Origin of the sequence: Streptomyces sp. SID5464, assembly GCF_009862985.1 — a bacterium.
Classification (GTDB): Bacteria; Actinomycetota; Actinomycetes; order Streptomycetales; family Streptomycetaceae; genus Streptomyces; species Streptomyces chartreusis_D.
Genome location: NZ_WWIQ01000052.1, coordinates 1 through 50,159 on the forward strand (window position 1 = coordinate 1; position 50,159 = coordinate 50,159).

Annotated in this window: 40 protein-coding genes and 7 pseudogenes; 32 read left to right on the forward strand and 15 right to left on the reverse strand. The window is 71.8% G+C overall.

What is annotated here, in order from left to right; all coding sequences use genetic code 11:
* Positions 1-482: 482 nt before the first annotated feature.
* A pseudogene (locus GTY47_RS41205) lies at positions 483-740 on the forward strand (calcium-binding protein); the annotation flags it as partial.
* 43 nt (positions 741-783) lie between these two features.
* Here the strand turns inward: GTY47_RS41205 and GTY47_RS25415 are convergent.
* The 4 genes from GTY47_RS25415 to GTY47_RS25430 all read right to left on the reverse strand — a co-directional run bounded on the left by GTY47_RS25415 (position 784) and on the right by GTY47_RS25430 (position 3,301).
* Positions 784-1,617 (reverse strand): PIG-L family deacetylase, encoded by an 834-nt coding sequence (locus GTY47_RS25415; protein ID WP_029181754.1) that lies wholly within the window; start codon positions 1,615-1,617, stop codon positions 784-786.
* 313 nt (positions 1,618-1,930) lie between these two features.
* Positions 1,931-2,419, reverse strand: coding sequence for a hypothetical protein (locus GTY47_RS25420; protein WP_010048020.1), 489 nt, complete (start codon positions 2,417-2,419; stop codon positions 1,931-1,933).
* A gap of 175 nt (positions 2,420-2,594) precedes the next feature.
* Positions 2,595-2,975 (reverse strand): hypothetical protein, encoded by a 381-nt coding sequence (locus GTY47_RS25425; protein ID WP_010048022.1) that lies wholly within the window; start codon positions 2,973-2,975, stop codon positions 2,595-2,597.
* Between the two features lie 65 nt (positions 2,976-3,040).
* Entirely contained in the window at positions 3,041-3,301 is a 261-nt protein-coding gene (locus GTY47_RS25430) for a hypothetical protein (protein ID WP_010048023.1), read from the reverse strand.
* 38 nt (positions 3,302-3,339) lie between these two features.
* Here GTY47_RS25430 and GTY47_RS41910 point away from each other — a divergent pair.
* Positions 3,340-3,454, forward strand: a pseudogene (locus tag GTY47_RS41910) (IS5/IS1182 family transposase); the annotation flags it as partial.
* Positions 3,455-3,602: 148 nt separating this feature from the next.
* Here GTY47_RS41910 and GTY47_RS25435 read toward each other — a convergent pair.
* Positions 3,603-3,863: a hypothetical protein gene (locus GTY47_RS25435; RefSeq protein WP_158688477.1), complete on the reverse strand. Its 261-nt coding sequence runs from the start codon at positions 3,861-3,863 to the stop codon at positions 3,603-3,605.
* A 137-nt stretch (positions 3,864-4,000) separates the two neighbouring features.
* Positions 4,001-5,296, reverse strand: a complete 1,296-nt coding sequence (gene nhaA / locus GTY47_RS25440) for a Na+/H+ antiporter NhaA (RefSeq protein WP_010048249.1) — start codon at positions 5,294-5,296, stop codon at positions 4,001-4,003.
* Between the two features lie 246 nt (positions 5,297-5,542).
* Between nhaA and GTY47_RS25445 the strand changes: the two genes are divergently transcribed.
* Entirely contained in the window at positions 5,543-6,811 is a 1,269-nt protein-coding gene (locus GTY47_RS25445) for a cation:proton antiporter (protein WP_010048251.1), read from the forward strand.
* 81 nt (positions 6,812-6,892) lie between these two features.
* Here the strand turns inward: GTY47_RS25445 and GTY47_RS25450 are convergent, their stop codons facing one another.
* Entirely contained in the window at positions 6,893-8,428 is a 1,536-nt protein-coding gene (locus tag GTY47_RS25450; protein WP_010048253.1) for an alanine/glycine:cation symporter family protein, read from the reverse strand.
* A 391-nt stretch (positions 8,429-8,819) separates the two neighbouring features.
* Entirely contained in the window at positions 8,820-9,878 is a 1,059-nt protein-coding gene (locus GTY47_RS25455; RefSeq protein WP_010048256.1) for a helix-turn-helix domain-containing protein, read from the reverse strand.
* 245 nt (positions 9,879-10,123) lie between these two features.
* Here GTY47_RS25455 and GTY47_RS25460 point away from each other — a divergent pair, with 245 nt between their 5' ends.
* From GTY47_RS25460 to GTY47_RS41215, 6 genes and pseudogenes are all read left to right on the forward strand, one after another.
* On the forward strand, positions 10,124-10,540 hold the full coding sequence (locus GTY47_RS25460; RefSeq protein WP_010048257.1) for a hypothetical protein: 417 nt from the start codon (positions 10,124-10,126) through the stop codon (positions 10,538-10,540).
* A gap of 72 nt (positions 10,541-10,612) precedes the next feature.
* Positions 10,613-12,649 (forward strand): hypothetical protein, encoded by a 2,037-nt coding sequence (locus GTY47_RS25465; RefSeq protein WP_010048259.1) that lies wholly within the window; start codon positions 10,613-10,615, stop codon positions 12,647-12,649.
* A 79-nt stretch (positions 12,650-12,728) separates the two neighbouring features.
* Positions 12,729-17,624 (forward strand): DNA repair ATPase, encoded by a 4,896-nt coding sequence (locus tag GTY47_RS25470; RefSeq protein ID WP_010048261.1) that lies wholly within the window; start codon positions 12,729-12,731, stop codon positions 17,622-17,624.
* Positions 17,625-17,678: 54 nt separating this feature from the next.
* Positions 17,679-18,393 (forward strand): annotated as a pseudogene (locus tag GTY47_RS25475) (IS5 family transposase); the annotation flags it as partial.
* 140 nt (positions 18,394-18,533) lie between these two features.
* A pseudogene (locus tag GTY47_RS41210) lies at positions 18,534-18,758 on the forward strand (serine/threonine protein kinase); the annotation flags it as partial.
* A gap of 55 nt (positions 18,759-18,813) precedes the next feature.
* Positions 18,814-19,164 (forward strand): annotated as a pseudogene (locus tag GTY47_RS41215) (hypothetical protein); the annotation flags it as partial.
* Between the two features lie 41 nt (positions 19,165-19,205).
* Here GTY47_RS41215 and GTY47_RS25485 read toward each other — a convergent pair.
* The gene (locus tag GTY47_RS25485) at positions 19,206-20,111 is read right to left on the reverse strand and encodes a DUF6424 family protein (RefSeq protein WP_029181755.1); all 906 of its coding nucleotides are present in this window, start codon (positions 20,109-20,111) and stop codon (positions 19,206-19,208) included.
* A gap of 523 nt (positions 20,112-20,634) precedes the next feature.
* Here GTY47_RS25485 and GTY47_RS25490 point away from each other — a divergent pair.
* The 4 genes from GTY47_RS25490 (at position 20,635) to GTY47_RS25505 (ending at position 25,933) form a co-directional block, all read left to right on the forward strand.
* Positions 20,635-21,351, forward strand: coding sequence for a hypothetical protein (locus tag GTY47_RS25490; RefSeq protein WP_010048266.1), 717 nt, complete (start codon positions 20,635-20,637; stop codon positions 21,349-21,351).
* A 187-nt stretch (positions 21,352-21,538) separates the two neighbouring features.
* Positions 21,539-23,632 (forward strand): ATP-binding protein, encoded by a 2,094-nt coding sequence (locus GTY47_RS25495; RefSeq protein WP_010048268.1) that lies wholly within the window; start codon positions 21,539-21,541, stop codon positions 23,630-23,632.
* The gene (locus GTY47_RS25500; RefSeq protein ID WP_010048269.1) at positions 23,629-24,318 is read left to right on the forward strand and encodes a response regulator transcription factor; all 690 of its coding nucleotides are present in this window, start codon (positions 23,629-23,631) and stop codon (positions 24,316-24,318) included. Before GTY47_RS25495 ends, GTY47_RS25500 begins: the two co-directional genes overlap by 4 nt.
* Positions 24,319-24,823: 505 nt before the next feature.
* On the forward strand, positions 24,824-25,933 hold the full coding sequence (locus GTY47_RS25505) for a hypothetical protein (RefSeq protein WP_010048270.1): 1,110 nt from the start codon (positions 24,824-24,826) through the stop codon (positions 25,931-25,933).
* A 203-nt stretch (positions 25,934-26,136) separates the two neighbouring features.
* Here the strand turns inward: GTY47_RS25505 and GTY47_RS41695 are convergent, their stop codons facing one another.
* Together GTY47_RS41695 and GTY47_RS41915 are read right to left on the reverse strand one after the other, a co-directional pair.
* Positions 26,137-26,463, reverse strand: a complete 327-nt coding sequence (locus GTY47_RS41695; RefSeq protein ID WP_267880852.1) for a Tn3 family transposase — start codon at positions 26,461-26,463, stop codon at positions 26,137-26,139.
* Between the two features lie 287 nt (positions 26,464-26,750).
* The gene (locus tag GTY47_RS41915) at positions 26,751-27,056 is read right to left on the reverse strand and encodes a DUF6624 domain-containing protein (protein WP_324604473.1); all 306 of its coding nucleotides are present in this window, start codon (positions 27,054-27,056) and stop codon (positions 26,751-26,753) included.
* Between GTY47_RS41915 and GTY47_RS40425 the strand changes: the two genes are divergently transcribed.
* Complete coding sequence (locus tag GTY47_RS40425; RefSeq protein WP_010048273.1) at positions 26,961-27,191, forward strand: hypothetical protein; 231 nt, start codon at positions 26,961-26,963, stop codon at positions 27,189-27,191. The genes GTY47_RS41915 and GTY47_RS40425 overlap by 96 nt on opposite strands.
* 182 nt (positions 27,192-27,373) lie before the next feature.
* Here the strand turns inward: GTY47_RS40425 and GTY47_RS25520 are convergent, their stop codons facing one another.
* Positions 27,374-30,004 carry an AAA family ATPase gene (locus GTY47_RS25520; RefSeq protein WP_010048274.1) on the reverse strand — a complete coding sequence of 877 codons (2,631 nt, stop codon included), beginning with the start codon at positions 30,002-30,004 and terminating at the stop codon, positions 27,374-27,376.
* A 321-nt stretch (positions 30,005-30,325) separates the two neighbouring features.
* Here GTY47_RS25520 and GTY47_RS25525 point away from each other — a divergent pair, with 321 nt between their 5' ends.
* The 5 genes and pseudogenes from GTY47_RS25525 to GTY47_RS25535 all read left to right on the forward strand — a co-directional run bounded on the left by GTY47_RS25525 (position 30,326) and on the right by GTY47_RS25535 (position 32,873).
* Positions 30,326-30,784 carry a hypothetical protein gene (locus GTY47_RS25525; protein WP_010048277.1) on the forward strand — a complete coding sequence of 153 codons (459 nt, stop codon included), beginning with the start codon at positions 30,326-30,328 and terminating at the stop codon, positions 30,782-30,784.
* A gap of 375 nt (positions 30,785-31,159) precedes the next feature.
* A pseudogene (locus GTY47_RS41220) lies at positions 31,160-31,364 on the forward strand (IS5/IS1182 family transposase); the annotation flags it as partial.
* Between the two features lie 634 nt (positions 31,365-31,998).
* Complete coding sequence (locus GTY47_RS40430) at positions 31,999-32,139, forward strand: hypothetical protein (protein ID WP_197709825.1); 141 nt, start codon at positions 31,999-32,001, stop codon at positions 32,137-32,139.
* Positions 32,100-32,270: pseudogene (locus GTY47_RS41920) on the forward strand (transposase); the annotation flags it as partial. The gene GTY47_RS40430 and the pseudogene GTY47_RS41920, both read left to right, overlap by 40 nt.
* Before the next feature lie 249 nt (positions 32,271-32,519).
* Positions 32,520-32,873 carry a nuclear transport factor 2 family protein gene (locus GTY47_RS25535; RefSeq protein ID WP_050810339.1) on the forward strand — a complete coding sequence of 118 codons (354 nt, stop codon included), beginning with the start codon at positions 32,520-32,522 and terminating at the stop codon, positions 32,871-32,873.
* Positions 32,874-33,127: 254 nt separating this feature from the next.
* Here GTY47_RS25535 and GTY47_RS25540 read toward each other — a convergent pair whose 3' ends face one another.
* Both GTY47_RS25540 and GTY47_RS25545 read right to left on the reverse strand, forming a co-directional pair.
* On the reverse strand, positions 33,128-33,331 hold the full coding sequence (locus GTY47_RS25540) for a hypothetical protein (RefSeq protein WP_010048285.1): 204 nt from the start codon (positions 33,329-33,331) through the stop codon (positions 33,128-33,130).
* Positions 33,332-33,363: 32 nt separating this feature from the next.
* Positions 33,364-34,005 carry a maleylpyruvate isomerase family mycothiol-dependent enzyme gene (locus tag GTY47_RS25545; RefSeq protein ID WP_010048287.1) on the reverse strand — a complete coding sequence of 214 codons (642 nt, stop codon included), beginning with the start codon at positions 34,003-34,005 and terminating at the stop codon, positions 33,364-33,366.
* Between the two features lie 70 nt (positions 34,006-34,075).
* Between GTY47_RS25545 and GTY47_RS25550 the strand changes: the two genes are divergently transcribed.
* The gene (locus GTY47_RS25550) at positions 34,076-34,519 is read left to right on the forward strand and encodes a MarR family transcriptional regulator (RefSeq protein WP_010048289.1); all 444 of its coding nucleotides are present in this window, start codon (positions 34,076-34,078) and stop codon (positions 34,517-34,519) included.
* A gap of 259 nt (positions 34,520-34,778) precedes the next feature.
* Here GTY47_RS25550 and GTY47_RS25555 read toward each other — a convergent pair whose 3' ends face one another.
* On the reverse strand, positions 34,779-35,981 hold the full coding sequence (locus GTY47_RS25555; protein WP_010048291.1) for a hypothetical protein: 1,203 nt from the start codon (positions 35,979-35,981) through the stop codon (positions 34,779-34,781).
* An 89-nt stretch (positions 35,982-36,070) separates the two neighbouring features.
* On the opposite strand from GTY47_RS25555, the gene GTY47_RS25560 reads away from it, so the two are divergent.
* From GTY47_RS25560 to GTY47_RS25610, 12 genes are all read left to right on the forward strand, one after another.
* Positions 36,071-37,045 (forward strand): ABC transporter substrate-binding protein, encoded by a 975-nt coding sequence (locus tag GTY47_RS25560; RefSeq protein ID WP_010048293.1) that lies wholly within the window; start codon positions 36,071-36,073, stop codon positions 37,043-37,045.
* A 59-nt stretch (positions 37,046-37,104) separates the two neighbouring features.
* Positions 37,105-38,187 carry an iron ABC transporter permease gene (locus tag GTY47_RS25565; RefSeq protein WP_050810340.1) on the forward strand — a complete coding sequence of 361 codons (1,083 nt, stop codon included), beginning with the start codon at positions 37,105-37,107 and terminating at the stop codon, positions 38,185-38,187.
* Positions 38,184-39,191 (forward strand): iron ABC transporter permease, encoded by a 1,008-nt coding sequence (locus tag GTY47_RS25570; protein WP_010048297.1) that lies wholly within the window; start codon positions 38,184-38,186, stop codon positions 39,189-39,191. Before GTY47_RS25565 ends, GTY47_RS25570 begins: the two co-directional genes overlap by 4 nt.
* Before the next feature lie 20 nt (positions 39,192-39,211).
* A complete protein-coding gene (locus GTY47_RS25575) occupies positions 39,212-40,033 on the forward strand; it encodes an ABC transporter ATP-binding protein (protein WP_010048299.1) in 822 nt (273 codons plus the stop codon).
* A 56-nt stretch (positions 40,034-40,089) separates the two neighbouring features.
* Positions 40,090-40,203, forward strand: coding sequence for a streptamidine family RiPP (gene amiA / locus GTY47_RS41700; protein ID WP_010048301.1), 114 nt, complete (start codon positions 40,090-40,092; stop codon positions 40,201-40,203).
* An 89-nt stretch (positions 40,204-40,292) separates the two neighbouring features.
* The gene (locus GTY47_RS25580; RefSeq protein ID WP_010048303.1) at positions 40,293-41,147 is read left to right on the forward strand and encodes a hypothetical protein; all 855 of its coding nucleotides are present in this window, start codon (positions 40,293-40,295) and stop codon (positions 41,145-41,147) included.
* Positions 41,144-42,625, forward strand: coding sequence for a CocE/NonD family hydrolase (locus GTY47_RS25585; protein WP_010048304.1), 1,482 nt, complete (start codon positions 41,144-41,146; stop codon positions 42,623-42,625). The genes GTY47_RS25580 and GTY47_RS25585 overlap by 4 nt, the downstream gene beginning before the upstream one ends.
* The gene (locus GTY47_RS25590; RefSeq protein WP_010048307.1) at positions 42,622-44,001 is read left to right on the forward strand and encodes a YcaO-like family protein; all 1,380 of its coding nucleotides are present in this window, start codon (positions 42,622-42,624) and stop codon (positions 43,999-44,001) included. The genes GTY47_RS25585 and GTY47_RS25590 overlap by 4 nt, the downstream gene beginning before the upstream one ends.
* An 11-nt stretch (positions 44,002-44,012) precedes the next feature.
* Entirely contained in the window at positions 44,013-45,185 is a 1,173-nt protein-coding gene (locus GTY47_RS25595) for a hypothetical protein (protein ID WP_010048308.1), read from the forward strand.
* Positions 45,182-46,921 (forward strand): ABC transporter ATP-binding protein, encoded by a 1,740-nt coding sequence (locus GTY47_RS25600; protein WP_010048310.1) that lies wholly within the window; start codon positions 45,182-45,184, stop codon positions 46,919-46,921. Before GTY47_RS25595 ends, GTY47_RS25600 begins: the two co-directional genes overlap by 4 nt.
* Positions 46,918-48,657, forward strand: coding sequence for an ABC transporter ATP-binding protein (locus tag GTY47_RS25605; RefSeq protein WP_010048312.1), 1,740 nt, complete (start codon positions 46,918-46,920; stop codon positions 48,655-48,657). The genes GTY47_RS25600 and GTY47_RS25605 overlap by 4 nt, the downstream gene beginning before the upstream one ends.
* A 1,258-nt stretch (positions 48,658-49,915) precedes the next feature.
* Positions 49,916-50,159, forward strand: a 244-nt coding sequence (locus GTY47_RS25610) for a hypothetical protein (RefSeq protein WP_010048314.1), incomplete at its 3' end; no start/stop codon positions are given.

Genomic DNA, 50,159 nt, shown 5'->3' on the forward strand with positions numbered 1-50,159 from the left:
ATCCAGTTCTTCTGCGGGGTGAAGTGGAACTGGGGCCTGTAGGTCTCGGTGTAGGCCTGTGCGACGCCCTGCGGCGTGAGCGGGGCCGCCGACAGGGCGAAGACGGTCACCACCGTCGCCACCCTCATGCGGGCCTGCCGGGATACGCGTATACGGCTCATAGCGGCTCCTTGTCCCACGTCCGTCGACGCAGCGGTGAGGGAAGCGCCCTGCGCGACGACCGAGAAGTGCGCCCCGGCCCGACGAAGGCTGCCCCGCCGTCGCCCGAGGGTGTCATCGTTGACTTGTGTCATCGATGACAGTTGCTGCCCGATTATGAGACGCAGTCAGGTGGTCGCGTCAACGGTGTGGCTGCGAATTGCTCCCCACGACGGCGACGACCCACGATCACGCACGATCACCGCCCGGCGCGACAAGATGAACCGGGCCGCAGCCCTCATCCGGCCCATCGCCCGCTGCCTCCTGAACCGGCACCCGCCCCGGAGGGCACGACCCGACGCAGCGCCGAGGAGTACGCCGCGGCCGTTCCCTCCCTCACCGGACCCGCACTGATCAGAGTCGCCGATGTCCTCTTCGACGCCACCGACAAGGACGGCAACCAGACCATCGACGCGGACGAATACCGCGCCCTGTTCCGCACCGCCTTCCAGCGCGACGCAGCAGGCCCCGGGACGGGGTACACGCGCAGCGCGTTCATCAAGGACTTCCTGTCCTTCATGACCGGCCGCCTGCGCACCACCCGGTCGGCCCATCGACCCATCGGCCGCCGACCGGCAGGGCGGATCAGCGCAGTCCGGCGAAGAGATCGTTCTCGGGCACGGCCGCGCCGGTGGCGTCCTGGACCCGCACGAAGGTCTCCATGCCCATCAACTCGCCGAACCTCTCCTTGCCCATCCTGAGGAAGAAGATGTTCTCGCCCTGACTGGCGTGCGCGGCCAGCGCGTCGAACTTCTGGCCGCTGAACGCGGTGGTGTCCACCCACGTGGTGATCTCGTCGTCGGGAAGGCCGATCTCGGCCAGCGCGGCCGCCTCGGCCGGATCCGGCTCCGGCATGTCCTCACCGAACTCGCGCATGATCTCGCCGAACCGCTGCATCATCGAGCGGGGCATCGTGGTCCAGTACACCTTCGGTGTCAGCGCGGTCATCTCCAGCGCCGCCATCGTGATGCGGTGGGCCTGGATGTGGTCGGGATGGCCGTAGAAGCCGTTCTCGTCATAGGTGACGACCACATCGGGCCGGTAGTGCCGCATCAGTTCCGCGAGCCGGGCCGCGCCCTCCTCCACGGGGGTCTGCCAGAAGGACCCGGGGGCATCGTTGCTCGGCCAGCCCATCATCCCGGAGTCGGCGTAGTCCAGCATCTCCAGATCGCTGACCTTCAGAACACCACAGCTCGCTTCGAGCTCCTGACGGCGCATCGAGGCGACCGCCGCCGGATCGTGCCCCGGGTCGCCTGGCTTGACACCCCCCGGCCCATCACCGCAACCACCATCCGTACACGTCACGAGAACCGTGCGGATACCTTCCGCCGCGTAGCGAGCGAGAACTCCTCCGGTTCCGGTGGCCTCGTCGTCGGGGTGGGCGTGCACTGCCATGAGCGTCAACGGCCGGTCAGTCATGAAGCGGTCCTCCTGCAGAAATACGTCGTGGTCCGGGCGCGGGGCGGGCCTGCTGCGATCCTGGGGCCGGATCCTGGTACGGACGACCTTCGAAGCCCCAGAGTCCCCCGCCCGTGCGGCACTTTCCCCTCGATCGATGCAACCGCGCCGACCGGGCCGGCTGTTCCCGGCGCTGCCGCTCGGCCTTTCGGTGTCGGCGTTTCAGCACCGTCGCCGACAGCAAGCTCAATCTTCCCGAGGTCCCCGGGGACCGCACCGAGTCGACGGCCGCATTCGCTGATGCCCCGACAGAACCGACTGCAGCGCTCGGCAGCTATCGCCGGGACAGGACACGCAGTTGGGACATCCAGCTCGGCATCCAATGGATGAAGCCCACCGTCGCAACAAGGCTTCCCAGTGTCACGAGGAACGCCCCTGGATAGAGGTGGTTCACCCAGCAAGGCTGCCACTCGCTGCGGCAGGGGCCCGAGGAGCCCTTACCGGGTATGGCGCGGGATGCGGCCAACGCGCTCACCAGGGCCACGGCCGCGTACACGACGCCGGCCACGATCCAGCGAGGCGAGTACTCGCTCCCGTTTGAGGAGACCCGGCGGAAGGAGCGCTGGGCGGCAGTGAACGTGATGGGGAGCAGCACGCCGACGGTGGCGCCGAATCCGATGCCGGATCCCGGCCAGTACGCGGCCAGATCCCACACCTCGTCACCGAGCCACAGCGACAGTGCAAGAAATCCGCCGAGGGCCACGAGCGCGGCGGCCGGCTTGCTGTTCTGCTTCCACTTGGTGCTGGACGCCGAACGCTTCATCAGCGGTCCTCTCGATGGTCATGTGCGTGCCGCGGTGCAAGTTGCTCAGCCTAGGAGCATGCGGGACATACTCTCCCGGGCCCCTGGTGAGGGTGGCCCGGACGCCCTCAACCCCCATGCGGTCCCGCCCACCCGCAACGGATCCGGCTCGTGGACGGCCACTGCTGAAGCAGCATCACTTGGGCGGCGGCACTGCGGAGCGCCCCCTGCCCCCAGGCCGCTGGGGAAGGTCGTGGCGGACCAACGCCTGGGCGAACGGTTCTCCGGTGGCCCGGGCGTAGGCCATCCGCTCGCGGACCTCGCTGAGGGTGCGTGGGCGGTAGCCGGGGCCGCCGCAGCAGCTCTTGTGGAAGCGCACACCGGCGTGCAGCAGCACGGAGAGGGTGCGCCAGGCCGCGGTGTCCCGCCTCTTGGGTGCCGCGAAGGCGGAGCCGACGTGGATCAGGGGTTCGGTGCAGCGTGGACAGACCCGGTCGTGGTCGTGGTAGCCGGGGTAGGGCTGCTTGTACGAGGCCCGGCAGGGCAGGCAAACGTACGAGGTCTTTCCGTGGGCCATGCGGCCAGAGTAGAGCCGTCCCAGGTTCGGGCTCGACGGAGTTTCGGCCGCGCAGCGGTCACGGGTCAGCGCAGCCGACCGGCCTCGTGAAGCGCGTCGAAGACCAGTTCGTCGACGGCGGAGACGCGGGCCCTGTCGGCATAGCGGAACCAGGCCTTCTCGGCGATCTCCCACGAAGGGATCAGTTCGCCGCGATGATCGGCGATGTAGCAGATCATCCGGAACGGGCCGTGCTCCGGATGACCCTCGCCGATCTCGAAGGTGCCGAAGTGCACCATGGACCCGGGGTCGACCGCCGCCCGCAGTTCCTCGTCGATCTCCCGCACCAGAGTCTCGCTGGGCGACCGCCGACAACTGTGGCCGGCTCCACGGCCCTCGCCGCTGACGAACCCGCTGGGAGGCCCGAGACGACATGCACGACGCCTTCCTCCCAGCTCGCCCACTGCATGACCCTCGCCCGCAAGCACCCAGCCTTCTGAAAGGACCCCTAAGGCCTGGCGGTCGGCGGTGCCGGAGAGGGTGCGGTGCCTGATGTAGTGGCGGGGGGTTGCGAGTCCCAGGAGGGCCCGGTGGCCGGGGTGGGCGTGATGCGATGGACGTCCGCCGTGGGGCGGGTTGTCCACCACATCACGGCCACCAGGCCGACGGCGCATGCACCACCGACGACCAGCCCAACTGGGCGGCGTCGGGGGGAGCGCACCAGGCGCAGGCCCACCCAGCCGACGCACGCCCCGCGAAAACCACGATCGTTGAGCTGAGGTCGCCGTTCTCGTAGCTGACCTGCAGGGCATCGTGGTTGGTGAACAACACCAAGAGCGTCGCGTAGAGCAGCGCGGTGACCGCACACAGCCCTTCCAAGAGCCTCAATACGCGTCGATCTCTACTCATGCCCTCTCCCCTCTCCGGGCCGATCGTGCTGGCGTCGGCTAGCCGGCGGCACTGACGGTCGGATCTGGACGACGGGCAGGTCGCATCGCCCGGTGGCAGCCCGCACACATCTTCAGCGCGTCGGGTTCCTTCTCAGGTCATGCACTGCGCGCTTCGGTGCGCTGGTAGACGTCGGGGATGCCATCGGCGTCCTCGTCGAGGTTTTCCTCCTCGAACAGGCGCCGGTAGACAGCGTTCCTGCGGCGCAGGAGCACGACGGCCAGCAGGGCGGCGGTGAGCGAGGCGATCAGGACGGCGGCCTTGACGTGTTCGCCGGCGGTCGTGCCGGGGAAGGCGAGTTCGCCGATGAGCAGGGCGACCGTGAAACCGATCCCGGCCAGGGTCGCCAGGGCGAGGACGTCGGCCCAGGCCAGGTCCGGGTTGAGCCGCGCGCGGGTGAAGCGGGCGGCGAGGTAGGTCCCGGCGAAGATGCCGAGGATCTTGCCCGCGACCAGCCCGATGATCACTCCGAGGGGTTCGGGGGTGGTGAACACCTTGCCCAGTGCGTCACCGGAGACGCTCACCCCGGCGGCGAACAGCGCGAACAGCGGCACGCACACACCGGCGGAGAGGGGATGCAGCAGATGACCGGTGCGTTCTGCGGGTGATTCCTCTTCGTCCCCGTCGCGCACCGTGCGCAGGAGCAGGCCCATGGCGACTCCCGCGACGGTGGCGTGGATGCCGCCGTTGTACAGCAGCGCCCAGATCGCCACCCCGAGCGGCACGTACCACCACCAGCCCCGCACCCGCTTCCTCTGCAGCACGTAGAAGACGACCAGCCCGGCGGATGCCCCCGCAAGCGCCCAGTGGTCGAGGTTCGAGGTGAAGAAGACGGCGATGATCAGGATCGCGCCGAGGTCGTCGACGACCGCGAGGGTCAGCAGGAAGGCCCGTAGGGCGGTCGGCAGGTGGGTGGACATGACCGCCAGGACCGCCAGGGCGAAGGCGATGTCGGTGGCCATCGGCACCGCCCACCCGTCCAGGCTGCCACCGCCGGCCGCGACCGTGACGGCGTAGAAGGCGGCGGGGACGGCCATGCCGCACACGGCGGCGATGACGGGCAGCGCCGCCGTCGCCGGAGTGCGCAGCGAGCCGACGACCAGTTCCCGCTTCAGCTCGATCCCGGCGACCAGGAAGAAGACGGTCAGCAGTCCGTCGGACGTCCAGTGGCCGACCGAGAGGTCCAGTCCCAGTGCGGGTATCCCGAAGTGGAAGTCGCGGATGGTGGTGTACGCGCTGCTGAGCGGGGTGTTCGCCCATACCAGCGCGACCACCGCGGCGGCCAGCAGGACGAGGCCGCCCACCGTCTCGGTACGCAGGGCCCGGGCCACTGCCTGTCGTTCCGGCCAGGAGAGGAGGCCGAGGAACGGGGTGCGGGGCGGGGTGGCGGCCAAGGCGGCTAACCTCCGGGATGTCGGCGAAAACGGGCACACAGCCCTACGGACGCCGACCAGACTTCCCGGCACACCCCGCGCCCTTGACGCGTTCTTTACACCCTACCCACAGGATGTCTGTCGGCCCACCCCACCTCATCCGCCAGGAACGGGCAGGCAGTGAGCTCGGTGACGTACTCGGGGAGGCACCGGTGCAGACGGGGTACACACGTGGCCTGGAGTGATCACGTCGGGCAGGAGGTCGCAGTGACGCTTTCGGACGTGGTCTACGTCTGTCTGGGCCTGGGCGCGCTGGGAGCGGCTGTGCTGCCCCGGGTGGTGTCCAGGCGACCGTTGACCTTGCCCATGGTCTTCCTCGCCGCCGGGGTTCTGATCGAGTTGCTGCCAGTGGGCGTGCCGGCCGTGGATCCCGTTCGTGAGCGCCTGTGGGTCGAGCACACCACCGAGGTGTGTGTGATCGTGTCGTTGATGGGCGCGGGGCTCGCCATCGACCGGCCCTTCGGCTGGCGCCGGTGGTCAAGCACATGGCGGCTACTGGGCATCACGATGCCGCTGACCATGGCGGTCGTCGCCCTGCTGGCCTGGGGGCTGCTCGACTGGCCGCCCGCTGCCGCCCTGCTGCTGGGGGCCGTGCTCGCGCCCACGGACCCCGTGCTCGCCGGTGAGGTGCGCGTGGGCGAGCCGCTGGGTACCGAGCACGACGAGGACGAGGTGCGGCTCTCCCTGACCAGTGAGGCCGGGCTGAACGACGGACTCGCCTTTCCGTTCGTCTACGCGGCCATCGCCCTCGCCGCGGCGGCCGGGACGGGGTGGTCGGCGGACTGGATCGGTGCGTGGGCGCTGACCGACCTGCTGGGCAAGTGCGCTGTGGGGCTGGCCGTCGGGGGTGGGGTCGGCTGGTTGCTGGGGTGGATGTTCTTCCGGGTGCGCGCGTCGGTGCTGCGGTTGTCGGAGCACATGGAGGGCTTCGTGGCGCTGGGGGCCACCTTCGTGTCGTACGGCATCGCCGAGGTGCTGCACGGTTACGGCTTTCTGTCCGTGTTCGTGACCGCGTGCGTCATCCGCGCCGCCGAGCGCAGCCACGGCTATCACAAGGTGCTGCACGAGTTCACCGAGCAGATCGAGCGGTTGCTCACGGCCGTCCTGCTGTTCCTGCTCGGCGGTTACCTGGTGGCCGGCGCGTTGTCCGCCCTGACCCTGATGGGCGCGGTGGTCGCCGTCCTCGTGCTCCTGGTCGTACGGCCGCTGACCGGGTGGCTGGCACAGGCACGGACCGCCATGGGGGAGAAGGAGCGTGCCGTGGTCGCCGTGTTCGGGATCCGGGGCATCGGTTCGCTGTTCTACCTGTCGTACGCGCTGGGGCAGGAATCCTTCGGCGGTCTGGAACGGGAGCTGTGGGCGATCGTGGCCCTCACCGTGGTGATCTCGGTGGTGCTGCACGGGGTCATGGCGACTCCGGCCATCGGTCACCTGGACCGGCGGCGTGACGGGGCGGAGCTCGGCGGCCGGTCGTAGGCGGCACAGGCGTACGGGCCCGTACCCACCAAGGCGCAAGGTGAGTACGGGCCCGTACCGGAGCCGGGCCGCCGGGGGCGGTCAGACGGTGGTCTTCACCGACTCCTGGTCTTCGCCGTCGTCGCTGATCTCACCGGCCTTGCGGGCGCGGACGAACTCCAGGAAGGAGCCGAGCTCGCGCCTGACGACCGGGGCGAGCAGGTACAGGCCGACGATGTTGAAGACCGACAGCAGGAAGAGCGCGGAGTCGGCGAGGCTGATCAGCGAGTCGAGGGACATCAGGGCGCCCAGGATCACGAACAGGCTCCAGACGGCCTTGAAGACGGTCTCGCTGGCCTTGCTCTTGCCGAACAGGTACGACCAGGCCTTGAGGCCGTAGTAGCCCCAGGTCAGGATCGTGGACAAGGCGAAGAGCAGCACCGCGACGGTGAGCACGGCCGGGAACCAGGGCAGCACGGTCTCGAAGGCGTCGGAGGTGATGGTGACGCCGCCGATGCTCTCGCCGGCGCGGGCCTCGCCCCAGCTGGCCGGGTTGGCGATGACGATGGTCAGCGCGGTCATGGTGCAGATGACGACCGTGTCGATGAACGGCTCCAGCAGGGCGACCAGACCCTCGCTCGCGGGGTGGTTGGTCTTGACCGCGGAGTGGGCGATCGGGGCGGAGCCGAGACCGGCCTCGTTGGAGAACGCGGCGCGCTGGAAACCGATGATCAGGGCGCCGAGCACACCGCCGGCGACGCCGTCGGCCTCGAAGGCGCCCTGCAGGATGGTCTGGAAGGCGTCCGGCACGTGGGCGACGTTGCCCAGGATGACGACGAGGCAGGCCACGATGTAGATGCCGGCCATTGCGGGCACCAGCCGGCTGGTGACCGAGGCGATGGAGCGGATGCCGCCGAGCAGCACGAGGCCCACCAGTGCGGCGACGACCAGGCCGAAGAGGACGGCACCGGCGGAGGAGGCCAGGAAGCCGTCCTCGCCGCCGAAGGTCGAGGCGACCTGCGCGTAGCTCTGGTTGGTCTGGAACAGGTTGCCGCCGAACAGGCCGAAGAAGAGGACCATGATCGAGGCGAGGACGGCGAGCACTTTGCCGAGCTTGGCGCCGCCGCTGCCGAAGCGCTCTGCGAGCCCCTTGGGCAGGTAGTGCATCGGGCCGCCGGAGACGGTGCCGTCGGCGTGCACCTCGCGGTACTTCACGCCCAGGGTGACCTCGACGAACTTGGTGGCCATGCCGAGCAGGCCGCACAGGATCATCCAGAAGGTGGCGCCCGGACCGCCGATGGAGACGGCGACGGCCACACCCGCGATGTTTCCGAGGCCGACCGTGCCCGAGACGGCGGCGGTCAGCGCCTGGAAGTGGTTGACCTCGCCGGTCGACCCCTTCTCGTCGTACTTCCCGCGCACCACGTCGAGCGCGAGTGTGAACTTGCGGACCTGAACGAACCCGAACCAGCCCGTGAAGACCAGACCGGCGACGACGAGCCAGGCGACGATGAGGGGAAGTTCCGTTCCGCCGACGGGAACCGCGTAGAAGACGACTTCGCCGAGCCACTTGGCTATCGGTTCGAAGAAATCGCTGACGGCTTCGTCGACGTTCTGGGTGACGGAGTCGAGTGACACAGTGGCTACCTCGTGGTGCGAGCCGGGGGCACGGGGAAGTGCCGCCGGTCGTGTGCGGTCTCTGAACGAACGCCGTTGTCCGATCGGCGACGCTGGGTGGGCTGTCCGTGGATGCGGATCGTGATCACCCGGGTACTGCTGCCTGCGCATGCCGACCGCTCCGCGCTGCGGTATTGAGCGCTTCCACCTGCGGAGTTGCGCAGTTCTACCACGGCCTTTGCCAAGTCTTTAGTGACTCAAGTCATATGACTCGCCGTTACGAACGAAAATGCCAGCGAGCGAGACCGGACCGTTATGCGGAGCCTGAGATCCGTTCACCGGGCATCTGTCGAGGAGGCTGCCAGGCTCGTCGCCCGCGTGCCCCCCGTCCCGGTACACCAGCGGGGGCGCGTCAGAGGTCCTGCGCGGGCCAGTCCAGCAGCCGTGCGCCGATCACCGCGGTCTGCAGCATGTACCGGTGGGCCGGATCCGCGGGGTTGGCGCCGGTGAGCTTGTGGATGCGTTCCAGCCGGTAGGTCAGGGCCCGCACGCTGAGGGTGAGACGGCGGGCCGCCTCGGCGGCCACGCAGCCGGAGTCGAAGTAGGCGGTGAGGGTGTCAAGGAGGGGCTGGGCGCCGCCGCGGGCCGTGGTGAGCGGGCCGAGGGCGGCGAGGACGAGTTCGGCCATGGCTTGCCGGTCTCGGGTGAGGACGGGGTAGACGAGCAGGTCGGCCGCGCGCAGGACCGGGTCCTCCAGGTCCAGGCGCTCGGCGAGTTCCAGGGTGTTGAGCGCCTCCTCGTAGGAGTGGACGACGCCGCCGGGGCCGGGCTGGGGGCGGCCGATGGCGACCCGGCCGCCGTCGGTGGCGGCGTGGGCCTGCTTCGCGAAGTGGGCGAGAACCTCGTCCTGGGGGCCGGGGGCGATGCACAGCAGCCGGCCGTCCTTGGTGGTGAGCAGGATGCTGCGGTCGCCGAAGCGTGAGATGAGGGCGCGTTCCACCTGGCGGGGGACGGGATCGCCCTCCTCGTAGGCGGTCGGACCCTCGGCGACGGCGACGGCATGGGCGTGCGAGAGACGCAGACCGAAGCGTTCGGCACGTTCGGCGAGGCGCCCGAGGTCGCTGCGGCCGTAGAGGAGGTCGTCGATGAACTCGCGGCGTGCCGCCTCCTCCTGCCGTACCGCCTGGCGCTGAGCCCGCTCGAAACCCTCGGCGAAGGCGTCCGTCACCTGCTGCACGGCGGCCAGGACGCTGTCCGCCGATGTGGGGCCGGCCGGCCAGGACGCGCGTGCGGCGGTCAGATGGGCGCTGACCAGGGGCCGCAGCCTGTGGCCGGCGTCGGCCGCCTGTTCCCCGAGGGCGCGACGGGAGGCGAGTTCCTCACGAGTGAGGCGCCGGCCCGTGGCCGCGACGTCGGCCAGTATCTGGGCGTAGCCCGCCAGATACTCCTCCGGAATCTCCAACTCCGCCATGGTGTCCCCGAGTTCTTTACGCGCCGCTGATGCCCTCCCAGCGGCCGACCGGCATGCAGACCCTAGACAACACTGCCGGGAACCGGCAATGCGCGGGCGCGCGCCGGCGATGCAGGATGGCCGCGGGGAGCACTACGAGGGATTCCGGTGCCGGACATCGGCAGGTGTCCGGCACCGGAACCTGAGCGAGCGGTGCGCCGCCGAGCATGGTTGACGGGCAGTGCGGAAGAGACGGGGGGTCGGGCATGCGGACATTGCTCTCGGCCGCCACCGCCCCGCCCACGATCCTCCTGACCACCGCCCTCGTCGTGCTGCTGTGCTTCTGGCTCCTCGTCGTCGTCGGCTTCACCTCGGCCGGCAGTTTCGACGCGGACGCGAACCTCCGCGCCTGGGGCATCGACGGCGTGCCCGTGTCGGTGGCCCTCTCCGCGCTGACGGCCGTGGCCTGGTCCCTGAGTGTCGGGGGTGTCCTCCTGCTGGCCGCGTGCGCGCCGCCGTGTCCCGCCACCAGCCTGCTGCGCATGGTCTGGCCCGTCGCCGCCCTGCCCGTCGCATGGCGACTGACCTGCCTGTTCGTGCGACCCCTGCACCGGCTCTTCCCCGACGAACCCGGCCCGCCCGATCGCGGCCGGGCACGGGACCACGTGGACCACCCCGCCTGAGAGCAGTGCCCCGTCGGCCCTCGCCGCCGGCCCCTCAGGCTTCGATTCCTTCACGCCTCAAGGACGTTTGCCATGACTGTCATCCTCCTGGGCGTCGGCGTGCTCGTCGCCGTCACCCTGCTCGCCGTACTGCTCGTCTCCCGGCTGTTCCGCAAGGTGGAGCAGGGCAAGGCGCTGATCGTCTCCAAGCTGCGGAAGGTCGACGTGACCTTCACCGGACAGGTCGTGCTGCCCGTGCTGCACAAGGCCGAGGTGATGGACATCTCGGTGAAGGCCATCGAGATCACACGGACCGGCAAGGACGGTCTGATCTGCCAGGACAACATCCGTGCCGACATCCGGATCACGTTCTTCGTGAAGGTCAACAAGACGGTCGAGGACGTCATCAAGGTCGCGCAGGCCGTCGGCACCGCGAGGGCGAGCGACCGGGACACGCTGCAGGAACTCTTCCACGCGAAGTTCTCCGAGGCGCTCAAGACCGTCGGCAAGCAACTGGACTTCACCGACCTGTACACCAAGCGTGAGGAGCTGCGGTACCGGATCATCGAGGTCATCGGCGTCGACCTCAACGGCTACCACCTGGAGGACGCGGCGATCGACTACCTGGAGCAGACCCCGGTCGCCCAGCTCGACCCGGCCAACGTCCTCGACGCCCAGGGCATCCGCAAGATCACCGAGTTGACGGCCGTGGAGCACGTGCGCACCAACGAGGCGCAGCGCACCGAGGAGAAGGAGATCACCCGGCAGAACGTCGACGCCCGCGAGGCCATCCTCGAACTGGAGCGCCGGCAGGCCGATGCGGAGATCAAGCAGCAGCGGGAGATCGCGACCGTCCGGGCCCGGGAGGAGGCCGAGACGGCACGGGTGGTGGAGGAGGAGCGGCTGCGGGCCCAGGGCGCCTTCCTCGCCACCGAGGAGAAGCTCGGCGTGCAGCGCGAGAACCAGGCCCGCGAGATCGCCGTCGCCGCGAAGAATCGCGAGCGGGTCATCGCCGTCGAGAAGGAGCGCATCGAGAAGGACCGCCTCCTCGAAGTCATCGGCCGGGAACGGGAGACGCAGCTGACCCGGATCGCCGCCGAGAAGGAGGTCGAGGCGGAGAAGCGGGACATCGCCGAGGTCATCCGCGAGCGCGTCGCCGTGGACCGTACGGTCGCCGAGCAGGAGGAGTCCATCAAGAAGCTGCGGGCCGTGGAGGAGGCGGAGCGGCAGCGGCAGGCCGTGATCATCGCAGCCGAGGCCGAGGCGCAGGAGAAGCTGGTCAAGGACATCAAGGCCGCCGAGGCCGCCGAGCAGGCCGCCACGCACCGCGCTGCCGAGGAACTGACCCTGGCCGAGGCCCGGTTGAAGACGGCCGACCTCGACGCTCAGGCCAGGATCCGCCTCGCCCAGGGCATCCAGGCCGAGGCGTCCGCCGAAGGGCTCGCGGCCGTCCACGTCCGGGACAAGGAGGCCGACGTCATCGAGAAGGCCGGCCGCGCGGAGGCCGTCGCCACCGAGGCCCGGCTGCGGGCCGAGGCGGACGGCGCCCAGGCCCGGGCCCTGGCGGAGGCCGCGGCCATCGGCGAGAAGCTCAAGGCCGAAGCGGAGGGACTGACCCAGAAGGCCGCCGCCATGGCCGCTCTCGACGACGCCTCACGGGGGCACGAGGAGTACCGGCTGCGCGTGCAGGCGGACAAGGAGATCCGCCTCGCCGGGCTCGACATGCAGCGGCAGGTCGCCGAGGCGCAGGCGACGGTGCTCGCCACCGGCCTGGAGGGCGCCGACATCAGCATCGTCGGTGGCGAGTCGGTCTTCTTCGACCGGCTGATGTCCTCGATCGCGCTCGGCAAGGGCGTCGACGGGTTCGTCCAGCACTCCGAGACCGCGCAGGCACTGGCCCGGCCGTGGCTGGACGGCTCCTCCAGCTTCACCGACGACCTGGGCCGCATCCTCGGCTCGGTCTCCACGGCCGACGTGCAGAACCTGACCGTCTCGGCCCTGCTGATGAAGCTGATGAAGACAGGCGGGGCCGACTCGGGGCAGCTCCAGCAGCTGCTCGACCGGGCCGGGGAGCTGGGCCTGGCGGACAAGCCGCTCACCGCCCTGAACGGCAGCGTCGTCCACTCCTGACCCGCCCCCTCGGTCCGGAGCCGCCGCACAGGGGACGGCGGCTCCGGACCGCGTTCATCGACTTCCTGAGAGGCATGCCATGACGATCGGCCCGGACACCGGCACGTACGACCCCGTGGACACGGGCACGTACGAGGTGCTGCGCGACCGCCTCACCGCTCAGGCCGCCGAACTGGCCCGCCGCGCCGAAGCGCTCAACGTCCGCCGGGGCGAGGAGTTCGGCTCGACGCGGCTCGAACTCGGGGGCACCGGGAGACTGCGCACCGAGCACGCCGCGGTGCCCCGGGACATCGTGGCCGTGGGCGATGTGCTCCTCTCCGGCTGCAACGCCGTCCCGAGCCGCGCGGCCGGCACGTGCGTCGGCGATGTCCTGGCCCTGTACGACCGCGACCTGGAGCGGCTGCCCGAGGACGCCGTGCCCGGTCTGCTCGACGACCCGGCCTTCGTCCGCGAGTTCGGCGCTCTGCACCGCTACTACCGCCAGACCCGCCTCCTCCAGCTCCGGCGCACCGAGGGCAGACTGCTCGCCGTCTTCCAGACCGGCGAGAAGGCGGACGACACACGGGTGCTGCGCTGGGCCCTGTCCGACGACGGACGACCCACGTTCCTCGACGCGCGGGGCGAGCGCGACCATGTCCTTCCGCCGTCCCACGACGTCGAATGGATCGAAAGCACTCGCGAGAACCACGTCCTCGGCCGTCACCCGCACGTCTCCATCGGCGGCGAGGTGTTCGTCTCCACGGTCGGCGGCGTCCTCACCGTCAAGACCGACGACGACACCGAGGCGGCAGAGGGCGTCTACACCGACTCCGTCGACGAGCCGCTGCAGTCCCTCGCGGACGCGGACATCGCGTACGCGCGCGTGGGTGCCCTCATCCTGCTGCGCGTCCGCCCTTACAAGGAGGACGCCGACCGCCACCTGGTGTTCAACACCCTCACCAGGACCGTCGTCCGCCTCGACGGCATCGGCCGGGCGTGTCGCCGCCTGCCCGATGACCAGGGGATCGTCTTCCCAGGCGGCTACTGCCTGGCCACGGGCACCCACAAGACATATGAACTCGACCCGACGGGGCTGGAGTTCGAGCGGGAGATCCGCTCTCCGAACGGCGAGGACGTGCTGTACGCCTTCCACGCGCGTGCAGCGGGCCGCAGTCTCCTTCTGCCGTACAACACGATCCGCAAGGAGATGGCCAGTCCCCTGCCCTGCCACGGCTGGGCGCTTTTCGACGACGGCGCGCTCGCGGTGCTCCGGGCCGACACAGATGAACCGCAGCGTGTCCACCCCGTGCAGCTGTGGAACTCCCCGTACGTCTCGGACACCTACGCCGCCGCCCAGCCGGTCGGCATCGGCCCCCTGGCACGTATCGGCAACGCCGACCTCGTGCGCGGCATCTCCGACTGCCTCTCCATCACCGGCGCCGTGGCCGACACGACCCCCGCCAGCGGGGTGTACGAGGCGCTGCTGGCCGCCTGCGCCCGGGCGGCGGACACCCATCACTGGCTGGGCGATCGCGAACTCGGCGACCTCCTCACCCCGTTGGCACACCTGCGCGAGACAGCACAACAGGTTCTGGCCGAGTTCGAGACCGTCCGGACTTTCACCCGGCAGGCCGAAGACGCGCTGACGGAAGCCGCCGCGCGGGTCGCCGAGGTCGTACGACGGCTGCGGGGTGAGTCCGCGCGCAGCGCGGCCGAGTGGGTGACCGGCCTGACCGAACTGCGCCACGCGCAAGGTCATCTGTTCACCCTCAAGGACATGCGGTACGCGGACACCGCCCGCATCGACGAGCTGGCCGCCGCCACCGAGTCGGACCTTGCCGCCTTCGGCCGGCGCGCGGTGGCTCACCTCGCCCGCGAGGACGCCTTCACCGGCTACCACGCGGACGTCGAACGGATCGTCGCCGATGCCGAGGCGATCGCCACCGTGGCCGAGGCGGCGCCCGTCGCCGCCCGCATGGAAGAACTGGCCGACGGGCTGCGTACGGTGACGGAGGTCGTCGCCGGCCTCGACATCGCCGACGCCACCGTCCGCACCACGATCCTGGAGCGCATCGCCGAGGTCCTCGGAGGCGTCAACCGCGCCCGCGCCGCCCTCGACGGCCGCCGCCGTGAACTCCTCGACCGTGAGGGACGAGCCGAGTTCACCGCCGAGTTGGCCCTGCTCGGCCCGTCCGTCAGCGGCGCGCTCGCCGCCGCGGACAGCCCCGGGGCATGCGACGAGCAGCTCGCCCGCCTGCTCGTCCAGGTGGAGAACCTGGAGTCCCGGTTCGCCGAGTTCGACGACTTCCTCGCCACCCTCGCCGACAAGCGCGACGAGATTCAGGAGGCGTTCGCCGCCCGCAAGCAGACCCTCGCCGACGCCCGCGCCCGGCGCGCCGAACGCCTGACCGACTCGGCGACCCGCGTCCTGCGGACCGTCGCCCGCCGGGCCGCCGCCCAGCCGGACGCGGACGCGGTCGCCACGTTCTTCACCTCCGACCCGATGCCCGCCAAGGTCCGCCGCATCGTCGGTGAACTGCGCGACCTCGGTGACCAGGTCAGGGCGGAGGAACTGGACGGCCGTCTCAAGGCCGCCCGCCAGGAAGCGCTGCGCGCCCTGCGCGACCGCGCCGACCTGTACGCCGACGACGGCCGCACGATCCGGCTCGGCACCCACCGTTTCGCCGTCAACACCCAGCCCCTCGACCTCACCCTCGTCCCGCACGGTGACACCCTCGCCTTCGCCCTGACCGGCACCGACTACCGCTCCCCGATCACCGACCCCGACTTCACCGCCACCCGCCCGTACTGGGACCGCCCCCTGCCCTCGGAGTCGCCCGAGGTGTACCGCGCCGAGTACCTCGCCGCACGCCTGCTGGACGAACACGGCCCCGAGGCTCTGGCGGATGCCGATTTGGCCGCCCTCGTGCGGCAGGCCGCCGAGTCGGCGTACGACGAGGGCTACGAGCGCGGTGTGCACGACCACGACGCGACAGCGATCCTCACCGCGCTCCTGCGTCTGCATGAGGGCGCCGGTCCGCTGCGCCACGAACCGGCCGCACGAGCAGCCGCCCAGCTGTTCTGGGCGCACGGCACGACGGCCGAGGAGCGGCAGAGCTGGACCCGGCGCGCGGTGTCCCTCGCCCGGGCCCGGGACACCTTCGGCCTGGCACCCGCCATCGCCGACCTGCAACGGGAGCTGGCGGACGTCGCGGGCGGAGCAGCGGCGGCCGCCTACCTCTTCGAGGAACTGACCACCGGCCCGGACGGCTTCGTCATCACCGCGGGCACCCGCACCCTGCTCGACAAGTTCCGCCGCACCGTGGGCACATCGGCCTACGACGACGACCTCACCGCCTTCACCGACCCGGCTGCCCGGAGGCAACTGGTCGAGGCATGGCTGACGGCGTACACCACCGCTACCGGCACCGACCTCACCCCCGGCGACCTGACCGAGGCGGTGGCCGCCGAACTCTGTCCCGGCCTGACCCGCTACGAGTCCGACGCGCCGCTCACGGAAACCGTCACGGGCCTGCTCGGCACCCACCCCCGCGTCACCGGCCGTGCCCTCACGGTCCGCATCGACGAACTCCTCGCACGCACCCGCAGATTCCGCACCCACGACGCCCCCGGCCACCGCGCCTACCAGCACCGCCGCACCGCACTGGTGAACGCCGAGCGCACCCGCCTCCACCTGGACGACCACCGGCCCCGCGTGATGTCCGCGTTCGTACGCGGCAGGCTCATGGACGAGGTCTACCTCCCGCTCATCGGCGACAGCCTCGCCAAGCAGCTCGGAACCACGGGCGAGTCCAAGCGCACCGACACCGGCGGCCTGCTCCTGCTCATCTCCCCGCCGGGCTATGGCAAGACGACCCTCATGGAGTATGTCGCGGACCGGCTCGGCATGATCCTCGTGAAGGTCGACGGCCCGGCACTCGGTCACGCCGTCACCTCGCTCGACCCGGCCGAGGCCCCGAACGCCACCGCACGCCAGGAGGTCGAGAAGATCAACTTCGCCTTGGCGGCGGGCAACAACACCCTCCTCTACCTCGACGACATCCAGCACACCTCGCCCGAACTGCTCCAGAAGTTCATCCCTCTCTGCGACGCCACCCGCCGCATCGAGGGCGTGCGGGACGGCGAATCACGCACCTACGACCTGCGCGGCAAACGCTTCGCCGTCTGCATGGCAGGCAACCCCTACACCGAGTCCGGCAGTCGCTTCCAGGTGCCCGACATGCTCGCCAACCGCGCCGACGTGTGGAACCTCGGCGACGTCCTGACCGGCAAGGGCGACGTCTTCGCCCTCAGCTTCATCGAGAACGCCCTCACCGCCAACCAGGTCCTCGCCCCGCTCGCCGGCCGCGACCGCGCCGACCTCGACCAGCTGATCCGCCTCGCCCAGGACGACCCGACGGCTCGCACGGACCGTCTGACGCATCCCTACACCCCCGCGGAGCTGGAGCGGATCCTGGCCGTACTGCGTCACCTGCTCACCGTGCGGGAGACGGTCCTTGCCGTGAACGCGGCTTACATCGCCTCGGCGGCCCAGGCGGACACGACGCGCACGGAACCGCCCTTCCGGCTCCAGGGCTCCTACCGCACGATGAACAAGGTCGCCCAGCGTGTCCAGCCCGTGATGAACGACGTCGAACTCGCCGCGCTGATCGACGACCAGTACCGGGCCGAGGCCCAGACCCTCACCACCGGCGCCGAGGCCAACCTGCTCAAGCTGGCCGAACTGCGCGGCACTCTCACCGCCGAACAGATGGTGCGCTGGACGGAGTTGAAGGCCGCCCACGTCCGAGCCCAGTCCCTCGGAGGACCCGAGGACGACCAACTCGCCCGAGCCGTGGGGGCCCTCGGTCTCCTGGCCGACCGGATCGCAGCCGTCGAGTCGGCGATCAACCGGGTCGGCGACCCACGACACCTGATCGCCAAACCGGCGGCTCGGCATGCGGCACGGCCGGTGCCGGGCGGTGGTCGGGACTGAGATGAGAGGGGCCGCCGACGGGCGCACCTGGCAGCGATCCTGATGGCTTCCGGCATGGTCCGGGCGTTGGCATGTTCATGGGGCGGGGGGGATCTCGCGAACGAGGAGTGGGCCCGGTCGAAGCCGCATCGCCGAAGTCCGGGCAGCGCGGCGGCCGCTGGACCAGGCATCGCAGCATCATCAACGGAATCCTGTACCGGAACCGAACCGGGTTGCCGTGGCGGGAACTGCCTGCACGGTGCGGAAAGTGGAAGACCGCGTACGAGAGGCACAGACTCTGGTCTGCGGACGGCACATGGGAAAGGCTCTTCGCGCTCATCCTGGCCGACGCCGACGCCGACGCCGACGCCGACGCCGACGCCGACGCCGACGCGGAGGGCCGCATGGACTGGTCCATGTTGAGCGTGGACTCGACCATCCGCAGAGCGCACCGGCATGCCGCCGGAGCAGCCAACAAATCCCCGCGGGTGCCGGGAAAAGACGCACGCCCCGGCAGCACCGTCCCGATGGGGGGCTTGGACGCTTCCGGGGCGGCTTCGCCAGCAAGATCCACCTCGCTGGAGAGGGCGGCTTTCGCCCTACGGCGCTGGCGATCACTCCTGGCCAGTGAGGTGACGCCCCACAGCTGATCCCCGTCATGGAACGCATTCGCATTCGCATCGGCCGGCACGGCGACGGGCGTCCTCGCACCCGCCCCGAACATCTCGGCGGCGACAAGGCGTACTCGTCCCGCCGCAACCGTCGCTACCTGCGCCGGTGGCAGATCAAGCACACCACCCCCGAGCCGAAGAACCAGCGGTCACCGGCTTCGACAAGGCCATCGACAAGAGGAGGAACGAGTAGAGCGGACGATCAATGCTCTGAAGACCCCTTCGGGCGGTGGCCACGAGCGCGGTCCCCGGTACCAGGCGGGTGGCCGCAGCGATCGACCACCCGCACATCCTGCCGATCTTCGAAGCCGGTGAGGCCGAAGGCGTCGTGTACATCGCGATGCGGCACGTCCCTGGTCCGGACTTGCGGGCCTTGCTCGACGAGGCAGGCCTATTCCCCGTTCCGACCGCTCACGGCCTGGTGCACCGGGGCGTCAAGCCCAGCAACATCCTGGTCGCCGCAGGAACCGACAGTGAACACCCGCGCCCGGCGCGGGGTGGACATGCGGTTCGTGCGGATCACGGGCTTGCCGCGGTAGCGGTCCGTCGAACTCGACGGCAATCTGCCCTGCGAAGGAACCCTGGGGCTGGATGCGGCCGGCCCGGCAGGCCTACGGCGCGCTCCTGCTGGGGCGGGGCCGTATCGAGGAGGCCGCGGCGGTCTACTGGGCGGACCTCGCCCCTGGACGCCACTCTGCCCCGGGTCCTGCAGCACCCTGGGAGGCGTCCGGGCCCTGCAGCACGCCGGGAGCGTCTGGGCCCTGCGCGGGTTCTACGAGTGCCTGGTCGGCACGGGCAGGACAGGCGAGGCCGCCATCGTGGCCCGACAGCTCAAGAGGGCGGCGGTGTTGGCCGGCGTACCGGCCCAGGTTTCCTGTGTCCGCCGCCTGTGGTCACGGCACCGACGACGGCTGTCGCTGGTCCTGACTGGTTACTCACCGGGCGTTCGGCGCCGGGGTCCTCGCCCATGTCGTTCGGCGCGGCCGGTCTGCGAGCCGGAGGCCGTGCGCTGTCCGGGCTCGATCTGCTGCCGGAACGCCTGCAGTGCGGCGGAGCTGTTGGGCGGCAGGACCGCCATCACGCCGTGCCGCTGTGCCTCGGCCAGCGTTTCCGCTGCCGCGCTGCCCTCGGGGACGTGGACCAGTCGGACGTGCCCGTCGCCGGAGCCGCGGCGGTCCACCGGTGTGACCGCGCCGTGCGTTCCGTCCGGCAGGGTCACCCACAGCTGGAAGTCGTCGAACCTGACGAAGTCCGCGCCCTTGACGGGCCAGGGGTAGTGGTGTTCACCGGGCACCTTCGGCAGGATCCCCTGGTGATGGCCCGGGCTCAGCGGCACACAGGCGTTGAAGAGGGAGTCGGTCCACGCCGAGACGCCGTCGGCGTCCGTGATCGGGGTGCGCAGCAGCTCCTCGGCCTCCTCGTAGCCCAGCGCGGCCAGGGCGGGCAGGGTGAGGGGGAAAGCGTCGACGAGTTCGGCCGCGTCCCGGCGAAGCCGGTCCACCTTCGCCGGGTCGGAGCAGAACTGCATGCTCCACTCGATGCCGACCCGCGCCCGGTACATGCGCCAGCCGCCTGATCCCTTGACCCACAGACTGCCGCCGTGGTGCATCTCCCAGTGCTCGGAGGCGGCGGGCCGCGGCCCGTAGGGGACGTCGCCGTCGTCCAGCTCGTCGAGGATCTTCTTCGCCGTCTTCTTCGCGGCCCGGAAGTGCGGGGTCTCGCGACGCTCGGCGTGGTCGACGAGGCGTATCTTCCACGGGTGGTTCTCCCCGTGCGTACCGCCGGGCCGCAGGCCGGACGGGGTGCGCGAAACCGCTGTGGATTCGGCGACGGCCATGGCTGACCTCCTCGCACTGAGCGCGCTGGCCGAGTGGCCCGGGGCGTCTCTTTCCTCCATCGTGCGCCCCGGACGGGACGACGGCGACTCGGCGGCGGAGCAGGCTAGTTGACCGGAAAACCAACGACCGGGTCGTCGGGCGACCGCACGCACCAGCGGCCAGGGCGTGCGGGGGTTCGAGAAGGGGGACGGCTGTCAGGGCGGCGCCGGACAGCACCAGGACCGCTCGACGCGGGATGCGCCTCCTGGCTCCTCCGGAAAGGGGTGGGGTGATGGGCGCCGACCGTGCGGGCTGTGCGTGGACTGACCGGAAGGTTTGCCATCACCACCCCGAGTCCTGGACAGCCGTCCGGCGGAAAGTCCGTACGGCCGAACAGGACAGCGCGTGGGCGCCAGTCCCGCCCGGCGGAACGGGACACCGGCCCCATGCGTGCGGGACACCGGGCGCGTCACGGTGGTCGGGCACGTCAGACACGCCCCCGGCCGGACAGTGGCCGGGCGGCACCATTCATGGGGGAACGTCATGTCCGCTTCGCTCTCACATCCGTCCCCGGCCGGCACTGGCCCGGGGTCCGTCCCCAAGCCCCCGCACTCCCTCGCCGAGCGCCGCGGCTGGGCCTGGGCAGGCATTGTCACGGCGCTCGGCGGCCTCGTCGCCTTCGTCGCCTCCACGCCGCTGTACCCCTTCGAGGACTCCGACCTCATCGACAACGCCCGCATGGTCGACCGGCTCGACGGCCCCGCCATGTGGTGGGTCTTCGTCCTCCAGGTGACGTTCACCGCGACCGCACTCGCCGCGGTGGTCTTCGGCGCGGGACTGCGCCGCCGGCTCGACCGGCAGTCCCCGGCGGGCAGCCTGGTTCCCGCGACGGCGTACCTGGGGATGCTGCTGGTCGGTGTGATGAGCCTGGTGGGTTCCGGAATGGGTACGGAGCTGTTCCACAACCTGCGGATGTCGGACAAGACCGACCCCGACACGATCATCGCCGATTTCGCCGACATCAACACGTACGGGTGGGTGTGGTCGGGGCTGCTGCTGACCGCTGCCGCGCTCGTCGTCGCGGCGTTCCGGCAGGGCGCGGTGAGCCGCTGGATCGGCGTCGTCAGCCTGATCTTCGGATTCCTGCTGCTGGTCACCCAGCTGACGCCGTTCCAGTACATGGCGCTGTTCGTGGGCGTGCCGTACCTGCTGATCCTCGGCGCTGGGTTCGCCTTCGGCCGGGGCCGCGCGATCGAGTGACCGGAAGCTGACCGGAAGCCGACCGGAAGCTGACCGGAGGCCTTCCCGACACAGGGGAGCGCAGCGCGCGTACGTCGTACGCGTGCTGCGCTCCTTCTGCGTCGGGCGCAGTACGGGTGCGGTGACGGCGGCGGCGCGGTGACAACCGCGGTCCCTGCTGGGAGCCTTAACCCGTGGGGGAACAGGCATGACGGCCCGGCAGGGCCCGGTGGGCGGGGGCCGTCGCGTCCCCGCCGTCGGCGTGCTCGCGGTGTCCTGGGGGCTCGCGCTGACGGCGCTGGTCCTGATGGGAGCGGCGGACGCCGAGTGGGACGCCACGCAGTGGTTCTTCGTCGTGGACACCGCGGACGCGGTGGTGTACGGCCTGGTCGCGGCCGTCGTGCTGAGCCGGCGCGCGCATCCGGTGGCCTGGCTGGTCGCGCTCACCGCCGTCGGCGGGGGCGTCGCGGCGGTCACGGCCCAGGCGCTGGCCCTGTGGGCGCGTGACGCCGGTGACGGCGCGGCGGTGCCTTCGTGGTCGGTGCTGCAGGGCACGGCCTGGGTGCCGGGGACCCTCGCGCTCGTGCTGATCGTGCCGTATCTCCTCGCCGAACACGCCCCGTCGCCCGCCGCCCTCACGGCCATCGCAGCGGGCGTCGTGCTGGTCGCCGGGCTGGTGGCGCTACGGCTGGCCGATCCGTGGCCCTGGCCCGAGGGCGAGCCGGTCGCGCCCCTGGCGGTGCGCGATGCCGGGTGGGCGGACCTCGTCGTGCCCGTGCAACGCACGCTGCTCGGCTGCGTGGTGGCGCTCGGGCTCGTCGCCGCCGGACACGCGGTACGGCGCCGGCTGCGGGATCCGGCGGGACGGGGCCTGGGCTGGCTGGCGATCGGTACGGCGCTGGTGGCGCTGACCTTCCTGCCGCTGGTGCTGTTCGCGGGCGAGGGCCCCGCCGCGCTGCGGCTGTTCACGCCGCTGACCCATCTGGCCTCCCAGGCCTTCTTCCCGGCGGCCGTCCTCGTCGTGGTGCTCCGGCAGCGGCTGTGGGGCATCGACCTGGTGGTCAGCCGGGCCCTGGTGTGGTGGCTGCTGACCGGCCTGCTCGTCGCCGGGTACTTCCTGACGGTGGCCGTGCTGGGGCTGCTCCTGCCCGGCGACGGGGCACTCGGCAAGGTGCTGGCAACAGCGGCGCCCGCGGCCGGGATCCAGCCGGCCCGCGGCTGGCTGCAGCGCCGCGTCGACCGGCTCGTGCACGGAGAGGCGGCGGCCGGCGCCCTCAGTCGGGTCGGCCGCCACCTGGGCAGCGCGCCGGGCCCGCAGGAGGCGCTCACCGGCATGGCGCAGAACATCGCCGCGTCCTTCAACCTCGGTTCGGTGCACGTCCTCGACGAGGACGGCAAACCCCAGGTCACCGTCGGAGACCCGGAGGGCCTGGAACAGCTGGCGGTGGCACTGGTCGTCCGGCGAAGAGCGGTCGGCACCCTGCTGGTGACGGCGCGTCCCGGCGAACGCCTCGACCGCAGGGCCCGGACGGCGCTCGACGAGGTGGCGCCCGTGGTCGCGACCGCGGTTCATCTGGCCGCCGTCACGCGGGAGCTGCGCGAGTCACGGGGCAAGCTGGCAGCGGCCCGCGACGACGAGCGCCGGGCCCTGCGCCGGGAACTGCACGACCAGTTGGGGCCCGCCCTCGCCGGCATCGGCCTCGGCCTCGCGGCGGCCCGCAACCAGCTCCCGGCCGGGTCACCGGCCGACCCGCTGCTGGCCCGGCTGCGCATCGAGGTCGACGCCCGCGTCGAGGAGGTCCGTGTCCTCGCCCGCAACCTGGTCCCGCCGGTCCTCGCCGAGCTCGGTCTCCTGCCGGCGCTGCGGGAACTGGTGATGCGTCACGAGGCGGACGGCCTGGCCGTCGTCGTCCACGCGGACAGCGACACCGGCCGCCCGGACGGCGCTCCGGTGCCCCAGGAGGTGGCCGGCACCGTCTACGCGGTCGTCGCCGAGGCGCTGCGCAACGTCGTACGGCACGCCGGGGCCCGTACCTGCACGGTCACGGTGACGGGCGGCCCGGACGCCGGTGATGTGCTGACGGTGAGCGTGGAGGACGACGGCCACGGCATCACTGCCGGAGCCCGGCCCGGTGTCGGCACCCAGTCCCTGAGGGAGCGGGCCGAGGCCCTGGGCGGTCGGATCGACTGGGGACCGGGGGAGGGCGGCCACGGCACCCGGCTCGTGCTGCGCGTGCCGCTGCGACCTGCCTCCCGGCCGGGGAGAACCACGGGTGAGCTGGAGGGGGACAGGGCGACATGAGCGAGAACGCCGAGCGGGACCCGGCCGGGGCGGCAACGGTCCGGATCATCGTCGTGGACGACCATCCGGTCTTCCGCATGGGCATGAGCGCGCTGCTCGGTTCACTTCCCGGGCTGAGGGTGGAGGCGGAGGCCGACTCGCTGGCGTCGGCCGTGGCGGCGGCCCAGGCCCAGCGGCCCGATGTCGTCGTCATGGACCTGCACTTGGGCGACCGGGAGCCCTCGGGCGTGGAGGCCACGCGCGAGGTCCTGCGCGTTCGGCCGGGCGCCGCGGTCCTGGTGGTGACGATGCTGGACGACGACGACTCGGTGTTCGCGGCGATGCGGGCCGGGGCCCGGGGCTATCTGCTCAAGGGCGCCTCTCCCGCCGAGATCGAACGGGCCGTACGCGCCGTCGCCAACGGCGAGGTGATCCTCGGCCCCGCGGTGGCCTCACGGGCGGTGGCCCACCTGACGTCCGCGCGCTTCGCGAACCCGGCCATGGCGCTGCCCGAACTGACCTCGCGCGAGCACGAGGTCCTGGACCTCGTGGCCCGGGGCCTGGACAACCTGGCGATCTCACGGCGCTTGGTCCTCAGCCCGAAGACCGTACGCAACCACCTCTCCAACATCCTGACCAAGCTGCAGGCCTCCAGCCGCGCGGAGGCCATCGTCCGCGCCCGCCAGGCCGGCCTCGGCGAGAACTGAACCCGGGGCGCGGCCCCGAGTTCCTACGCGGTCATGCCCAGCTTGCGCAGGGCGTCCAGCTGCTCATGGCCCAGCTTGTTTCACCGTGCGCGGGTGGGGGTGTCGCTGTTGGTTCCTTTTGATCGGCGAGGTTGAACTGGGCTGGTCAGTTGGCTCGGTTGGGTCCGGCGGTGTGGTGTGTGCCGGTGAGGTGGTGGGCGTTGCTTGCCGGCCCCGACCGGGCGGGCCTGAACCGCGGAGTTCCTGCTCTGGGTTGGTCTTGTCGGTGTTGATCAGTTCTGTTGGCTGGCCGGTCAGGTTCGCTGAGCGACTGTTGCAGCGGCAGAGGGGTGCTGCCGCCGAGGTCTGACAGACGGTGCGCGGCCGCCCGGCGGCAGTCGGCACCCGTTCGCGCTGGAGCCCATCGTCCACGTCGTGCCGGCGCTTCGGCTCCGCAGCGGACGAAAAACACCATGGCGCGGCCTCCGCCAAGCTGCGACGATGCTGTTTCCCAAGCGGAGGGCCTTTGTTCGTCTTCGTGTGTGCGGGGTGCGGCGCCGAGCTGACCGCCCCGCTGTCCCAGGTGGTCCTGCCGGCCCACGCCCATCAGAAGTACGGGAACGGGATTCAGCTCCCGGTTCTCATGGAGTCGGGCACGTTCGCCGTGGAGCCGGAGCCCTCAGGGCCGCCGTGGCGGAGGTGGGAGGAGATCGATCCGGACGAGGTGGCCGCTCGCGGCATCTACGCGCCGGTCCACGCCCTGTCCGATGGCGCGCCCGGCGCGATCGTCATCGCGCCCGGAGACATCCGCGGCACCGTGCTGATCCCGGAGAATTGCGGTGGCTACTGCTGCGGCCTCGACGGAGCAGACGGCCCCAATTTGGCCTGCGAGACGTGCGGCCTGCCCGTGGCGAGCAGGATCGACGACTGCTCGCTCTGGCAGGCGGTGTGGCTCGCCCCTGACGCCGTGCGCCGCCGCCCCGTCGACGGCGCCGATGCCGCACCGCTTTCCTGGGCGGAGCTGGCAGCGCAGGGGAGGAGCACACCACCGTTCGAGCCGATCACCGCGTGGGGAGGGCCGCAGTTGGGGTCACACCACTGGTGGTCTTGGAGCCCGCAGTGGGAGGCGGCGGCCGGCCGGGCGCTCGCCCATCTACTGACGGCGTCGGACGGCCGGCCGGTGACCGTCCCGGACGGCCTGACCGAGGAGGTGTTCCAACGCGTCCTCGACACCCTGCTGCCCGCAGGTCCGTCGGCGCGGCGCGCCGTCCTGGCCGGGCCAGGGCTGCCCGCCCCCAACGCGGACGTCGACATCATCATCGTGCCGGTCCATCCGCAGACGGGGGAGACCTGGGCCCCGGTCGGCCCGGGCGCCTCGGCACACCCGGTGCCGCTGCCGTTCGGGGTGTGGCTGTGGCTGGCTTTCCCCGAGCCGCACCTGCCCGGCCCCGCGTCGGGCGTCATGCCCGACGGCGTCCTCCGCGACGATCCGCCCGCACCGCACCCCTACGCCCTGTTCAGACCTGACCTGGCAGTTTTCCAGACCACTCTGGTCCGGCTACCAGCCGTCCGCAGCCAGTGGCTGCGCGAGATCCTCGAGAACCTCACGCAGGATGTGCGCCTCCGCCTCTTCTGATCAGCTGGCGATCAGACCCGGCCCGGAGCGGCGCATCCAAGCCCGCAACAGCGGCGGACTCCTCCACCCCTCGCCGAACGAGCGACCAAGTGGACCAAGAACGACGCCCGACGAACTACTGCACCATCTCCAGCACGACCTGCCGGCCCACGTCCACGGGCACCTCACCGACGATGCCGCCGTAGTCGCCCCACGTGGCAGTGTCAGCCGCTGAAGCGGCCGCCCGCCGGGTGGTGGACGGCACCCGTCCACGGACCGACGGTGCGGATGACACGGCCGACCTCGCGGAAGACGACGTACGTGGCGTTCTTGTGCGACCCGGACCGGGGCTTCTTCAGCAGCGTCGTCGAGGAGATGACGCCCTCGCGCACCGAGACGGCCACCCGCATCAGGTGCCGGAACTGGGACTCGTAAATCTCTAGTGCTGTCCCCGGCGTCTTCGGCCTGCACCACCTGGTGGACGGCGCCGGGTACGACAGCTGGCTGTACGGCCGACTGAGCCACCCGCGCCCTGCGCGGGCGCTCTGCATGGCACGCGACGGGCGGACGAGGGCTGCGTAGTCGGTGAAGACCCAGCGCGACGTGCCGTCGAGCTGCCTAGCGCGTGACCGGGCCGCCGTGGGCGAGCACTGAGGCTGCGAACCACTCGCCGACACCGGCAAGACGCCGGCCAGCCCCAGCACGGAGAGGGCCGGGGTCGGCGTGCCTGCACCGCGGCGCCGCCGGAGCAGCTGCACGAGGTTTGGCAGCAGACAGCTCCCCCTGCGGGCACCGGTGCAGACACCACAGCCGGCGCCTCGCACCCACGAAACCGAAGTCAGGCAGCCTCGTGGGGGTCGCGTCCGCGCATGCGCCGGTCGTACGCCGCGGCTGACTCCAGCCCCACCGCGGCGCGCCGGGCGTCCAGCTGCTCGGGGTCGGTCACGGGGTACGGCCGCAGGTCTCCGTCCCGGGCGTTGGTGTACTGAGTCCCGTACACCTGGGGTTCGCCGGCCGCGACCAGAACCCGGTCGGTGAGGTACGCGAGATGGCGCGGCAGGGCGTCCCCAGCCGCGACGGCGTCCTCAAGAAGGCCGAGTACCTGATGTTGGAGGTCGAGAGCGCGGTCGGCGTGCTGGGCCAGGAGCCATGCTTCGTCGGCTCCCCGCTCGCCGACCAGCGTGATCCCTTCCGTCGTGCGGTTGACGGGGAGCTCGTGCTCTTGGTCCTCGCCGTCCTGGTGGTTCTCGTCGGGCCAGACGCCGAACGGGCCGGGTAGGCCGGGACCGGTGGCGCCGAGCTGCGCGGCGCCACCCTTGAGCCGGTGGTAACAGGGAGCTCTTCCAGTTTGGCGGGAGTCACGTCACCGTGGTCATCGACCGTGTCTCGCGCCGCGACGTGTTTCGGCCGCCTCGCCGACTGACCGGCCCGGCACCGCACCGCCCGCTGCCGTTGACGCCGTCAGAGCGCCCATACCCGCCCCAGACTTCCCCTGTCATGGATGCCGAGCTTGCGGTAGACCCGGCCGAGCGCGTTGTCGACCGTCCGTACTGACAGACCGCACTGGTCGGCGATCTCCCTGCTGGTGTGCCCATGGGCCGCGAGTTGCGCGATCTCCCGTTCACGCGGACTGAGTTCCGCCGCCGTCGAGAGGTCCGCCAGCGCAGGGGTCGCCGCGTCCTCGCACTGCCGTCGCAACGCGTGGGCGCGAGCTGTGGCACGCCGGCCGGCCCCCTCCTGGGCCGCGCCGCCCGATGCGCGCCACAGTTCGACCGCTCCCGCGAGGCTCTCGGCAGCGAGGAGCAGCGCGCCCATCGCCGTCCATGCGTCGGCCACGGCCACCAGCGCGTCCGGGTCACGCTCGGCCACCGCACGTGCATGGGCGGCACGAGCCGCCGCGTAGGGCCCTTGGGCGTCATCGGCAAGTTCGCGTACGCGAGGGGCCGCGTCCCGGTCGCCCCAGCGGAGCAGATCGTGTTCAAGCGTCAAAGCGCCGGCGAGCTCCCCTTCCGCCCGTGCCGCTTCGGCCCCGGCGCGCAGCGCGGCTTCCGCCTCGTGGCGTCGCCCCCGGCACCGCAACGACCAGGCCTGGGCGCGCAGCGTGTCGGCCTGAGCGAGCGGGGAGTGCGGATCGGTGGAGCCGGAGGCGAGTCCGGCTGTCTCCGGGGCGCTGCGACCGACGTATGCTTCGGCCAGTACCAGCCCGGCGAGCGCACGCTGCTCGGCGTATCTGTGTCCGCACATGTGGGCCTGCGCCCGGGCCTCACGGAAATGGGCGACCGCCTCCGCACACCGTCCCCGGTCGAGCGCGATCCGTCCCCGCACCCAGCCAAACCAGACGACCAATGCGGGCACGGGTGAGCGCAGCAGTCCCTCGAGCCCCTCGGACGCGGCCCGCTCCGCCTCATCGAACCGCCCCGCCTCCAGCAGGGACGCCGCGACGAGGTAGAGGCTGCGCGCCGGATAGAAGACCGCCGACCGGTCGGCCAGCATGCGGTGCGCGGCATGGGCTGCACGGCCGCTGCGGACAGCGTCCTCGGGCCGCCCGGAGGACAGTTCCACCCTCAGCCGGGCTTGGAGCAGCAGCACACCGGAGTCGGACGGCTCGGCCCCTTCCGACAGCGGCAGCCACGGGTCGAGCACGGTGCGGGCCCGCGCGGTCCGCCCCGCCGAGGTCAGCAGGGTGGCCTCCCAGCCGGCCATCTCGGCGCACGGACCGCCCCGGCGCCCGGCCTCGTCGAGTACAGCCAGCGCGCGGGTCATGTTGCCGGGCCCATAGAAGTGATGGACGGCCAGGGTCAGGGCGGCGGTGTGCAGGTACGGCTCCCTGGCCGCGGCGAAGGCGTCTTCCAGGACGGCGATCCCTTCGCCGAACTCGCCCCGCTGTCCCAGGGCCTCGCCGAGCATCAACCCGGCCCGGGTGTTGGGACCGTGTACCAGCGCGGCGCGTGCCAGCCGGCACATGGTGTCCACGTCATCCGCGTGCAGGGCCTGCGCCGCGGCACGCACAAGCAGGGCAGGATCGGCGGTTCCGGTGGCCTCCAGTTCCCAGCGCGCCAGAGCGAGGGGGTCGTCGGCGCGCCGGGCGCCGTACCCGCGTACCCGGCCGACCTGGTCCAGCAGCAGGGTTCGGGCCCGAAGCCGGGTGATGCCGGCGCGCAGCACCCGTGCGTGCATCGGGTGGGCGAGGGTGAGCTGCTCGCGGCGCCCGTCGAGGCGTGATTCGACGAGTTGCTGCCGCTCCAGTCCGGCGAGAGCGTCCGCATCGACATATTCCAGGCCGTCCCGCAGCCCGATCGGTCCGCACACCGCTAGGAGTTCCATCAGGGTTCGCTGCGGGCCAGCCAGTTCCCGGAGCCGTACGTCGAGCAGGGCGTTCGGCAGCACCGGGGCGAGCGGCCGCGTGAGGCACCACACCCCGTGCACACGGCTCAGTCGCCCGTCGGCGAGGGCGCTTCGCAGCAGCTCCCTCAGGCACAGCGCGTTGCCACCGCTGGCCTCCCACAGGGCCCGCAGGGCGGATGCGGCGACCGGCCCGCCCATCGTGGTGATCAGCAGCCGGGCGCTCTCTTCCTCACCCAGCGCCGACAGCGGGATGTGGTGCAAGGCGTCCTCCCGCCACAGGGGCTGCAGCACGTCCGGCCAGTCGGCGCCGTCGGGGAGGGTCACGGCCAGGAAGAGCGAGGAGTCCGCCAGCAACAGTGCGATCAGCGCCAGTGACGCGGGATCGAGCAGCTGGATGTCGTCGACGACCAGGACGGTGCGGGTGGTGGCGGATGCGCGGTGCGCGGCCATCCGCTGCCGTACCCGGCGGAAGAACTCTGCCGGCTCTTCCGCGTAGACGTCCGAGGGCAGCAGCGGCGCCAGCGCCGACAGCGGCAGCGCCCGGGCGCTGTGCGTCGCCTGGACGCGTACGACACGGTGGCCGCCGCGACCGCCCGCCCAGGTCGAGAACTCCTCGGCGAGGCGGCTCTTGCCCACCCCGTGCTCTCCTGTGATCATCACTGCTTTGCAGGCCGGTCGGCGCAGCGCGCGGCGGAGCTCCGCCAGTTCGGTGTCCCGGCCGGCGAAGTGGAGGCGGCCGCTCCCCATGCCCGTGTCCACCGTGGGTCCCCCTCGGGCGCCGGGGCCGATCCGGCCCCCCAGCCGGATGGTTCGCCCACGGCGTGCGGTCCGCAGTCTGGCACGCCGGCCGTCGAAGCGGCCGGAGCGGCAGGCGGTTGACCGAAAGCGACCGCGAGTTCGTCCGGAAGGCAGGCCGGTACTGAGTAGGGCCTTGCCTCGATGGAGTAGTCGACTGCTCTGTGCCGCGGTGTGCGGACGGGCGAAGGTGTTGCCACGTCGGGGCAGCGGGCCGAGTGGCCGTGCGGCCCACGACGTGACCACTGATTCACCACGGGGAAGGAAAACCAGATGCGATCGAGAAAGCTCCGTCGCCTCGGCACCGGGGCCGCGGGTCTCGCGGCTGTGTTCACTCTGACGGTCCCGGCGGCCGCCGCCGCTCAGCCGCCTGTGCCCGGGGAGCTGTACAAGGTCCAACTGCTGACCCTGCGCTGCACCAACATTTCGGAGAGCGGCGAGGACGAGGTGTACATCAAACTCGACGGCGGTGTCGCGATTCCCACTTCGGTCTGCCGTGAACGGGGCACGGTCGACTACAGCGGAGTGGATCCCGAGCGGTTCATCTTCGAGGGCGGCACGATCCTTCCCCTCGAACTGTGGGAGCAGGACCCCGACGTCATCGACCCGGACGACAAGCTGGGCGTCTTCGAGCTCAATGACAGCCGGGTTGGCACGACCAACATCGCCAAGATCGTCAATGGGACCGACTACGCCTACAGCCTGACCTACCGGGTGCTGCCGCTGGACTAGGACGACGTCACTCAGCCGCCGCGCCCCGCTGTTGGACGAATGCGGACGGGGTGCGGCGGTGGTCGTCCCCTGGGCGATCGGTTGAGCGAGCGCCTGGCGGTCGATGCACGGGGGGACGGCGATGACCGGGCGCTGCACATGGCCCGGTTCGGCACGCGGTGTCGGCCGAGGGCCGCGGGCCCGTATGCTCAGGTGCTCGTCTCGGCAACAGCCGCGCGGAACTCCTGCGTCATCAACTCGACGGGCCGCGCTGGACGGGAGCCTCACCCGACTCGGCCGACACCCTCGACACCGTCCTTCGCCGTGAACGCTGACGAGCCACGCGGAGTAGTACGCGGCCTCACTCGCCCTGGCGATCGACCAGGCATTCGAGAAGCCCGGAGCCTGAGGATCGCTCGCCGCGGCACCCCGCACGGCTCCAGACTCGGCAAGACGCGGTGGGTAGTGAAGCGCACCTTCGCCTGCTCTACCAGTTCAAACGCCTGCACATCCGCTACGAGAAACACGCCGACCTCCACCAGGACTCCTCGAACTCGCCTGCCCGATTGTCTGCTTGAGACGACCGGGCATCGCATTCTGAAACGATCAGTAAGGCGCACCGGCCGCGCGTGCCGGCCGCCGTCAGCGACTCCATGCAGACCGGCAGAGTCCTGCTCAAGGTGGCAGACGAGGCTAATGACCGCGGCATCCTGAATCATGTTGCGCCGACCTCTTGGCCGGCAGGTTCGGCCTGCCGATCAGGTTTGGTCGGCGGGGTCGGGTCGCTCGGACGCTCGGCGAGGTACTGCGGGACGTCGTCGTACGAAGCTGTCCCGCCCCACGTCGACGATGCGGCGTACCGCTCGGGGCCCCGGGCATGAGGGCCGCGCGTCGAACAGCTTCCCGGGCCGTCCAGCCCTCCCCTCTCAGGTCCTCCTCGCTCAAGTCCTCCGGCGTGGGGCTGGGAGGCCGGGCGTCCGGTCAACCGGCGGGCACGGGGGGACGCAGCCCGTAGGCGGTCTGCACAGCGGCGAGCGCCTGCTCGTAGTAGTCCGTCTCGGTGTCGATCGTCAACCGCACACGTGCCCCCTTCCCTGATCGTTGCGCTCTTCGTCACCCAACCCCATGGTGTGTCGCCTCGTTGGCCGAGGCGGGCGGCGGGCGGCGGGCGGCGGGTGCGGGCCGGCCATTGGGTACGCGTCGGACTCTGTCCACAGGGCACCGGCCGACCCTGCATGTACTGCAAGATTCGGCTGGAGGTCGAGCACCTGTCGAAGGACCGCGAGGCGCCGGCCGTGTGGTTGTGGTCCTCGAAGGCCGGTGACACCGACGCCGGCTCCGGGATCTGGAAGCGGCCGACCGGTGGACGTGTCTGATCATCGCCGCTTACACACAGCTCCGGCTCGCCCGCCCTCTGGCCAGGGATCTGCGACGCCCATGGGAGCAGGCGCCCGCACTTGGACGGCTCACCCCGGCTCGAGTCCCCGGGGCGTTTCGGAACCTCCGCCAGTACATGCCCTGTCCCAAGACACTCATCGCTTCGCAAGGGTCGAGAAGTTAAAGAACAAGCTCAGCGCCTGTTCGGAAGCTGCCGTGCCAGCAAAGCGGCGGGCTCACAAGCCGACATCAACCAGGGGTGCTCACGCCTTCCGGGCCAGCCAGACCCATGTCGTATATTGTGCGAATTTGCAACTTCGCTCGGTTTGTCCAAGGGAAGGTATCCATGGGTAGAGATAATCTTGACACGGTCCGACGCGTGTACGACGCGTTCGCCCGTAAGGACATCGACGCCGTGTTCGACGCGCTTTCGGCCGACGTCGAGATCTATCAATCAGAACTGGTGCCGTGGGGCGGCAACTACCGCGGACATGACGGAGCCCAGGAGTTCTTCGGGCGTCTCCTCGGCAATATCGAAAGCGCTGTGACGGCGGACGAGATGATCGAGGCCGGGGACCACGTGATCCAGATCGGCCACAGCCGCGGACACGTAAAGGCCACCGGTGTCCGGTTTGACGTGCGTGATGTGCACGTGTGGACACTGCGGGACGGCAAGGTAGTGCGCTTCGAGGCGTATCTCGACACCCCTGCCATGCTGGCTGTTCTTGGATGATCAGGCTGCCCCGCGCCAGACCGGAAAGCCGCGTCTCCGTGGGACAGGGCGCCAGCGGCCCGGGCGGTGTGCAGTCAAAACACGCCGGGTGATGGCGGTGGCGTCATGGCCTGCTCGCCGGCGGGCGGACGGGTGGCGGAATGCCGGCATCGCGACGGCGATGGCGGTGCCGACAATGGGGACTGTCGCGGCGATCGGGGACCGGTCGGAGGCGTCCGCGGTGAAGAACACCGGGAGGCCGAGTAGGGCCGAGATCACCGCGAGCCCACGACGGCGCGCATGGCGCGGGGCTGCCCCGGCCGGCGGGCTGGTAGGCGGCCAGGGTGACGGGCCCCCAGCAGCGTCCCGGTGATGGCGACGCCGGGCGGCGGCCCGGGGTGCTGCCACAGGCCGACGAGGCCGGCCAGGTCGAGTGCGGCGAGAACCGTGCAGAGCGTCATGCCGACGGTGCGATGCATCAGATGTTTCGATTCTCGTGCGAGCGGTCGTCTCAGCGGTCGGGGAGCGAGGACTTGAGCCGGTCGACGCCGTCGCCCTGCAGGGTGTCCAGACAGGCGGTGCGTCCGGTCGAGAGCAGCAGCAGGCCCAGAGCGGGCCCGGCGATCTCCGGTCCGTCGCCCACCGCCCAGTCGGTGTCGGTCGCCCGGAGGGTGAAGCCGGCCAGGTGGCGCTCGGCATGGAACGGCCAGCCCATCGCCCAGACCCGCCGCAGTCCTTCGCGACTGTGCTCGGCCGGGACGGGGAGCTGTCGGGCGAGCGGGAGGGCGATGTCCTGACCGTGGACGATCGCGTCGAACAGCGCGTTGCGGGTGTCCAGCACCTTCGCTGTCCGTCGGGTGCCGGCGTGGCTGCGGATCGCTGCGACCAGGTCCGCGGGATGCCGGGAGCCGTGCCGGCGGGCCAGCACGGTATTGATCCGGTCGGGGCTGAACCGTGCACGGGGTGCGACCGCGACCATGTCCCAGGTGGTGATGGTAGGGACCAGGGCGAGGTGTCCCGCAACGTCGCGCACACGCCAGCCCCGGCACAGCGACTCCTGTTCCCATTCGGCCGGGGTGAGTTCTTCCAGCAGGTCGGCGATCCGCAGACGCGTCGCGCGGACCGCGGCCCAGTAAGGGTCCGAGTCGCTCATAACAGTCTCCAAAGGTCCGAACCTCGGACCATATTAGTACGAGGTTCGGACCTTCTGCAATGATGGGGGCATGACCGACGGCAACGCTGACGAGCTCAACCTGGGACTGCTGATGTTCATCCCGTACCGCTTCATGGAGTCGGCCGTGATGGCCGCCCTGAAGTCCGCCGGACACGACATCTCGCTCACCCAGGCACGGGTCTTCCAGCGGATCAGGCCCGAGGGCTCGCGGCTGGCCGAGCTGGCCGAGGCGTCACAGGTCAGCAAGCAGACCATCGGCTCGATCGTCGACCAGCTCGAACGAGCCGGCTACGTCCGACGCGTTCCCGACCCGCGCGACGCACGAGCCCGACTGGTCACAATCACCGCCCGGGGCCAAGAGCTCATCGAGCTGAGCCTGCCCGTCGTCCGCGACATCCAGCGGCAATGGACGGCCCACCTGGGCCCCGGGCGCACCCGGCAGTTGAGGCAGGCCCTGGAAGCGCTGCGGGAGATCACCGATCCACACCGCTGACCACACGTATCCGACTCCCGGCGCGTGCCTGCTCGCCGAGAGCAAGGTGGTCGCAGCCGCCCACTGGTGGCCCCCGGTCGGTGATCACGCGGGTGACGGTCACCGACGACAGCGCGGGTGGGTTGGCCGTCAAGAACCGAATCGCCGCGGTCACTCCGCAGACGTTCGTGTCCCTGGCACGGCTGCGCGTCACACTAGCCCTTTCACTTCAGGCACATCCAGACCAACCGGCACGCCGACAGGGCCCGGGGTCCTGCCGTCACCTGCCCAACGGATCGCCTTCGGCGCCGTCGGTCTGGGTACGCAGCATCGTGTGGCCGCCGTGATGCAAGGGCGTGTCCAGCTTCCATCGGGCTGCTTCGCTCCCTGTTCGGGCATCGAAGACGTGGACTTCGCCGTGGCCGCCGCGGGTGACGGCGACCCAGTCGGAGCCCGGCGAGGCGGCCACCGCACGGCGTTGGACGCCCTCCCACGGGGTGCCGCCACGGCGGGGCGCGCCGTCCATGGCGGGGAGGGCGACGCGGTGGGCGGTCTCGCCGTCGGAGTCCAGCAGGATCAGCTCGTCGCCGTCCGGGTGGACGCGCGTGAAGGCGGTGTGGTCCTTGGCGAGGGCCAGTCGGAAGACCAGCCCCGGGCCGAGCTCCGTCAGGGTCGTACGGTCGGCGTCGAGGTCGTGGCACCACGCCTGGTTCGTCCACTCCGGCCATCGGAGGGGGTCCGCCGGGCCGCCCCGCAGGGTGGACCACAGTGCCGGGCGCCGCGGGTCGAGCCGCAGGTACCAGCCCCGGGCGGACGAACCCCACGGGATCACCGGCTCCGCGACGAGTGCGTCGCCCTCACGGCGTGCCCGGTGCACGCCCGTGCCGGTGGCCGCGAAGACCTGGCCGAGGTCGGGGACTTGGGCGTCTCCGTGTCCGTCGTCCGGGAGCGTGAGGTGTGCGTGGGCCGTTGCCGCCGGGCAGCCGGGCGGAGCGCCGAGAAGGTCGGTGAACCGGTGGACGGCCAGTGCGCCGGGCTCCCTGTGCCGCAGGACGACGAGGGGGTCCCCGTCGCCGAGCACGGTCACTCCCGGCTCGCCCACGCGCGTGCGTACCCGGGCCGCGTCTCCTGTGGTGAGGTCGACGACCGTCAGCAGGTCCGACCACGGCTCGGCGTTCTTGCCCAGGCCTGTCGTGACGGCCACCCACCGGCCGGACGGGTCGCAGGCGAGGTGCTCGGCCGGCACGGCGACCGGGATCGCGGTCTCCACCAGTTCCTTGCCGAACGGGTCGAGCACCAGCAGCTCGCCCCTGCGGTCGTCGACGCAGGCCGTCCGCCCGCCCGACAGTGCCAGGAACCCCGCGTGCTCGGAGAGGTGGCGGCCCGTGAGGCGGCCCGCTTCGGTGCCGTCCGGCAAGGTCAGCAGGTGGACGCATCCCGTCACATGGTCGGACGCGAGCAGCAGAGGGGGTGCGGTGGTCATCGATGCCTCCAGGAAAAAGGATCTGATGAAAACGATTATCATGTATCTTCGGTGCGTTCCGTGGACCCTGAGAAGAAGCGAGGGCATCGATGCTGCGCTCACCGTCGAGATTCGTCCGAAGCTGGATCACCGCAGCGATCGTGGGTTCGGCCCTGGTCGGTTGCGGCGCGTCCGCCGAACCCGCCGGCGAGGAGACCACGGCCGCCAAGAAGACCGATGTCAACGTCGAACCCATCAAGGCCGCACGGGAGTTGACCGATACCAACGGCGTCGAGATCTCCCTGAAGAAGGAGCCCGAGCGCATCGTCTGCCTGTTCGCGCTCTGCGACGACATCCTGACCGAGCTGGGCATCGTCCCCACGGCCACGAACAGCGCGCTCCTCGCCCACCCGGACTTCCTGGGGAAGGAGAAGGCGAAGGAGGTCGATGTCATCCCCGGCGGGTTCATCGCCCCCGAGGTGGAGGCGATCCTCTCGCACAAGCCCGATCTCGTGATCGGCCTGAAGGACACCCACGGCAAGCTCGCCCCGGCGCTGAAGGGCGCCACCACGTTCTGGCCCATGCAGCCCGAGTCGTGGGAGGACAGCGTGGGCTACCTGCGCGATGTCGCTGCGCTCACCGGCCGCACCGCCGAGGGCGAGAAGGCCGAGAAGGCCTTCCGCACCAAGCTCGCCGAGGCGGAGAAGAACAAGAGCGACAAGACCGCGCTCATCATCTACGGCAGTGACGAGAACTTCGGCGTCGCCACCCCGGAGACGGACGTGGGCGCCAGCCTGTTCCCCAAGCTGGCGGAATACCCGTGGAAGTCCCGTGGTGTGGAGGGAAGTTACAGCCTTGAGGAGATCCTCGCCCGTGACGTCGACGTGTTGTTCGTCGAGACGATGAGCTTCGGGGAGGCGGACGGAAAGCTGTCGGAGAAGCTGGCGAAGAACCCCTTGTGGGGCAAGATCCCGGCGGTGAAGAACGGAGACGTCCACGAGGTCGACTCCGAGGTGTGGGCCAAGGGGCGCGGTACCCGTTCGCTGGGCATCGTCCTCGATGAGGCCACGGCCGCGCTGCGGTGAGCGCGCCCACCGCGACACGCGCCGGGGCAGGTGAAACGGCATCGGGCGCACGGCGGTCCGTGCGGGGCGCGGGAGCATGGCAACTGCATGCCGTCGTCGCGCTGTTGGTCGCCGCCTCCGCCTGCGCTCTGACTCTGGGCACCCCCTACGTCCCGTTGCACCGGCTGCCCGGTGCGCTGCTGGACGCGGACAGCACGCTCTCCGGGATCGTGGTCGGCGAACTGCGTGTGCCCCGGCTGGTGCTGGCGCTGGTCGCCGGGGCCTGTCTGGGTGCGGCGGGGCTCGTGCTGCAGGAGGCGCTGCGCAACTCCCTGGCCGTTCCGGAGATGCTGGGCGTGTCGTCCGGGGCCGCACTGGGGGTGGCTGCTCCGCTGGTTCTGTCGGTGTCCCTCCCCGCCGCCGTCCAGCCCCTGCTGGCCATCGGCGGGGCCGCGCTCGGCGGCGTGCTCACGCTGCTCGCCGCGGGGCTGGGGCGCAGTCCGTCCGCCGTACTGCTGACCGGCGCCGCGGTCGCCGCCGCGTTGCAAGCCGCGCTGCTCGTGCTGATGGTCATGGCCGACCAGCTCGACCTGCAGCTGATCTACCGCTATCTGCTGGGTTCGCTCTCCGCCCGTACCTGGGAGGACGTGACCGGGCTGTGGCCGTGGCTGCTCGTCGCGGTTCCCGCGCTCGTGCTGTGCGCGCCGGTGCTCTCGGTGCTGCGGCTGGGGGACGAGGACGCCGAGGCGCTGGGCGTGCGTGCGCAGCGGGCACGGTTCGCCGCGCTGGCCATCGCCGTCGTGCTGATCGCCCCCGTAACGGCCGTGTGCGGGCCGGTGGCGTGGGTCGGGTTCCTCGCTCCGCACCTGGCGCGATGGTTCAATCCCGCGGCGGATGCGGTGCGTTGGCTGCCCTGGTCCGCCGCGTGGGGCGCCGTCGTCGTGGCTGTCGCCGACGTCCCGGCCCGGCTCGCGCTGGCACCCGTGGAGACGCCGGTCGGCGCGTGGACGGCCCTGCTCGGCGTGCCCACCGGGGTCGCTCTGCTCCGGTCGGGCAACCACAGGCCGGCAGCCCTGCGCCGAGCGGCGGGCTCCGGTGTGGGCCCGGCGCCGCAGGGTGCCCAAGCCATGTCCTCCTCTCCTTCGGAGAAGGAGGCCCGGTGAGCAGGCGTTTCACGGTGCTCGCCGTACTCGCCGTCGTGTGCGCCGGTGCGGAACTGGTGGCCGGGCGCGGCATGTCCCCGGCCGTGGTCTGGGACGTCCTCGGCGGCGGCGGTGATACGACGGAGCGGCACATCCTGCTCCAGCTCCGGCTGCCCCGGCTGCTGGTGGCCCTCGGTGCGGGGGCGTGCCTCGGCGTGGCGGGCCTGGTCCTGCAGTCGGCGCTGCGCAACCCCGTCGCCGGGCCCGAGGTGACGGGTGTGACGCCGGGCGCGGTGCTCGGGGCCGTCAGTGCGACCGGCCTCGGGCTCGCGGGGTGGGAATCGCCCCTCGCCGTGGTCGTCGCCGCGTGCGTGGGCGGTTGCGCCGGTGCCGCGCTGCTGTGGCTGCTCGCCGGGCGCGGCCGAAGCGACCCCGCGCAGACCGCTGTGCACGGGGTGCTGGTGTCCGCCGTGCTCGGTGGGCTCACCGCCATGGTGCTGCTCGTCGCGCCGGGGGAACTCGGCAGCGTCGTGCAGTGGCTCGTCGGCACGACGGAGGGCAGGGTGTGGCAGCACTGGCACCTGCTGTGGCCGTGGGCGCTGGCCTGGAGTGCCGGGGCCTGGCTGCTGGCCGGGCCACTGACCCTGCTGCGCTGCGGGGACGACACCGCCCTGGCCGCCGGCCTGTCCGTGAGGCGGGCCCGCACCCTCGCCCTGCTGTGCGCGGTGGCGCTGACGGCGGGCGCGGTGGCGGCCGTGGGGGCGCTGGGATTCGTCGGGCTGCTCGTGCCGCACCTCGCCGTGGCCGTCTTCGGCGCCGATCTGCGGGTGACCCTGCCCGGCTCCGCCCTGGTGGGCGCGGTGGTGGTGTGCGGGGCGGACGTGGCGGCGCAACTGTCCTCGCGGCTGCTGGCGGTCGCGCTGGACTCCGGGCGGTTCACGCTGCCGGTAGGGGCCCTGACCGCCTGCCTCGGGGCCGCGCTGCTGCTGGTCGTCGTGCGCCGCGCGCCGAACCGTACGTTCTGATGTCGACTTAAGGACAGAGCATGACCGAGTCCGTGGGGATCCGCGTCGAGGGGGTCCACTTCGGCTACCCCGGACGACCCGTGCTGCGCGGGGTCGACGTGAGCGTCGAACCGGGCGAGCTGACCGCCCTCATCGGCCTCAACGGCTGCGGGAAATCAACCCTGTTGCGGCTGGCCGCCGGGTTGCTGCGGCCCGACGAGGGGCGCGTTCTGCTCGGCGGGGACGACCTCGCCCGGCTGTCCCGGCGCGCCACCGCCCGGCGTGTGGCGCTGCTGCACCAGTCCGCCCCGGCCGTCCCCGGTATGACGGTGCGGCAGCTCGTCCGGCAGGGGCGGTACGCGGAGCGCGGCCCGCTCGGCATGCTGCGCGAGGGCGACGACCCCGTCGTACGCCGCGCCCTGCGTGACGTCGGCGTGGAGCAGTGGGCCGAGCGTGACGTCGACGCCCTGTCCGGGGGCGAGCGGCAGCGCGTGCGGCTCGCGATGGCGCTCGCCCAGGACACCCGTGTCCTGCTGCTCGACGAGCCGACCACCTACCTGGACCTGCACCACCAGCTCGACGTGCTGCAGACCGTCGTCCGGCTGCGCGAGGAACGCGGCCTCACGGTCGTGATGGTCCTGCACGACCTCGCGCACGCCGCTCGGTTCGCCGAGCGGATCGTCGCGCTGCGCGAGGGCCGCGTGGTGGCGGACGGGATGCCGAAGGAGGTCGTCACGCCCGGCCTGCTGGCGGATGTCCTCCGGGTGGCCGGCCGAGTCGGCCGGGATCCCGAGGGTGGCTGGCCGGTGTGTTACCCGGATCACCCTTTGCCAAGTATTGAATATGAAAATCAGATTCATTAGAGTGACGCGTGGCGCTCGACCGAGCGCCGTATCTCCCTGAGGAACAAGGAGAGTTCATGGACAACGAGCAGGTCTTCGCGCAGATCGCCGACCCGGGCCAGCTGGCCCACGACTCGGCCTCGCACTCCAACGCGCTCGTCGAGAACCCCTTCGAGGACACCGAGGAGTAAGCGAGGGCTCAGCGCTCTCGCCTGTGGGCCCGCCCGTCGTCTGCTGGGCGGGCCCACGCCATCCAGGCCCTTCCCACAGGAGGATCGACGTGTCCCACAGCCAGCTCGTACCTGGGGTCGAGGTCGTCGCCGTACCGGAGCGCGGTCTCGCGGTCCGCACGGCCGAGGGGGAGTTCCTCAGCGTCAGGACCGCAGACGCGGACCAGGACGCCCTGCTCTCCCGCCTCTCCGGTACGGCCGGGGTCGAGCCGGACGACGAACTCGTCCGCATCGTCCGGGCCTTCGAGGACGCCGGGTACCTGGCGGACGGACCGCAGTGCCCGGGATGGCCGGCCGATCGCCGGGACATCCGGCTGCTGGGCGACCCGGTTCTGACCGAACCACTGGCCGTGCTCCTGCGCTCCCTGGGCGCCGAGCCGCGAACGGCGCCGCCCGCCAGCGCGGCTGACGGGCAGTCACACTCACCCGGCCACCTGCTCGCAGGAGACCCCGCCGCCGTCGTGTGGTGCCTCGACGGGCCCGTACCCGAAGGGCTGTGGGACGCTGCCGACCGGCTGCCCGAGCGCGGCATCGCCTGGCTGCGATGCCACCGCGAGGGCTGGCAGGCGTACGTCGAGCCCCTCGCCGCCACTCCGGGGGACGTCACCTCGGCGCACGTCCGGGCCCGCCGGCTCGCCGCCACACCCGCCCACCGCGAACTGGCCGCCTACTGGAGCGGGCCTCGTACGTCCGGACCGCCCGTGCGGTTCACCGTGCCCGCCGCCGGGCTGCTGGCCGCCCTGCTCGCCGACGACCTCAGCCGGTGGATCACCGGCGCACCCGACACCGGCGAGCTGCCCGCCCGGCGCCGGCTCCGGCGTGTCGACCTGCGCACGCTGACCGTCACCGAGCACCCCGTGCTACCCGTCCCGGACGTAGCCCCGATGCCGAAGCAGGCCGGATGAGGCCGTCCACCGTGGCCGTCGAAGGGCTCGCCACCGACGTCCGGCTCCCGGACGGCGACGGTCCCTTCCCGGCCGTCCTCATCCGCACGCCCTACGACCGCAGACGGCACCACGCCGAGCTGCGCGGCTGGGCCCGCCGCGGGTTCGCCGCACTGGTCCAGGACGTACGGGGCCGGCACGCGTCGCCGGGGGAGTGGCACCCGTACGAGAACGAGGCCGCCGACGGAGCTGGAGCCGCTCGCTGGATCCGCGGGCAGTCCTGGAGCGACGGGCGGTTGGTCGCCGTCGGCTCCTCCTACGCCGCCCACTGCGCCCTCACGCTCGCGCTCGACGCACCCGAGGACGCCCGGCCCGACGCCGTCATCGCCGCCGTGCCCGCGCTCGGCACCGCCGACACGGCCCGCGAACCCTCGGGCGCGGAACGGCTGCTGGCCCGCGCCGGCTGGTGGGCGGCTCACGGCGACCGGCGCGACTCCGACGAGAGCGCACTGGACAAGGCCCTGGCCGCGGACCCCGGACTGCTCACCCACCTGCCGCTGACCGGCCTCCCCGCAAGGCTCGGCCGGAGCCTGCCCTCCTGGCCGGACCTGTGGCGGCACCACGAGCGCGGCCGGCTCCTCTCGCAGGCCCAGCACGCCGGAATGCCCCTGCTCGCGGTGGGCGGCCACCACGACCACTTCACCGAGGACACCGTCGAACTGTGGCGCCGCTGGGGCGGACCGTCGGCACGGCTCCTGCTGGGTCCCTGGGGACACGGTCTCGTCACCGAGCCCGGACCGGACGCAGAGGCCGCGCACCGGGTGAGCCTCGGCGAGCTCTACGTGCGCTGGGCCCGCCCCGCCCTCGCCGGGGAACTCCGCCCCGGGCGCCGTGGCGCGGTCGGCCTGGGCGGCAGCCCCCTGTGGCTGCCCGCGGGCACGGAGGGCGAGCCGTACGGTCCCCGCGTACGGCTGCTGCGCGGCGCCTCCTTCACCGCCGACCCGGAACGCCCCGTGTCGTCCGCGGACCTGGCCGTCCCCACGGACGGTCAGCCCGATCGCTGTCTGCTCGCCACCCCGCCACTGCCGCGTCCGCTGGACGTGGTCGGCCCCGCAGAGGTGCGACTGCGTGCCACCGCCCACACCCCGTCGGCCGACTGGGCCGTCCGGCTCGTCGCCCTCACACCGGAAGGGGTGGCCGAGCGGCTCGCCGTCGGCGTCGTCCGACGCGAGGAACCACCAGGACGCCACGCCGAGATCACCGTGCGCCTCGGCCGGCTCGCGCGGCGGCTGCCGGCGGGCACCCGGCTCCGCCTGGAGATCGCCGGGCACCACTTCCCGGCCCACGCCCGCAACCCCCACACCGGCGTCGACCCGGTCACGGCCACCCGGCTGCTCGCCTCCCGGCGCGAGGTCGAGGCCGGGAGCGTGGCACTCCGGCTGCCCGTGCTCAGATCCCGCCCCACACCCACTGATCCCGCAGAGGAGATCCTGCGATGACGCCGCTGCCGCTGGAAGCACTCGTCGACCCCGTCTGCGGCGTCGTCCGCAAGGTCAAGCCCGTCGAGCACCCCGCGGGCGCGCCGCCCCGCTACACCGCGCTCACCGCCGAGATCGCCGACGCTCGCCGGCTCGGCCTGTGGCCCGCGGACCGGGTGTCGCTCGGCACCACCTTCGGCGACCCCGAAGGCGCGCGAACCGCCGCCATAGCGGAGGGCGTCGAGCGGTACTGCGGCAACCGCGTACCGCCGCCCGGCCACCCCGACGCGCCGCTGCGCGCCACGGCCGCCGAGCTGGCCGACAAGGGGCTGCGGCTGTACGGGCCGGATGAGCTGCCTGCCTACGCCGACTGGCAGTACGCCCGCGAGAAGTTCCCCTACCACCCCCTCACCGCCGACACGCCCTCCCTGTGGACGCGCGGCAGCGAACTGCTCCCCGGGGGACGGACCGCCGAGGTCTGGGCGCCCGTCGCCCTCACCCACCTCAACTGGCGCCAGGGCGAGCTGCGTTCACTGCCGCGCACCCACCACCTCAACTACGCGGGGATCGCCACCGGACAGGGCTTCGACGACGCCGTCGAGCGCGGCCTGCTGGAGGTCGTCGAACGCGACGCGCTCGAACTGTGGTGGCACCTCGACGGCCCGGCCCGCGGCATCGACCCGGCCAGCGTGCCCGGCCTCACCGACGACCTCGCCGGATCCGCGCTCGACGTCCATCTCGTCGAGATGCCCTCGGAGTTCGCCCCCTGCATGGCCGCGCTCGTCCACGACCCCCGGCTCGGCCTGTACGCCGCCGGGTTCGCCTGCAAGTACGACCCGGCCGAGGCCGCCCGCAAGGCCGTCCTCGAAGCCGTCCACACCTGGGTCTTCACCCAAGGTCTCACCGACCCCGACGGCTGGGTCTTCCAGGCCGTCGAAGCCGGGCTGCTGGCCCGCGGGCTGTACCTGGACCACCGCGAGGACGGCCGCTATCTCGACGCGTGCGGCGAACAGTTCGAGCACGTACGAGACCTGGGCGCGCACGTCCAGGTGTGGCTGGACGAGCGGATGGCGCCCGAGGCCCGGCGGTTCACCGAGCCCGCGCACGGGACCGTGTCCATCGACGCGGTCGAGCCCGGCAGCCGGGACCGGCTGGCAGGCGCGCTCCACGAGCGCGGTCACCGCGTCATGACCTTCGACCTCACCACCGAGGACGTGGCCGAGACACCGCTGCGCGTCGCCCGGGTCCTCGTCTCCGGGCTCCTCCCCAACGCCCCCGCCGCCTTCGGCTACTTCGGCTGCCCTCGCCTCGCCGAGGCCGCCGTCGCCCGTGGCTGGCGTACGACCGCGCCGAGCGCGCCGGAGGACTTCACGCTGGCCCCTCCGCCCCACATGTGAGGACCGGCCTCGTGAAGCACGTGCATGCGGCGCACCCCGTGGACGCGAAGGAGCACGGCCCGGTGGACCTCGTCACCGCCCTCGCCCGCGCCCGCTCCCCGGAGGGCCCCGGCCCGGACACGCCCGCCGGGTCCGTTGTCCGTGCGTGGCCGGGGCCGCCGTGCCCCATCCCGAAGGCCGACCCCGGGGAGCTTGACCTGCGGGCCCTGCTCCGGCTCTCGCTGGCGGCCTCCGACGGCTCCGGACGGCTGCGGCCCGCCCCCTCCGCCGGTGCGCTGCACCCGGTGGACGCCGAGCTCGTCGTGGGCCCCGGCTGCCCGCTGCCGTCCGGACGCTACGGCTACGACCCGCTGCGCCACCGCGTGCACCGCCTCGGCCGGCAACCCCACGGGACGCTGCCCGGGGCGACCGTAGAACTCTCCGTCACCCCCCAGCGCACGGTCTCGCACTACGGCCACCGCGCCTGGCCGCTGATGTTGCTGGACACCGGGCACGTTGCCGCAGCGCTTTGGCTGGCCGGGTGTGTGCTGGGCCTGCCCGAGCCGGTACTCCGGCTGGACGGCCCCGCCGACGGACCTGTTGCCGCAGTGCACTTCGCCCTGCCGGAGGGGACGCGCCCGCCCGACGGGACCCGCCCGCCCGAGCAGACGCGCCCGGCCGCGCACGCGCCCACTCCCCGCGAGCTGCTGACCCGCCGCAGCGCGCCACCACCGCTGCGGGGCACCCCACCCCGGGACGTCCTGCGGGCGCTGCTCGCCACCACCGTCCAGGCGAGCGCCGGTGAGATCTCCTGGTGCGCGACCGTCGGCGAACCGCAGCCCGAACTGGTCGAGCCGGCCCCTGACGGCACACTGCGGCGGCTCGCAGCGGGGGAGGCCAGGCCCACGCTCGCCGTATGGGCCGCACGCCAGGCGTGGATCGCGGACGCGGGCGCCGTCCTGCTCGCTCACGGCTGCCCGTCGGACGCCGACGCCCCGCGGATCCGCCGGGCCCACCTGCGGGCCGGCTTCGCCACCCACCTCGCCCACGTGGCCGCCCTACGGCACGGGCTCGCGGCCCGCCCCGTCGGCTCCTGGCAGCAGGCGGACCTGGGCGCCGCGCTCGGCGCCCCACCGGGCCGGGACTGGATCGTCCACGGCCTGGCCCTCGGCACCACCCACCACGACGAGGAGAAGCCCTCGTGATCGTCCACCCAGAGTTGCGCCGCGCCGCACGGCACGCACCGCGGCCCCTGCTCGCGGCCACCCTCCTCCAGGCGGCCGTCACCCTCACCCATCTCGCGCAGGCCGTGCTGCTGGCGGTCGCGCTCGCCGACGTGTCCCGGGGCCGCACGGAGCGTCTCCCGCTGCTCCTCGGCGCGGTGCTCGGTGTCGTCACCGCACGCGCCGGGCTCGCCAACTGGCAACGGCGCACCGCCACCCGCGCCGGGGCCGGAGTCAGGGTGGCCCTGCGGGACGAACTCCTCGCCCACCTCGGACGGCTGGGCACCGCGCACCTGACCACCGCACGCGCCGGGGCCGTCCGCACCACCCTCGTCGACGGTGTCGAGGGCGTCGACGCCTACGTCTCCCGCTACCTGCCCCAGCTCCTGATCACCCTCGCCGTGCCGCCCCTGCTGCTCGCCGCCGTGGCTGCCGTGGAACCGGCCGCTCTCCTCGGCCTCGTCCCCGCCCTGCTGCTCGCCCTGCTCGGGCCGCGCGCCTGGGACCGGCTGCTGGCCAAGCGTGGCAAGGAACACTGGGACACCTACGAGGGGCTCGGCGCCGACTACCTGGAGGCCCTGCAAGGCATGCCCGCCCTGCGGGCCGCCGGTGCCGTCGGGCGCGCCCGGGAGCGGCTGGAGAAGCGGTCGGCGGCGTTGCACCGGGCGACCGTCGCCAAGCTGCGGGTGTCCCTCGTCGACACCGGCATCACGGACCTGGCCATCCAGGGCGGCGCCGCGGCAGCCGCGCTCCTCGCCTGCCGGTCCGCCGTCACCGGATCCACCACGGCGACCGGCACCTACCTCGTGCTGCTGCTGGCCTCCGAGTGCTTCCGTCCCGTGCGCGACCTGTCCCGCGAGTGGCACGCCGGGTACCTGGGCGTGTCGGCCGCGGACGGGCTCGCGGCGCTGCGTACCGCCGAGCCGGCCGTCCGCGACACGGGGACGGCACAGGCGAACTGGCCAGGATCGCCCGAACTGTGCTTCACCGGCGTCGACTTCACCTACGACGGTGCTGAGACGCCCGCGCTCCGCGGTGTCACCTTCACCGCCGAGGCGGGACGTACGACCGCGATCGTCGGCCCGTCCGGCGCCGGGAAGTCCACGCTCCTCGCCCTGCTCCTGCGCCACCACGACCCGCAGCACGGCCGGATCACCCTCGGCGGTCGCGACGTGACGGAGTACGCGCTCGACTCGCTACGGCAGGGCATCGCCGTCGTCTCTCAGGAGACGTACCTCTTCCACGCCACCATCGCCGACAACCTGCGCCTGGCCCGGCCGGAAGCGGCGGACGAAGAGCTGATGCGCGCGGCACGAACCGCCGGCATCCACGACGAGATCGCCGCCCTCCCCGAGGGCTACGCCACCGTCCTCGGTGAACGGGGCGCCACCCTGTCCGGCGGCCAGCGGCAGCGGCTCGCCCTCGCGCGAGCCCTGCTGGCCGACGCTCCGGTGCTCGTCCTCGACGAGGCCACCAGCGCGGTCGACGAACGCCGCGAGGCGGACATCGTCCGTGAACTGCTCGCCGCAGCGGGCGGCCGGACGGTCCTGGTGGTCGCCCACCGGCTCGCCGCCGTCCGGCACGCCGACCGCATCGTCGTCCTCGACGGCGGACGGGTGGACGCCGTCGGCGAGCACACCACCCTCATCGAAGCCGGGGGCGTCTACGCGGAGCTCGTCAAGGCGGGCCACACCTACGAAGGAGGGCTCGCCGCATGAGCAGCACCACCGGCAGCACGACGGTGGACGTGCCCGCGCGCGGCTCACTGCGCGCACTGCTCCCCGCCCTCGCCGGGCACCGCCCCATGATGGCCCGCACCTGTGCCGCCGCACTGGTCGAACAGGGCTCACTCGTCACGTTGCTGACGCTGGCCGCGCACACCGTCGGCACCACCGTCATCGAGCACCGCGCCCCGTCGGCCGGCACGGCCACCGCGCTCGTCGTCCTCGTCCTCGTCCGCGCCCTGATGACCTGGCGCGAGATGGACCTCTCGCACGACCTGGCCTACCGGGTGCTGGCCGAACTGCGCGTCCGTGTCTTCGACGGACTCGCCCGCAGCGCGCCCGCCCGCGTCGCCGGCCGGCGCAGCGGGGACCTCGCCGCCACCGCCATGGCCGACGTCGAAGCACTGGAGTTCTTCTACGCCCACACCACCGCCCAACTCCTCGCGTCCGGGGTGGTGTTCACCGGCGGGGCCACTGTGCTGGCCACCGTGGAGCCCTGGCTGCTGGTGGCGGTGCTGCCCGTCGCCGCGCTGCTCGCCGCGGCTCCCTTCGCCGACGCGCGCGGACGCGCGGCGCGCGGCGCCCGCACCCGGGCGGCCGCCGCGAAGCTGTCGGCCGACACGGTGGAGACCGTCGACGGGCTGCGTGAGCTGCTCGCCTTCGGCGGGCTGGCCGAGCGGCGCACGCGTCTCGCCGAACAGGGCCGCACGGTGGGGGAGGCACAGCGTGCCGAGGCCGGCTGGGAGGCCCTGGCCGCCGCCGTCCGCGACCTCCTCATCGTGTGCGCGGTCCTCGGCGTGGTGGCCGCCGCGGCGCAGTCCGTGACCTCTGGACGGTTGCACGGCGCCTGGGCTCCGGCGGCGATGGCGCTGGCGCTGTCCGTGCTGGGTCCCGTCGCCGAGTCGGCCCGGGCGCTGAGCCAGGCCGTGGGACTGCGCGCTGCCGCCGCCCGGGTCGACGCGGCCGTGAAGGCCCCCGCTCTCGCCCCGCCGCCCGTCTCGCCCCGATCGCTTCCCCCCGGCCCGCTGGGCGTCCGCCTGCACCAGGTTCGCTTCGACTACGGAGGCCGACCCGTGCTGGACGGACTCGAACTGACAGTCCGGGCGGGGCAGACCCTGGCCCTGGTCGGTGTCTCGGGGGCCGGCAAGTCGACCTGCGCGCACCTGCTGGCCCGCTTCTGGGATCCGTCGGAGGGAACCGTTCACCTGATACCCGCCGCCGGCGATCCCGTCGACGTGCGTGACCTGAGCGATGCCGCACTCCGGCGTGCCGTCGCCGTGGTGGGCCAGGACACCCCCCTCTTCCACGGCACCCTCGCCGACAACCTGCGGCTGGCCGCACCCGACGCTGACCAGGACCTGCTCGCCGAAACGGCCCGGCTGTGCGGCGTCGACCGGATCGCCCCCCTGGACACCCTCGTCGGCGAGCGCGGCTCGACCCTCTCCGGTGGCCAGCGCGCCCGCATCGCGCTCGCCCGCGCGCTGCTGGCCGAGCCGAGAGTCCTCGTGCTCGATGAGACCACCGCCCACCTGGACAACGCCGGTGACGCCCAACTGGCCACCGCACTCGCAAAGGACGACCGCACCACGATCGTCATCGCCCACCGCCCTGCCACCATCCGCCGCGCCGACCGCATCGCCGTCCTCGAAGCGGGCCGCGTCACGGAGGAAGGCACCTGGGAGGAACTCACAGCCCGGCCCGGCAGCGCGCTGGGTCGCGTCCTGGCCTAACCTCGTCCTGATCCGGCCTCCCTCCCGATGGCGGGACTTCCAGCGACCGGCCAGAGGAAGGGCCGCGAGCCAGCGACGGCCGCCCGAGGAGGACGGTCGCTGCGGTGGCGCCGACGTGCACGAACGGTGGGTCGTCAGGCATGCCCGGAATCGGCTCCTCCCCGCCTTCTTCGCCGGCCAATCTTTCCGGGGTGCCCGCATCGGCGGCAACGGCGGCCTTCAGGCGCCCGAACTGACCGTGGGCGGCGGGATGTACCTCGACTCGGGCTTCACCTGCACCGGACAAGTTAACCTCTACGGAGCCTCGATCGGCGGTTCTGTCAGCCTGGCCGACTGCCGGCTGCGACGACTCCGACGGCGTCGACGACCTGGCCGACGTCCTCGGCCCAGCGCCCATGAGTGACGTGCCCTGGCCCGCTCGCCTGTCGCCCAAGGCCCTGGCCGTCCTGGACGACCTGCCCGAGCACGCGCGCGAGATGCTCCGCGACGTGCTGGGCATAGCCGGTCGTGACCCGTGGTCCTCTCGCCCTTCGACCCCCGCGACCCCGAGGACGTCCGCTCCGCCTCGGTCGGACACCTCACGCCGTGTACTGGACCAACCGCACCGCCGGGCGCCTGTACGTCGTCGACATCGCCTGGCCAGGCTGACTGACTCCGAGCGCCCCACGGTGACTCGTCATGAAGAAGCGGCAAGTCTCCGACCTGCATGAGTCCGGCTCTATCGAGCGCCCACCAGACGGAGTCGCCGTGCGCGGGCGAGGCCGACCTGGTCGTGGCCAAGCACCGCAACGGGCGCAACCGTCACCACCGTGGCTTTGTATCTCAGTGGGGGCAGACCTCCGGGGATCGGGCGCCTACCTGTCAGCGCCTTTCACCAAAACCAGGTGCGGCCCTCTCCTGTCAGCTCCTCTGCGACAGCGAGACCCCAGGGGCGCTGTCGGTCCTTGACAAGCTCTCAGGGGGTGAATCAGAGGCGGAGTCAAGGTCCGACACGCTTGCGATGGTCCGACAGAGTGAAGGACCGCCGGTTCATTCACCGCCCCGGCCTAAGGTCTTTCTTAATACGCCCGCGACCAGGCTCATTTGACGGTACATCAGGGCGGCCTTGAATCCCCACGAGGTGCCCTCGTATGCGCCCGGTTGGCCGCTGAGCGTCACACGTCAGTGACCTTTGAGGTGCCGCCGGGAAATTCCCTCAGTAGGTTCATTCCCGGATCGGCAGTTCAGCCGATTTTCCTCAAAGAAGGAGAAGACTGGAATGCAGAAGCGTACCGCCGCCCTGATAGCCGGCGCCTCGGCAGCCGTGGCCATGACCATCACCGGCGTCACCTACGCCTCCGCGGAGGCCCCCCAGTCCGCCGCGTCCGTCCAGGAAGCCGTCCGTCCCGCCACGGCTCCCCTCGGCGGCGACAGCGACTACGACTACAAGAAGGACTACCGCGAGGCCAAGAAGGACGGCGGCGACAGCGACTACGACTACAAGAAGGACTACCGCGAGGCCA

What these genes read in the sequence shown, in the direction of transcription:
- GTY47_RS25415 (WP_029181754.1), bottom strand. Translation starts at nt 1,617, where the DNA reads ATGACTGACCGGCCGTTGACGCTCATGGCAGTGCACGCCCACCCCGAC.
- GTY47_RS25425 (WP_010048022.1), bottom strand. Translation starts at nt 2,975, where the DNA reads ATGGCCCACGGAAAGACCTCGTACGTTTGCCTGCCCTGCCGGGCCTCG.
- GTY47_RS25485 (WP_029181755.1), bottom strand. Translation starts at nt 20,111, where the DNA reads ATGGCCGTCGCCGAATCCACAGCGGTTTCGCGCACCCCGTCCGGCCTG.
- GTY47_RS25500 (WP_010048269.1), top strand. Translation starts at nt 23,629, where the DNA reads ATGAGCGAGAACGCCGAGCGGGACCCGGCCGGGGCGGCAACGGTCCGG.
- GTY47_RS25585 (WP_010048304.1), top strand. Translation starts at nt 41,144, where the DNA reads ATGAGGCCGTCCACCGTGGCCGTCGAAGGGCTCGCCACCGACGTCCGG.
- GTY47_RS25555 (WP_010048291.1), bottom strand. Translation starts at nt 35,981, where the DNA reads ATGACCACCGCACCCCCTCTGCTGCTCGCGTCCGACCATGTGACGGGA.
- GTY47_RS40430 (WP_197709825.1), top strand. Translation starts at nt 31,999, where the DNA reads ATGTACTGCAAGATTCGGCTGGAGGTCGAGCACCTGTCGAAGGACCGC.
- GTY47_RS25540 (WP_010048285.1), bottom strand. Translation starts at nt 33,331, where the DNA reads ATGCATCGCACCGTCGGCATGACGCTCTGCACGGTTCTCGCCGCACTC.
- GTY47_RS40425 (WP_010048273.1), top strand. Translation starts at nt 26,961, where the DNA reads ATGGCGCGGCAGGGCGTCCCCAGCCGCGACGGCGTCCTCAAGAAGGCC.
- GTY47_RS25470 (WP_010048261.1), top strand. Translation starts at nt 12,729, where the DNA reads ATGACGATCGGCCCGGACACCGGCACGTACGACCCCGTGGACACGGGC.
- GTY47_RS25460 (WP_010048257.1), top strand. Translation starts at nt 10,124, where the DNA reads ATGCGGACATTGCTCTCGGCCGCCACCGCCCCGCCCACGATCCTCCTG.
- GTY47_RS25590 (WP_010048307.1), top strand. Translation starts at nt 42,622, where the DNA reads ATGACGCCGCTGCCGCTGGAAGCACTCGTCGACCCCGTCTGCGGCGTC.
- GTY47_RS25550 (WP_010048289.1), top strand. Translation starts at nt 34,076, where the DNA reads ATGACCGACGGCAACGCTGACGAGCTCAACCTGGGACTGCTGATGTTC.
- GTY47_RS25435 (WP_158688477.1), bottom strand. Translation starts at nt 3,863, where the DNA reads ATGAGTAGAGATCGACGCGTATTGAGGCTCTTGGAAGGGCTGTGTGCG.
- GTY47_RS41695 (WP_267880852.1), bottom strand. Translation starts at nt 26,463, where the DNA reads ATGCAGAGCGCCCGCGCAGGGCGCGGGTGGCTCAGTCGGCCGTACAGC.
- GTY47_RS25575 (WP_010048299.1), top strand. Translation starts at nt 39,212, where the DNA reads ATGACCGAGTCCGTGGGGATCCGCGTCGAGGGGGTCCACTTCGGCTAC.
- GTY47_RS25525 (WP_010048277.1), top strand. Translation starts at nt 30,326, where the DNA reads ATGCGATCGAGAAAGCTCCGTCGCCTCGGCACCGGGGCCGCGGGTCTC.
- amiA (WP_010048301.1), top strand. Translation starts at nt 40,090, where the DNA reads ATGGACAACGAGCAGGTCTTCGCGCAGATCGCCGACCCGGGCCAGCTG.
- GTY47_RS25490 (WP_010048266.1), top strand. Translation starts at nt 20,635, where the DNA reads ATGTCCGCTTCGCTCTCACATCCGTCCCCGGCCGGCACTGGCCCGGGG.
- GTY47_RS25495 (WP_010048268.1), top strand. Translation starts at nt 21,539, where the DNA reads ATGACGGCCCGGCAGGGCCCGGTGGGCGGGGGCCGTCGCGTCCCCGCC.
- GTY47_RS25520 (WP_010048274.1), bottom strand. Translation starts at nt 30,004, where the DNA reads ATGGGGAGCGGCCGCCTCCACTTCGCCGGCCGGGACACCGAACTGGCG.
- GTY47_RS25545 (WP_010048287.1), bottom strand. Translation starts at nt 34,005, where the DNA reads ATGAGCGACTCGGACCCTTACTGGGCCGCGGTCCGCGCGACGCGTCTG.
- GTY47_RS25455 (WP_010048256.1), bottom strand. Translation starts at nt 9,878, where the DNA reads ATGGCGGAGTTGGAGATTCCGGAGGAGTATCTGGCGGGCTACGCCCAG.
- GTY47_RS25420 (WP_010048020.1), bottom strand. Translation starts at nt 2,419, where the DNA reads ATGAAGCGTTCGGCGTCCAGCACCAAGTGGAAGCAGAACAGCAAGCCG.
- GTY47_RS25560 (WP_010048293.1), top strand. Translation starts at nt 36,071, where the DNA reads ATGCTGCGCTCACCGTCGAGATTCGTCCGAAGCTGGATCACCGCAGCG.
- GTY47_RS25605 (WP_010048312.1), top strand. Translation starts at nt 46,918, where the DNA reads ATGAGCAGCACCACCGGCAGCACGACGGTGGACGTGCCCGCGCGCGGC.
- GTY47_RS25465 (WP_010048259.1), top strand. Translation starts at nt 10,613, where the DNA reads ATGACTGTCATCCTCCTGGGCGTCGGCGTGCTCGTCGCCGTCACCCTG.